38 protein-coding genes (1 of these 38 running past the window's edge) are annotated in these 57,671 nt (G+C 65.6%); 13 read left to right on the top strand and 25 right to left on the bottom strand.

The window, feature by feature from the left end:
• The 3 genes from ABD791_RS11135 to ABD791_RS11125 form a co-directional block, all read right to left on the bottom strand.
• Positions 1-214, bottom strand: the 5' end (the start) of a protein-coding gene (locus ABD791_RS11135) for an amidase domain-containing protein (protein WP_345066302.1). 1,085 nt of this gene lie to the left of the window's left edge; 214 of the gene's 1,299 nt are visible here — the first part of the coding sequence; its start codon is at positions 212-214; the stop codon falls past the left edge of the window.
• Positions 215-409: 195 nt separating this feature from the next.
• The gene (locus ABD791_RS11130) at positions 410-1,720 is read right to left on the bottom strand and encodes an MFS transporter (RefSeq protein ID WP_345066299.1); all 1,311 of its coding nucleotides are present in this window, start codon (positions 1,718-1,720) and stop codon (positions 410-412) included.
• Positions 1,713-2,633 carry a M15 family metallopeptidase gene (locus ABD791_RS11125; protein ID WP_345066296.1) on the bottom strand — a complete coding sequence of 307 codons (921 nt, stop codon included), beginning with the start codon at positions 2,631-2,633 and terminating at the stop codon, positions 1,713-1,715. The genes ABD791_RS11130 and ABD791_RS11125 overlap by 8 nt, the downstream gene beginning before the upstream one ends.
• Before the next feature lie 253 nt (positions 2,634-2,886).
• Between ABD791_RS11125 and ABD791_RS11120 the strand changes: the two genes are divergently transcribed.
• The 6 genes from ABD791_RS11120 to ABD791_RS11095 all read left to right on the top strand — a co-directional run bounded on the left by ABD791_RS11120 (position 2,887) and on the right by ABD791_RS11095 (position 11,108).
• A complete protein-coding gene (locus ABD791_RS11120; protein WP_345066351.1) occupies positions 2,887-4,677 on the top strand; it encodes an MDR family MFS transporter in 1,791 nt (596 codons plus the stop codon).
• A 458-nt stretch (positions 4,678-5,135) separates the two neighbouring features.
• Positions 5,136-6,455: an ABC transporter substrate-binding protein gene (locus tag ABD791_RS11115; protein WP_345066294.1), complete on the top strand. Its 1,320-nt coding sequence runs from the start codon at positions 5,136-5,138 to the stop codon at positions 6,453-6,455.
• A 136-nt stretch (positions 6,456-6,591) separates the two neighbouring features.
• Positions 6,592-7,752, top strand: coding sequence for a carbohydrate ABC transporter permease (locus ABD791_RS11110; protein ID WP_345066291.1), 1,161 nt, complete (start codon positions 6,592-6,594; stop codon positions 7,750-7,752).
• Positions 7,749-8,615: a carbohydrate ABC transporter permease gene (locus tag ABD791_RS11105; RefSeq protein WP_345066288.1), complete on the top strand. Its 867-nt coding sequence runs from the start codon at positions 7,749-7,751 to the stop codon at positions 8,613-8,615. Before ABD791_RS11110 ends, ABD791_RS11105 begins: the two co-directional genes overlap by 4 nt.
• Entirely contained in the window at positions 8,615-10,048 is a 1,434-nt protein-coding gene (locus tag ABD791_RS11100; protein WP_345066285.1) for a GH1 family beta-glucosidase, read from the top strand. Before ABD791_RS11105 ends, ABD791_RS11100 begins: the two co-directional genes overlap by 1 nt.
• Positions 10,049-10,133: 85 nt before the next feature.
• The gene (locus ABD791_RS11095) at positions 10,134-11,108 is read left to right on the top strand and encodes a LacI family DNA-binding transcriptional regulator (protein ID WP_345066348.1); all 975 of its coding nucleotides are present in this window, start codon (positions 10,134-10,136) and stop codon (positions 11,106-11,108) included.
• Between the two features lie 142 nt (positions 11,109-11,250).
• On the opposite strand, the gene ABD791_RS11090 is transcribed toward ABD791_RS11095, so the two are convergent.
• The 10 genes from ABD791_RS11090 to ABD791_RS11045 all read right to left on the bottom strand — a co-directional run bounded on the left by ABD791_RS11090 (position 11,251) and on the right by ABD791_RS11045 (position 22,788).
• Positions 11,251-12,171 carry an LLM class F420-dependent oxidoreductase gene (locus ABD791_RS11090; RefSeq protein WP_345066282.1) on the bottom strand — a complete coding sequence of 307 codons (921 nt, stop codon included), beginning with the start codon at positions 12,169-12,171 and terminating at the stop codon, positions 11,251-11,253.
• A 120-nt stretch (positions 12,172-12,291) separates the two neighbouring features.
• Complete coding sequence (locus ABD791_RS11085; RefSeq protein WP_345066279.1) at positions 12,292-13,128, bottom strand: ATP-binding cassette domain-containing protein; 837 nt, start codon at positions 13,126-13,128, stop codon at positions 12,292-12,294.
• Positions 13,128-14,165 (bottom strand): ABC transporter permease, encoded by a 1,038-nt coding sequence (locus tag ABD791_RS11080; RefSeq protein ID WP_345066277.1) that lies wholly within the window; start codon positions 14,163-14,165, stop codon positions 13,128-13,130. Before ABD791_RS11080 ends, ABD791_RS11085 begins: the two co-directional genes overlap by 1 nt.
• Complete coding sequence (locus ABD791_RS11075; RefSeq protein ID WP_345066274.1) at positions 14,162-15,139, bottom strand: sugar ABC transporter substrate-binding protein; 978 nt, start codon at positions 15,137-15,139, stop codon at positions 14,162-14,164. Before ABD791_RS11075 ends, ABD791_RS11080 begins: the two co-directional genes overlap by 4 nt.
• A gap of 128 nt (positions 15,140-15,267) precedes the next feature.
• The gene (locus ABD791_RS11070; protein ID WP_345066271.1) at positions 15,268-16,164 is read right to left on the bottom strand and encodes a DNA-methyltransferase; all 897 of its coding nucleotides are present in this window, start codon (positions 16,162-16,164) and stop codon (positions 15,268-15,270) included.
• Positions 16,165-16,300: 136 nt separating this feature from the next.
• On the bottom strand, positions 16,301-16,654 hold the full coding sequence (locus ABD791_RS11065; protein WP_345066269.1) for an iron chaperone: 354 nt from the start codon (positions 16,652-16,654) through the stop codon (positions 16,301-16,303).
• 32 nt (positions 16,655-16,686) lie between these two features.
• Positions 16,687-17,565, bottom strand: a complete 879-nt coding sequence (locus tag ABD791_RS11060; RefSeq protein WP_345066267.1) for a heme ABC transporter ATP-binding protein — start codon at positions 17,563-17,565, stop codon at positions 16,687-16,689.
• A complete protein-coding gene (locus ABD791_RS11055; RefSeq protein ID WP_345066345.1) occupies positions 17,562-18,563 on the bottom strand; it encodes a FecCD family ABC transporter permease in 1,002 nt (333 codons plus the stop codon). Before ABD791_RS11055 ends, ABD791_RS11060 begins: the two co-directional genes overlap by 4 nt.
• A gap of 209 nt (positions 18,564-18,772) precedes the next feature.
• Positions 18,773-19,879, bottom strand: a complete 1,107-nt coding sequence (locus ABD791_RS11050) for a heme/hemin ABC transporter substrate-binding protein (RefSeq protein ID WP_345066264.1) — start codon at positions 19,877-19,879, stop codon at positions 18,773-18,775.
• 149 nt (positions 19,880-20,028) lie between these two features.
• Positions 20,029-22,788, bottom strand: coding sequence for an HtaA domain-containing protein (locus ABD791_RS11045; RefSeq protein ID WP_345066261.1), 2,760 nt, complete (start codon positions 22,786-22,788; stop codon positions 20,029-20,031).
• Positions 22,789-23,005: 217 nt separating this feature from the next.
• Between ABD791_RS11045 and ABD791_RS11040 the strand changes: the two genes are divergently transcribed.
• Positions 23,006-23,356, top strand: a complete 351-nt coding sequence (locus ABD791_RS11040; protein WP_345066258.1) for a GNAT family N-acetyltransferase — start codon at positions 23,006-23,008, stop codon at positions 23,354-23,356.
• Between the two features lie 205 nt (positions 23,357-23,561).
• Positions 23,562-25,124 (top strand): HNH endonuclease signature motif containing protein, encoded by a 1,563-nt coding sequence (locus ABD791_RS11035; RefSeq protein ID WP_345066255.1) that lies wholly within the window; start codon positions 23,562-23,564, stop codon positions 25,122-25,124.
• Positions 25,125-25,337: 213 nt separating this feature from the next.
• Here the strand turns inward: ABD791_RS11035 and ABD791_RS11030 are convergent, their stop codons facing one another.
• The 7 genes from ABD791_RS11030 to ABD791_RS11000 all read right to left on the bottom strand — a co-directional run bounded on the left by ABD791_RS11030 (position 25,338) and on the right by ABD791_RS11000 (position 34,684).
• Entirely contained in the window at positions 25,338-25,604 is a 267-nt protein-coding gene (locus ABD791_RS11030) for a hypothetical protein (protein ID WP_345066252.1), read from the bottom strand.
• A gap of 63 nt (positions 25,605-25,667) precedes the next feature.
• Positions 25,668-26,678, bottom strand: a complete 1,011-nt coding sequence (locus tag ABD791_RS11025; protein ID WP_345066249.1) for an NAD-dependent epimerase/dehydratase family protein — start codon at positions 26,676-26,678, stop codon at positions 25,668-25,670.
• The gene (locus tag ABD791_RS11020; RefSeq protein ID WP_345066246.1) at positions 26,675-29,629 is read right to left on the bottom strand and encodes an alpha/beta fold hydrolase; all 2,955 of its coding nucleotides are present in this window, start codon (positions 29,627-29,629) and stop codon (positions 26,675-26,677) included. Before ABD791_RS11020 ends, ABD791_RS11025 begins: the two co-directional genes overlap by 4 nt.
• Positions 29,626-30,648 (bottom strand): 3-oxoacyl-ACP synthase III, encoded by a 1,023-nt coding sequence (locus ABD791_RS11015; protein ID WP_345066243.1) that lies wholly within the window; start codon positions 30,646-30,648, stop codon positions 29,626-29,628. The genes ABD791_RS11020 and ABD791_RS11015 overlap by 4 nt, the downstream gene beginning before the upstream one ends.
• A 128-nt stretch (positions 30,649-30,776) precedes the next feature.
• Positions 30,777-31,826, bottom strand: coding sequence for a lipoate-protein ligase LplAB (gene lplAB, locus ABD791_RS11010; RefSeq protein WP_345066241.1), 1,050 nt, complete (start codon positions 31,824-31,826; stop codon positions 30,777-30,779).
• A 352-nt stretch (positions 31,827-32,178) separates the two neighbouring features.
• Complete coding sequence (locus tag ABD791_RS11005) at positions 32,179-33,558, bottom strand: NAD(P)/FAD-dependent oxidoreductase (RefSeq protein WP_345066238.1); 1,380 nt, start codon at positions 33,556-33,558, stop codon at positions 32,179-32,181.
• Positions 33,559-33,697: 139 nt separating this feature from the next.
• On the bottom strand, positions 33,698-34,684 hold the full coding sequence (locus tag ABD791_RS11000; RefSeq protein WP_345066235.1) for an alpha/beta fold hydrolase: 987 nt from the start codon (positions 34,682-34,684) through the stop codon (positions 33,698-33,700).
• 189 nt (positions 34,685-34,873) lie between these two features.
• Here ABD791_RS11000 and ABD791_RS10995 point away from each other — a divergent pair, with 189 nt between their 5' ends.
• From ABD791_RS10995 to ABD791_RS10985, 3 genes are all read left to right on the top strand, one after another.
• Positions 34,874-35,377: a hypothetical protein gene (locus ABD791_RS10995; protein ID WP_345066232.1), complete on the top strand. Its 504-nt coding sequence runs from the start codon at positions 34,874-34,876 to the stop codon at positions 35,375-35,377.
• 188 nt (positions 35,378-35,565) lie between these two features.
• Complete coding sequence (locus tag ABD791_RS10990) at positions 35,566-36,087, top strand: MarR family winged helix-turn-helix transcriptional regulator (RefSeq protein ID WP_345066229.1); 522 nt, start codon at positions 35,566-35,568, stop codon at positions 36,085-36,087.
• Between the two features lie 5 nt (positions 36,088-36,092).
• A complete protein-coding gene (locus ABD791_RS10985) occupies positions 36,093-37,481 on the top strand; it encodes an MFS transporter (protein ID WP_345066226.1) in 1,389 nt (462 codons plus the stop codon).
• A gap of 78 nt (positions 37,482-37,559) precedes the next feature.
• Here ABD791_RS10985 and ABD791_RS10980 read toward each other — a convergent pair whose 3' ends face one another.
• The 3 genes from ABD791_RS10980 to ABD791_RS10970 all read right to left on the bottom strand — a co-directional run bounded on the left by ABD791_RS10980 (position 37,560) and on the right by ABD791_RS10970 (position 40,901).
• Complete coding sequence (locus tag ABD791_RS10980; protein ID WP_345066223.1) at positions 37,560-38,228, bottom strand: GAP family protein; 669 nt, start codon at positions 38,226-38,228, stop codon at positions 37,560-37,562.
• A 140-nt stretch (positions 38,229-38,368) separates the two neighbouring features.
• A complete protein-coding gene (locus ABD791_RS10975; protein ID WP_345066220.1) occupies positions 38,369-39,835 on the bottom strand; it encodes a peptide MFS transporter in 1,467 nt (488 codons plus the stop codon).
• Positions 39,836-39,884: 49 nt separating this feature from the next.
• Positions 39,885-40,901 (bottom strand): LacI family DNA-binding transcriptional regulator, encoded by a 1,017-nt coding sequence (locus tag ABD791_RS10970; protein WP_345066216.1) that lies wholly within the window; start codon positions 40,899-40,901, stop codon positions 39,885-39,887.
• A 428-nt stretch (positions 40,902-41,329) separates the two neighbouring features.
• On the opposite strand from ABD791_RS10970, the gene ABD791_RS10965 reads away from it, so the two are divergent.
• A complete protein-coding gene (locus ABD791_RS10965; RefSeq protein ID WP_345066214.1) occupies positions 41,330-45,466 on the top strand; it encodes a family 78 glycoside hydrolase catalytic domain in 4,137 nt (1,378 codons plus the stop codon).
• Between the two features lie 304 nt (positions 45,467-45,770).
• A complete protein-coding gene (locus ABD791_RS10960) occupies positions 45,771-51,890 on the top strand; it encodes a family 78 glycoside hydrolase catalytic domain (RefSeq protein WP_345066211.1) in 6,120 nt (2,039 codons plus the stop codon).
• 752 nt (positions 51,891-52,642) lie between these two features.
• Here the strand turns inward: ABD791_RS10960 and ABD791_RS10955 are convergent.
• Positions 52,643-56,161, bottom strand: a complete 3,519-nt coding sequence (locus ABD791_RS10955; protein ID WP_345066208.1) for an InlB B-repeat-containing protein — start codon at positions 56,159-56,161, stop codon at positions 52,643-52,645.
• Positions 56,162-56,371: 210 nt separating this feature from the next.
• Positions 56,372-57,671 (bottom strand): InlB B-repeat-containing protein (locus tag ABD791_RS10950; protein WP_345066204.1); only part of this gene is annotated, 1,300 nt, incomplete at its 5' end.

The raw sequence follows: 57,671 nt of genomic DNA, 5'->3' as shown, positions 1-57,671 counted from the left end.
CGGCCGGGATGGCCGGCTCATCAGCGGATGCGCCGATGGCTCCGGCTCCGGTGGCGACGCTCAAAGAAATGGCGACGGCCGTGCAGCCGGCGAGGATGCTGCCGCCGACGACGAATCGTCGATCATTCTGCAGCGATCCAGCGCGGTGCTTGCCGCGGCTGGGAGTGAAGTTTTCAAGGACATGACGAGTAACTCTGGAGAAGGCGGGGCGCACACAATCGTTTCTGATCTGGGGAAAGGGGACCTTCCAGAGAAACACTCATCTTTGGCAAGGTGCTGTACAAAGCATCCGTAACCCATGCGAACGTATATTCAGCCGGCCCAGTTCACGCGGACAGCACACGGATGCCGCGCCCCGGCAGATCCGCGCCCTCAGTGCGATCGGCGGCCCTCAGCCGTCGTCAGAAAATCAGCGTCGGGGTGACAGAGTACGCAACCCGAAAAAGATAATCGGAATGAGCACCAATGCCGCAAAACCGTTGACAGCGGTGAAACCGCCCCAGCCGAGAAGCAGTCCCGACGCCGCGGCCGCGACGGCGGCACCGAGGTTCATCGCGGCATCCGTCGCCCCCTGCAGGGGCACCCGGATGCGTTGTTCGACGGTGCGGGTCAGCAGCGCCGAACCGCCGATCATGCCGGCTGACCAGCCGAGCCCGAGCAGACCGAGGGCGATCGGCAAACCGATCATGTCATCGGGCGCGAGCACGGCTCCGAGAGCCACGGCTGCGGCGAACACGATCACGCCGAGAAAGATCACCCGGCTCGGCCCGATGCGGTCGGCGAGCCAGCCCATCAGCGGGCTCGCGCCATACATGCCCAGAATGTGCACGCTGAGCACGAGGCCGATGAGGCCGAGCGAGAGGCCCTGGTGGTGCATGTGCACCGGGGTCATCACCATCACGCCGACCATGATGGTCTGCGAGCAGACGATGGCGACCATCGCAAACACGGCCTTCGGCTGGCCGAGGGCGATGCGCAGGGCGTCGCGCAGACCGAGGGCAGCGACCGGCGCCGCCTCCCCGGCGAGCTGACCGGCCGGCGGGGTGCGCAGCAAGAACGCGGCAAGCAGCGTCGACAGCGCGAAGGCCGCACCGGAGAAGAGATAGGGGCCGGCGAGCGGCTCGATGCCGAGGCTCCGGCCGAGGTCGCTGCCCACCTGCGAGAGGTTGGGTCCGGCCACAGAGCCGAGGGTCGTTGCCCAGAGCACGATCGACATCGACCGAGCTTCGTAGCCCTTCGACGCCACCTCGGTGGCCGCAAAGCGCGACTGCAACCCTGCCGCGCTGGCCGCGCCGAATGCGGCCAGGCCGATGAAGAGCACAACGACGCTGCCGGATGCCGACGCCGCGAAAATGAGGAGGGTTCCGACCAACGCCAGGCCGTAGCCGGCGGCGAGTGCGACGTGCCGACCAGCCCGGGTGGCGAGTCTGGCCAGCGGAATCGCCACGAGCGCGGCGCCCAAAACGCTGGAGGTCTGCGCGAATCCGGCCATCGTGACGGTGCCGGTGAGTTGCTCGGCGAGCAGGCCGCCGACCGCGATGCCCGACGCGACGCCCACCCCGGCCAACAGCTGGTTCAGAATCAACAGTGCCAGCGGCATCCACCCGGTGCGTCGGGAGAGGCGACGGCGCACGGCGGGCGGGCCGCTCGTCGGGGTCGATGTGCGGGCTGCCGGCTGGGCGGCCGACTCAGCTGACGACTGGGCGGCCGACTCAGCCATAGTTCGGGGCAGCGGGCAGGCCGAAGAATTCCTCGAGCGTGCTCACACCCTTCTCGTGCATTTCGGTGGAGAGTTCGACTCCGACATAGCGAAAGTGCCACGGCTCGAACGCGTAGCCGGTGACCTCAACTTTGTCGGCGGGGTAGCGCAGGAGAAAACCGAACCGCCAGGCATTCGCGGCCAGCCACTGACCCTCAGGGGTGTCGGCGAAACAGGTGTTGAGTGAGCACACCCTGGATTCCGGCCCGATGTCAATGGTGAGACCGGTCTGGTGTTCGCTCGTGCCGGGGCGGGCCGTGCTCGTGTCGGCGAAAGCTTGGCCGTTGGCCGCCACATCGTCGTTGTAGACCTCGACCTGGGTGGTGTAGCTGCGGTAGGCGCTGTTCGAGGCGAGAGAGAGGCCGGCCTCGGCGGATGCTGCGGCTAACAGGGCGACGACGGCGGTCGACGCCTCCTGGCGGAGCAGCGGCACCCAGGTGTGGGCAACGGGAACCTCGACCAGATCTGAGGGAACGAAATCGAGCGGGTTCAGCGGCCGCATCTTGTTCACGACGACCCAGATGCTCGCCGGATCGTCAATCGAGAATTTCACCCGGTTGAAGGTGGGCACCGGCACGGGAGCCACCGTCTGCGCGGGAACCGGCCGCGGAGTGAACGTCGGCAACGGCGTCGGAGTGGATGTCAAATTCGGCGTTGAGGTCGGCGGCGAGATCGGCGGTGACGTGGGCGTCGAAGTCGGCGTGCCGATGACCGAGGCTAGCCACCCCCCGGCGCTCGGGCTCGAAGCCCGACCGGAGACGGCGCCTGCGCCAACGGCGGCCACCGAGAGCACCGCGCCGACGGCCACGATCAGCAAGACTCGCCTCCGGCGCACCTGCTGCGAATCCCGCGTGCGCGGACGATCATCTGACACCTCTTGAGTTTAGCCGCGACCACCGACCCTGACTTGCGGAGGTAGCGATTTCTCTCGATCAGGCCTCCCTCGATCAGGTTCCTCTTGATCCGGCGGATGCCACGGAGTAACTTTGCTCGCGATGCAGACGCCTTCGGACCCTTCCGCAGTGCCACCCACCGATCCAGCCAAAGCGGCGATCCCGGGATCGTCGGCTGCGGCATCCGGGGCCGGCGCATCCGGCATCGACGCCCCTTCGGCATCCAACCCGCTGATGACGCACCGGCAGATTCTGTTCGTGATTTTCGGCCTGATGGCCGGCATGTTTCTCTCGGCGCTTGACCAGACGGTGGTCGGCACGTCGATGCGAACCATCGCCGACGATCTCGACGGTCTCGCCCTGCAAGCCTGGGTGACCACCGCCTACCTGATCGTCTCGACGATCAGCACGCCGATCTACGGCAAGTTGAGCGACATCTTCGGGCGGCGGCCGCTGTTCATCATCGCGATCACAATCTTTCTAATCGGCTCGCTGCTGTCGGGGCTGGCCGACTCGATGTACGGGTTGGCGCTATCTCGGGCGGTGCAGGGGCTCGGCGCCGGCGGCCTGATGGCCCTACCGCTGACGATCATGGGAGACATCCTCGCCCCCCGCGAGCGCGCGAAATACCAGGGCTATTTCTTGGCCGTCTTCGGAATTTCGAGCGTCATCGGGCCGCTGCTCGGTGGGCTGCTCGCCGGAACCCCCGAGATTCTCGGCATCACCGGCTGGCGCTGGGTCTTCTTGATCAACATTCCGATCGGCCTGGTCGCCCTCGCCATCGTGCTGCGTTTCTTGCACATTCCGCACTTCAAGCGGCCGACCCGCATCGACTGGTGGGGTGCCGCGACGGTCATCATCGCGACCGTGCCGCTGCTGCTCGTGGCGGAGCAAGGGCGCACCTGGGGGTGGGGATCCCCGACAGCCTGGCTCTGTTACGTGGTCGGCGCGCTCGGCATCATCGCCTTCATCGTGGCGGAGAAACTGATGGGCGACGACGCGCTCATCCCGCTGAAACTCTTCAAATCGGCCACCTTCTCGATGGCCACGATCCTCGGCGTGCTCGTCGGGTTCGGCATGTTCGGCGCTCTGATGACGCTGCCGCTCTATCTGCAGCTGGTCAACGGCGCCACCCCGACCGAGAGCGGCTTTCTGATGCTGCCGCTGATTCTCGGCCTGATGATCGCCTCCATCGCAAGCGGACAGCTCATCGCCCGCACCGGCAAATACCGCATCTTTCCGATTCTCGGCACCTTCTTCATGTCGGCCGGATTCTTCTGGTTCACGTTTGCCACCGCCGACAAACCCGTCACTTTCATGATGATCGGGATGCTGCTGGTCGGCCTCGGACTCGGCCAGCTGATGCAGACGCTCACGATCGCCAGCCAGAACTCCGTCGGCGCCCGCGACATCGGGGTGGCCACCTCCTCGGCCACCTTCTTTCGGCAGATCGGTGGAACCATGGGCACCGCCGTGCTGTTCTCGGTGCTGTTCACGCGCATCCCGATCGACCTGGCCGCCATTTTCAGCAACCCGGCGACGATCGCCAGCCTCAAGGCTGCGGCCTCAGACCCGGCCGTGCAGGCCGACGCGGCCAATGCCGAGATCCTGAAGCTACTGCAAGACCCGAGCGCTCTCAGCGGGTCCCTCGACGGAGACACCGCGTTTCTGAACGCCGCAGACCCGCGCCTGGCCGCGCCGTTCCTCGAGGGCTTCAACGCCGCGGCGGTCACGGTGTTCTGGGTCAGCTTCTTCGTGCTGGCCTTCGCGTTCGTGCTGAGCTTCTTCTTCAAGACACCTCCGCTGCGCAAGACGTCGGCGCTGCAAGAGGTCGCCAACGATGAGCGTGAGGCAGCACTGCAGGCACAGAGCGCAGCAGATCGGATGGGCGCTCTGGTCGAGCCGGGCACCGGATCGACACCGGTGCAGGTTCCATCGACCGCGGCGCCGCCCGCGAAGTCGCCGCCGCCTGAGTCTTCGGCGCCCTCCGGGCCGGCCGGCACGCCGCCGCTCGAGCCGGCGTAGCCGCTCGGGCAGGCCGCTGCGCAGGCCGCTGCGCAGGCCGCTGCGCAGGCCGCTCTACCCCGGCTTCTCCTTCATCCGGCCGCCCCTGCGACCGGCCGCCCCTGCGACCGGCCTCCCTGCATCGAGCTTGACCGTTGCGGTCGAGGTACCCCGTTGCGCCGGTCAAACTCGACCGGAAGTGTCAAACTCGGCGATGCCCGCGCCCCTCGAGCGCGAATCCACATTCGTGAGAGCGCTCTCTTGACAACATCCCGCGAGTGCGCTTAGCTGATCCACGCAACCGTGAGAGCGCTCTCACAAAACGGAAGCGTTCTCCAGCCGACCCAGTCAGATCCTCACGACTGATCGGCACGAGCAGTCATCAGCACAGATTCGGCACCACAGATCCAGCACCACAGATCCAGCACAGATCCACCACATCTCATCTCAACCCCCACCACGCACACAAAGGAGTGACCGTGAAGCTTTCACGACGCACACAGGCCGTTGCAGCCGTTGCCGGTGCAGCAGCATTCGCCCTCATCGCCAGCGGATGTTCAGCATCCACCGGCGACAAGCCCGCCGGCTCGGACAACCCGATCGAGCTCACCGTGACCACGTTCGGCACATTCGGCTACGACGACCTCTACAAGCAGTACGAGGCCGACCACCCGGGCGTGACCATCAAGCCCACGAACATCGACACCGGCGGAAACGCCCGCACCGACATGTTCACCAAGCTCGCGGCCGGCACCGGTCTCACCGACGTCGTCGCCGTCGAAGAAGGCTGGCTCGGCTCGGTGATGGAGGTCTCCGACCAGTTCGTCGACCTCAACGACTTCGGGGCGAAAGACATCAGCGACCGCTGGGTCGACTGGAAGCTGGCTCAGGGCACGGATGCCGACGGCCGCGTCATCGGCTACGGCACCGACATCGGCCCGCAGGGTCTCTGCTACAACGGGGCACTCTTCGAAGCGGCGGGTCTGCCGAAGGACCGCGACGCCGTCGCCGCGCTGTTCGGCGGCGCCGACGCCACCTGGGATCAGTACTTCAAGCTGGGCAATGAGTACAAGGCCAAGACGGGCAAGGCGTGGTTCGACCAGTCCGCGTTCGTCTGGAACTCGATGGTGAACCAGCTCGACGAGGGCTACTACACCGCGGACGGCAAGCTCAATGTTGAGGGCAACGCCGATCTCGAAGAGCGTTGGGGCTGGATCACTCAGGGCATCTCCGACGGCCTCTCGGCCAAGCAGGCCCGCTGGGACTGGGGCGGCGGCAAGGGCTTCGTTGATGGCAGCTTCGCCACCTTCGTCTGCCCAGGCTGGATGCTCGGCGTTGTGCAGGGCAACACCGAATCCGGCGGCGGCGACGCTTCGACTGGGTGGGACTTCGCCGACGTCAACCCCGGCGGTGCCTCCAACTGGGGCGGCGCGTTCTTGACGGTTCCGACCACGTCGAAGCACCAGAAGGAAGCAGCAGAGCTCTCCGCTTGGCTGACCGAACCGGCCCAGCAGGTTGCGCAGTTCGAGGCGGCCGGCACCTTCCCGAGCACGACCGAGGCTCAGACCACGCTGGCCGACGAGGCCACTCCGAATGAGTTCTTCCAGGGCGCCCCGGTCGGCGCCATCCTGGCCTCCCGCGCGAAGGGAGTCGTCGCGCAGTTCAAGGGTCCGGATGACTCGGTGATCCAGGAGAACGTCTTCCAGGCCGTGCTCGACCGCGTCGAATCGGGCGAGCTCAACGCCCAGACCGGCTGGGCCGAAGCGCTCACCCTGACCGACGAGCTCGTCGGCAAGTAACGAAACTCGGTGGCCGGGTCTTCTGACCCGGCCACCGGCATCTGCCCCGCGGGTCGCCTCACCGCGCAACTGCGTGGGTCACCCTCGCGGGGTTCCGCCCCTCCCGATCGCCGCACAGACGAATGAAGGAAGACCCATGTCTGTCACCCTCAGCCCCCCGGAAACCCGTGAGGCGCAGCCTCGTACCGAGGTGATTGCCCGGCCCGTGCGCTCGGAGCGGCGTCAACGGCTGAGCCGTCTCGACGTCAAGGCCTCGCCCTACCTCTACATCGCACCGTTCTTCGTGCTGTTCGGGCTGATCGGCCTGTTCCCCCTCATCTACACCTTCGTGGTCTCGCTCTACGACTGGGATCTGTTGAAGGGCCAGGGCGGCTTCGTCGGCCTCGACAACTTCGCCGCTGTGCTGCACGACCGCTTCTTCTGGAACTCGCTGTTCAACACCTTCAGCATCTTCTTGCTGTCGAGCATCCCGCAGCTGGTCATGGCCACCGTGATCGCCTCCGTTCTCGACCAGAACCTGCGCGCCAAGACGTTCTGGCGCATGAGCGTGCTGCTCCCCTACATCGTCACGCCGGTAGCCGTCTCGCTGATCTTCACGAACATGTTCAACGAGCAGTACGGATTGATCAACAACATCCTGGGCTCGGTCGGGCTCGACCCGGTGATGTGGAAAACCGAGACCCTGCCGAGCCATATCGCCATCGCGACCATGGTCAACTGGCGCTGGACCGGCTACAACGCACTCATTCTGTTGGCGGCCATGCAGGCGGTGCCGCGCGACATCCACGAGTCGGCGGCCCTCGACGGGGCCGGCTCGATCCGCCGGTTCTTCAGCATGACGCTGCCGAGCATCCGCCCGACCATGATCTTCGTGATCATCACCGCGACCATCGGCGGCCTGCAGATCTTCACGGAGCCGCGCCTGTTCGACCCGATCACAGCCGGCGGCAGCGCCCGCCAGTTTCAGACGACGGTGCTCTACCTCTGGGAGATGGCCTTCTTCAGGCAGAACTTCGGTGAGGCCTCGGCGATCGCCTGGCTGCTGTTCTTGATCATCGTCGTGATCGGCGCGCTGAACTTTCTGCTCTCCCGCCGCATCGCCTCGGCCGAAGCGCGCAGCTCGCGGCGCCGGTCCCGACGCACGCTCGAACGGATGCGCACGGCCGAGTCCGACGCCGGCGCCGCGCCGGTCACGGCCACAGCCGCAGCCGCAGCCGCAGCCACCAACATCAGCCCCGGCACCAGCCCCACGACCCCCGAATCCACACCCCCGACCGGACAGGAGAACCGATCATGACCACGGCCCCCTCCCCGCTGCGTCGGCGCCGCACCCAGATGGGAATCGACCGTCGTCCCGGCTTCCTGGTCTACGGCCTGCTCATCGCGGTGCTGCTCTCCTCCGCCTACCCGCTCTGGTGGTCATTCGTGATGGGTTCCAGCGAGAACTCGGCACGCGGTGAAACCTGGCCGCCGCTGCTGCCGGGCGGCCGCTTCTGGATCAACGTCGGCGAAGTGCTCGACAGCGTTCCGTTCTGGCTGGCCCTCGGCAACAGCATCATCATCTCGAGCATCATCACCGTCTCGGTCGTGTTCTTTTCGACCTTGGCCGGCTACTCGTTCGCGAAGCTGCGCTTTCGCGGCAACAACGTGCTGATGGTCGGCGTCGTCGCAACCATGGCCATCCCGACCCAGCTCGGCATCATCCCTCTCTTCATGCTCATGCGGCAGTGGGGCTGGACCGGGGAGATCGGCGCGGTCATCGTGCCCACCCTGGTGACGGCGTTCGGCGTTTTCTTCATGCGCCAGTACCTGGTGGATGTCATCCCTGACGAGCTCATCGAGGCGGCCCGCGTCGACGGCGCGAGCATGATCGGCACCTTCTGGCACGTCGCGCTTCCGGCGGCCCGGCCGGCTATGGCCATCCTCGGCTTGTTCACCTTTATGATGGCCTGGACCGACTTCCTCTGGCCGCTGCTGGTGTTGAATTCCTCGAATCCGACTCTGCAGACGGCGCTCTCGCAGCTGCAGTCGGCGCGTTACGTCGATTTCTCAGTTGTGCTGACCGGCGCAATCCTCGCTACGATCCCGCTCCTCATCCTCTTCGTCATTGCGGGCAAACAACTCATCTCGGGAATCATGCAAGGAGCGGTGAAGGGCTAATGACAGCGAACAACGTGACAGCAGGCAGTTGGCCGCGCGGTTTCATCTGGGGCTCGGCGACGGCAGCGGCCCAGGTGGAGGGCGCCGGCGACGAGGACGGCAAAGAGGACTCGATCTGGGATGCCTTCGCCCGTGTTCCCGGCGCGATCGCCAACGGCGACACCCTCGAGCAGGGCGTCGACCACTACCACCGGATGCCCGCCGATGTGCGTCTGATGAGCGAGCTCGGTCTCGACTCCTACCGTTTCTCGACCAGCTGGGCGCGCGTGCGTCCCGGCGATCGCGCGACCAACCCGGCCGGACTCGACTTCTACTCCCGCCTGGTCGACGAACTCCAGGGTGCCGGCATCCTGCCCTGGCTGACGCTCTACCACTGGGATCTGCCGCAGGCGCTCGAGGAGAAGGGCGGCTGGGCCAACCGGGACACCGCGTATCGCTTCGTCGACTACGCAACGGATGTCTACGCCGCGCTCGGCGACCGGGTCACCCACTGGACCACCTTCAACGAGCCGTTCTGCTCCTCGCTGCTCGGTTACGCATCCGGAGTGCACGCACCCGGTCGCCAGGAGCCGCGCGCCGCCCTCGCCGCGGTGCACCACCAGCATCTCGCCCACGGTCTCGCCGTGGCCGCGCTCCGCGAGCTCGGCGCCGAAAACCTCGGCATCACCCTCAACCTCAGCACCGCTATTCCGCGCGACCCCAGCGACCCCGTGGATCTCGAAGCCGCCCGCCGCTTCGATTCGCTGCAGAACCGCATCTTTCTCGAACCGATCCTGCTCGGCGCCTACCCGGCCGACACACTGCGAGATCTCGAACCGTTCGGGCTCAGCGACGTGATCGAAGAAGGAGATCTGGAGATCATCTCGGCGCCGATCGACTTTCTCGGGGTCAACCATTATCACGACGATTCGGTCAGCGGGCACCCCGTCGAGTCAAGCGCCGACGGGCATTCCGGTGGAGCGGAACGCGCGACCTCGTCGCCCTGGATCGGGGCAGAGGATCTCACTTTCCCGACCCGCGGACTGCCGCGCACGGCCATGGGCTGGGAGGTCAATCCCGACGGGCTCCGCCACCTGCTCGTGCGGCTCACCGCGGAATACCCCACACTCCCCCCGCTCTACGTGACCGAGAACGGGGCGGCGTACGACGATGAGCTGAGCGACGACGGCCGGGTACACGACCCGGAACGTAGCCGCTACATTCAGGATCACATCGCGGCAATCGGTCAGGCGATCGAGGCCGGCGCCGACGTGCGCGGATACTTCGTCTGGTCGCTGCTCGACAACTTCGAGTGGTCGTGGGGGTATGACAAGCGGTTCGGCATCATCAGGGTCGACCAGGAGACTTTCGAGCGCACAATCAAAGACAGCGGTCTCGATTATGCGGCGCTGATCAGATCGGTTCGTTCTGCCGCCGTCTCCCCCGTACTCTGAGGGAAACGTATCTGACACCTACCGCGCAACGGAGACACTCGTGGAGACAGGCTCTGGCCGCAACCGGTCGGTTCCCACCTTAGAAATGGTCGCTGCCCTCGCCGGTGTCTCTCGCGCAACCGTGTCCCGCGTCGTCAACGCGTCGCCCAAGGTGAACCCGGACATCCGGGCGGCGGTGAACGAGGCGATCGCGACGCTCAACTACGTGCCGAACCGGGCTGCGCGGTCGTTGGTCAGCCGGCGCAGTCAGGCGGTGGCGCTGGTGGTGCCGGAATCGACGGCCAAGGTCTTCGCCGACCCGTTCTTCGCATCCGTCGTGCAGGGCATTGCACTCAGCCTGGCCGAGACTGATTTCACCTTGAACATGATCATCGCCTCGGAGTCCCGGTCGGAGAAGACCCGGCGCTATCTGCTCGGCGGCAACGTCGATGGCGCGATCGTGGTCTCGCACCACAGCGGCGACCACTCGTATGCGCATCTCGGCCAGGCGTTGCCGATCGTGTTCGGTGGGCGGCCACTGACCGGCGCGGACGACAGCTACTACGTCGACGTCGACAACGATGCGGGGGCGGCCACCGCGACGGCACACTTGGTCGGGCTGGGGCGGCGCAGCATTGCGACGATTGCCGGGCCGCAGGACATGCCGCCCGGTGTCGACCGGTTGAACGGATGGCGCCACTCGCTGCAGAGCGCAGGGCTCGACGATTCTCTCATCGAGGTGGGTGACTTCTCCCCCGAATCCGGCACCGTCGCGATGCGCCGTCTGTTGGACCGGGGCGTGCCGATCGACGCCTTGTTCGCGGCGAACGACCAGATGGCGGCCGGGGCGTATGCGGCGATCCGCGAACGCGGGCTGCGCATTCCGGAGGACATCGCGGTGGTCGGCTTCGACGACGACTATTTCGGGGCGACGGCCACGCCCGCGCTGACGACGGTGCACCAGCCGGCGGTCGAGATGGGCGCGACGATCGCCGAGGTGCTCGTGAAGCTGATCGAGGGAACGCCGGTGGAGCGCGTGACGCGCCTGTCGACGAAGCTGATGGTGCGGGACTCGGCGTAGGGCTGGGACTTTTCGTCGCGCGGACGTTCGCACCACCCCGCCGAGTTTGACCGTTGCGGTCGAGGTACCCCGGTGTGCCGGGGAATCTCGACCGCAAGTGTCAAACTCGGCGACGGATGGCCGGCGCGAGCACCGCGGGCCGCTAGGAGAGCTGCGGCACGACCTCGCGGGCGAAGAAGTCGAGGTGGTCGAGATCCTGCAGGTCGAGCATCTGCAGGTAGACACACTCGACGCCGTCGGCCTCGAGCGCACCGATCCGGTCGACGATCTCCGCGGCCGTTCCGGCCAGGCCGTGCTCCCGCAGTTCGGCCGGTTCGCGTCCGATCGCAGCGGCGCGGCGCGCGACGTCGGCCTCGGTGGAGCCCCCGACAGCGACGAACGCCGCCGAGTAGACGAGCTCGGCTGGATTGCGACCGATGGCCTCACAGGCCGAGCGCACGCCGGCGAACTTGCCGGCGACATCCGCGAAGTCGGGGAACGGCAGGTTGAACTCGGTGGCAAAACGGGCGGCCATCGCCGGGGTGCGCGTGGCGCCGCCACCGCCGACGATCACGGGGATGCTCTCTTGCACGGGCTTCGGCAGGGCCGGGGAGTCGATGAGCTCGTAGTGCTCGCCGGCGAAGCTGTAGCGGTCACCGAGCGGGGTCTCCCAGAGTCCGGTCACGATTTCGAGCTGCTCCTCGAGCATGCCGAATCGCTTGGCCGGAAACGGGATGCCGTAGGCCGCGTGCTCCTCGGCGAACCAGCCGGTGCCGAGGCCGAGCTCGACGCGTCCGCCCGACATCTGGTCGACCTGCGCGACCTGGATGGCGAGAATGCCAGGGGGCCGGTAGGTCACCGACGAGACCAGGGTGCCCAGGCGGATGCGCTCGGTTTCGCGGGCCAGGCCGGCCAGCGTGGTCCAGGCATCGGTCGGTCCCGGGTAGCCGTCGCCGCCCATCGAGAGGTAGTGGTCGGAGCGGAAGAAGGCGTCGAAGCCGAGTTTCTCTGTGGCCTGCGCAACGGCGAGGATGTCGTCGTACGTGCCGCCCTGCTGCGGTTCGGTGAAGATGCGGAATCTCATGGGTTCAGTCTTTCAGTTTCGGTGGGACGGCTGAGCTAGGGGTTCGGCTCGCTCTCCTCGCCGAGTTTGACCATTGCGGTCGAGGTACCCCGGTGCGCCGGACAAACTCGACCGCAAGTGTCAAGCTCGGCGAGGGTTCTCCGGGTCTTCGGCGCGTTCCATCTCATGGGCGAGCGCCTCGAGCTCTGAACCACCCGCCATCAGCCGGGTCATTTCTTCGATCGTGATCTCGCGTCGCGCGAAGTTGCCGAGACTCGAGCCGCGCTTGAGCAACAGAAAACGATCGCCGACCAGGTAGGCGTGGTGCGGATTGTGGGTGATGAAAACCACTCCGAGCCCGCGGTCGCGCGCTGCCGCGATGTACTTCAGTACGACGCCGGCCTGCTTCACGCCGAGCGACGACGTGGGCTCGTCGAGAATGACGACCTTCGCCCCGAAGTAGATGGCGCGCGCGATGGCGACCGATTGACGCTCACCGCCAGACAACGTGCCGATCGGCTGGTCGACATCCGCCAGGTCGATACCCATCGTGGCGAGCTGCGTGCGGGTGACCTCGCGCATGGCCTGCACCGCGAGGTGTCGGAACGGCCCGACGCCACGGGTGAGCTCCGCGCCGAGAAAGAAGTTGCGCCAGACGGGCATCAATGGCACCACGGCGAGGTCTTGGTAGACCGTGGCGATGCCAAGATTCAGCGCATCGCGGGGGCTGGCAAAGTTGCGCGGGGTGCCGTTGGCGAGCAGCTCTCCCTCGGAATGCTGGTGAGCGCCCGAGAGAATCTTGATGAACGTGGACTTGCCCGCACCATTGTCGCCGAGCACGCAGAGCACCTCGCCGGCGCCGACCGAGGTCGAGATACCGTGCAGCGCGCGGAACGAACCGTAGTTCTTGCCGAGATCGCGCACCTCAAGAATGGGCGGGGTGGATGCAGGGGCGACGGATGAGCCAGCGTGCGTCATCAACGGATTCCCACCTGTCGGCGCACCGAGCGGTTGACCAGTACGGCGAGCAGCAGCATTACGCCGAGAAAGGCCTTCAGCCAGTTGTTGTCCCACTGCGCGAAGACGATGCCCTGCAGTGTCATCCCGTAGATCAACGCGCCGAGCGCGGCGCCGACGGCCGACCCGTACCCGCCGGTCAGCAGGCACCCGCCGACCACAGCACAGATGATGTAGATGAATTCCTGGCCGATGCCCGTCGTCGCCTGCACGGTTGAAACATCGAAGAGCTGCAGCATCCCCACGAGCCAGCCGGCGCCCGCCGTGGTCATGAACAGGCCGAGCTTGACCTTCATCACCGGCAGGCCGACCTGACGCGCACTGGTCACCTGACCGCCGACGGCGAAGATCCAGTTTCCGGCGCGGGTGCGCAACAGCACCCAGGTGGCGACCAGGGTCACTGCCACCCACCAGACGATTGAGACCTTGAGGTTCATGCCGAGGAACGGGAACGATGAGCCGAAGAAGACCTTGACCTGCTCGAAACCCGAGACCTCGCTCATGCCCTGAATCGCGACCGTGCCGGTGATCAGCTTGGTCACGGCGAGGTTGACGCCCTGCAAAATGAAGAAGGTCGCGAGCGTCACGATGAAACTCGGCACGCCGGTCTTCATCACGACGTAGGCGTTCGCCGCCCCGATCGAGAGCGCAGCGGCCAGTGCGATGAGCATCGCCAGCCAGATGTTCACACCCCACTCGGTGGTGATCACACCAACGATCAGGCCGGTGGTGCCCGTCATGGCGCCGGCGGAGAGGTCGAACTCACCGCCGATCATCAGCAGGGCCACGGCGACCGCCATGATGCCGAACAGTGAAGCCGAGTAGAGCCAGGTCGACACGCCCGCCGGGGTCAGAAACGCTTGGGTCGAGACCGAGAAGAAGACAAACACTGCAAGCGCGGCGACTGCTGCGCCGACCTCAGGTCGGCGCAGCAGCGTGAGGGCGGGGCCCGCTTTCGTGACCCGTTCATCGGTCACCGCGCGTGCAGCGAGGGTCATCGGGTGCCGTTCCTCGCGAACTTCTCGACCTCGGCGGCGTTGTCCTTGGTCACAAAACCGGGGCCGGAGTAGACGGGCTGTCCGCCGCCGACCACGTCGCCGTTGCGCTTCTGCAGGGTGAGCAGAACGACCGGCAGATAGCCCTGCGAGTAGGGCTGCTGGTCGACCGCGAAGAGAATCTTGCCGTCTTGGATGAGCTTCGTGACGTCGGCCGACACGTCGAAGGTCGCGAGCTTCACTGTGCTGTTCGCCTCGGTCATCGCCTGGCTTGCCGCCACCGCAACGCCGCTGTTGAGCGTCAGAATGCCGTCGATGGACGGGTCGGCCAGCAGCTTGCTCTTGATGGTGTTCTGGGCATCCGCCAGGTTGGAGATATCGACCTGAACGTTGCTGACGGTGCCGCCGAGCGTGCTTTTCGCGCCGGCGCAGCGGTCTTCGAGGCCGGCATTACCTGCCTCGTGGATGACGCAGATCACGTTGCTGACACCGGCCTTGGCCAGCTGCTCGCCGGATCGCTCACCGGCGATCAGCTCACTCTGCCCGATGTGGGTCTCTGCGCCGAACGCCTTCGACTCTTCGAGCCCCGAGTTGATCGTGATGACGGGGATTCCCGCGGCGACAGCGTTTTCAACCGCACCCTTGACGCCGGCCGGGTTGGCCATCGACACGATCAAGCCGTCCGGCTTGGTGGCGATGGCCGCGTCGATGAGCTGGCTCTGCTTCACCGGGTCGCCGTCGCTCTGATAGGTGATGGTAACGCCGAGATCTTTGCCAGCCTGCTCGGCGCCGCTCTTGACGACGTCCCAGAACGCATCACCGGCGCTGCCGTGAGTCACCAGGGCGATGGTGATCTTGTCGTCTGCCGACGTCGTCTTCGACGTTTCGACATTGCTGTTCGGGGCCGTGCAACCCGCGACGGCGAGGGCGAACGGAACGACGGCGAGTGCCGCGAGCCAGCGTGTGGTGTGCTTCATCTGTGATTCCTCTTGTGGATGACTGTGGGTGGCGCCAAAAACGCACCAGCCTAGCTATTCTGCGGGTGCGCCGCCCTCCTGGTGAACTCCGGCGGTGGCGGTTACATTCCGCCGGGAATGAAATTAGGTCAGTCTGCGTTGACGGGCAGGTCGATGAATTCGACGTCGGGCACCGCGGCAAACCGAGCGCGCATCACGGCGAGCGACTCCGGGTTCTGGTCGACGAGCACAAACTTGCGTCCGAGCGCCGCCGCCACGGCGCCGGTCGTTCCGCTGCCGGCAAAGAAGTCGAGCACCCAGTCGCCCTCGCGGCTCGACGCCTGAATCATGCGTCGCAGGATGCCGGCCGGCTTCTGGGTGGGATACCCGGTCTTCTCCTTGCCCGTCGGCGACACGATCGTGTGCCACCAGACATCCGTCGGCAGCTTGCCGAGCGCAACCTTCTCGGGGGTGACGAGGCCCGGTGCCATGTAGGGCTCGCGGTCGACGGTGCTGGAGTCGAAGTAGTAGCTCGCCGGATTCTTCACGTAAACGAGAATCGTGTCGTGCTTGGTGGGCCAGCGGTTCTTCGACTTTGCGCCGTAGTCATAGGCCCAGATCAACTCGTTGAGAAAGCAGTCGCGGCCGAACAGGGCGTCGAGAAGCACTTTCGCATAGTGCGCTTCGCGGTAGTCGAGGTGCAGGTAAAGGGTGCCGTCGTCGGCGAGCAGACGCCAGGCCTCAATCAGGCGCGGTTCGAGAAAGCCCCAGTAGTCCTCGAACTGGTCGTCGTAGCCGAGCAGATCACCTTTGATGCGCTCGTAGCGCTGGCCCTTGAACCCGGTGATCGTGCCGGCCGCGCTGGCCGACCCCTCGAGTTTTGACCGAACGGATGTCGTCGACTGGCGTTTCTGCGCCCGCCCCGTGTTGAATGGCGGGTCGAGGTAGATCAGCGTGAATGACTCGTCTGGCAGCTCGGGCAGCACCGTGAGGTTGTCGGCGTGGAAGACAGAACTAGGAGAGGTCTGAGACCACGCGATTGGCATTCTCTCATTCTGTCAGCAGCCCTCGGCCGAAACGACGATTCCGGCATCGGCGAACGACGCAATTGTGACGAACTCGATCGAGGTGCAGGTTGTCGGGCTATTGAGCGACCCGTGTGATCTCTGTCGGCCGGATTGCCTAACGGGCTTTTGCGTCGATCTCGGTTCGCCGTGATTGGATGATGCGTCGTAGAGCGCTGTCCGGAAGTTGATGCTCCGCAGAAAAGTGAATACTTCCGCTCGTCGTTTCGAAATCAGCCAGCACGTCGAGATTGGCTGCCACAACCGAGCCGCTGAAGGGGTAGAGCGACAGGAACTTCGTTGTCCGCAGTGCGGCGATGAGACCCTTTCCGCGATAGAGGAGCGCGGCCATGGCGTAGCTCGTGCCTTCCTCGGCCTCAGGCACTATTTCGCGAGCGATCACGTAGACCCGTTCGAGTGCGGCGCGATCGTCACCCTCGACTGTGCTCAGATACGCACTGACTGCACCCATGATGTGATCGTACGCCCACCATCACGCGCGAATTATGATCGCCAGACCGACCGCACCGGCGTCACGAGCAGCTCGCCGGTCTCGGCATGACGGATGACCTCGATCGGATACCGGTAGACCCGGCTGAGCAGCTCCCCCGTCATCACCTCGTGCGGTACGCCGTCGGCGACGACACGACCGTGGTCCATCACGACAACGCGGTCGGCGTAGGCCGCGGCCAGGCCCAAGTCGTGCAGCACGACCAAAACGGCCACACCACCGTCGGCCAGTTCTCGTGCGAGCTGCAGGACTTGCTCCTGGTGACCGATATCGAGGGCAGCGGTCGGCTCGTCGAGCATGACAATGCCGCAGCGCTGCGCGAGCACCCTGGCCAGGGCCGCACGCGCCTGCTCCCCGCCGGAGAGCGTGGTGACGTCGCGGTCGGCAAGGTGCTCGATGTCCGTTCTGCGCATGGCCTGGGCGACGATCTCCTCATCGGTCGGCTCGTCGTCATCGATCGCGACGGCGTTCCAGGGCAACCGGCCCATCATGACGATTTCGCGCACGGTGTACGAGAAGGCCACCGCGCTCTGCTGGAGCAGCACGCTTCTCAACCGGCCGAGCTCGGCGATGGGGAGCGAGCGCAGGTCGCGGTCGTCGATGGTGACGGAGCCGTGGGAGAGCCGGATGTCGCCGGCCAGTGCCGCGAGCGCAGTGGATTTTCCGGCCCCATTCGGGCCGATCAACGCGACGATCTCCCCGCGACCGACCTCGAAAGAGACCTCATCGAGAATGCGTGCTCCGCCGGGAGCGAAGACCAAGCCGCTGGCGGCCACAGCAACCGCGGCGGGAGCGCCCACCGACGCGGGAGCGGCGGGAGCGGCAGGCGCAGCCACCATGGCAGGCGCGGTCGCGCCGCGAGCGCGCCTCATCGGCCCGACTTTCGCGGTGAGATCGTGCGGCGCAACAGAACGAAGAAGACCGGGCCGCCGACGAGTGCGGTGAACATCCCGATCGGTAGATCGGCGAACGGGATGGCCGTGCGCGCGATGACGTCGGCGCCGCTGATCAGCAGGGCCCCGCCCAGCGCACTCGCGGGGATGAGGGCTTTGTGGCCAGGGCCGATGATCATTCGCAAAAGATGCGGAATGATCAGTCCGACGAAGCTGATGATGCCGGCGAATGCCACGGCGGCCGCGGTGAGCAACGCGACGCAGAGGATCGCGCCGATCCGCAGGCGTTCCACGTTCACGCCGAGGTGTCGGGCAGACCTCTCGCCCAAGGCGAGCAGGTCGAGCTTGCGCGCCATGAAGACCGCTCCGACCAGGCCGATCACGAGAAACGGCGCTGTCGTGGCGACGGCACTCCAGGTGGCACCGTTCAGAGAACCCAGCTGCCAGAACATGATCTGCTCGCGGCTGGAGGTGTCGGCCAGAAACACGAAGAAGGCGATGGCGGCGTTCGCCACGGCGTTGATGGCGATGCCGGTGAGCACAAGCGTGAGCACCTGCGCCTTGCCGCCGGAGCGCGACGCCAGATAGACCACGAACGTGGTGAGAAGCCCCATCGCAAATGCGGCGATGGGAATGCTCGCGCTGCCGGCAAAGTCGAGCTGAAAGACAATGACCGCGCAGGCGCCCACCGCGCACCCGGCGGAGACGCCGATGACGCCGGGCTCCGCGAGCGGGTTGCCGAAGACCCCCTGCATCAGGGCCCCGGCCGTGCCGAGCGCGGCCCCCACGAGAATGCCGAGAATGAGGCGCGGAAAACGGATGTTCCACAAGGCGCCATCGACATACTGCTGGCTGGGGTCGGTGAGAGCGGTCAGACCGAGCTTGCGTATCAGCGACTCGACAATGCCAGCGGGAGTGATGCCGAATTGGCCGACACCGGCCGAGATCGAGACGACGACCAGCAGCAGAACGGCCATGATGATGAGCACGAGGGCCAGGGGCCGACGCGCGACCTGCCGTCTGCCTGGCCCACTTTGCTGACTGCTCTGCGGCGCCGAGCCCTGGAGCCCTGGCACCGCCCCGGCCGACGTCAGGCGGGTCGAGGCATCCGCCGCGGCGGCCGACGCGGGCAGCGGCGCTGCGTTCGAAACGACATCCGTTGAACCTGTCACTGTCGCGGCCATGCCTAGTGCAGCTCGGTCGGCGCGTAGATCGCGGTGGCCAGTGAGGTCAGCACGGCGGCGATGCTCGGACCGAACGAGAGAATCTGGCCGTCGCTCATGTCGACGATGCGGCGATTCTGCCCGGCCGTGGTCTCGGCGACACCCGGCCTGGCGAGGAGGCCGTCGACGCCACCCGTCGATTCCAGGCCGTCGCTCATGAGCAAGAAGACGTCGGGGTTCGTCACGAGCAGCGACTCACTGTTGGCCGGTTTCGCTCCGGTAATGCCGGCCTCGGTGGCGACGTCGATGCCGCCGATCCCGGCGATCAGGCCGTCGGCGCCCATTCCCTTGCCGAAAACGAAGAACACTCCCGCGGTGCCGCGCACGTAGAGAAAGGCGATCCGCAGTCGGTCGGCCGGGTCCGCCGGCGCCATGGCCGCAATGGCCGTCATCGCGTCGTCAACCTCCTTCTCGATGCGGGTGGCCAGCTTCGCCCCCTCTGCGTCGAGGCCCAGCGCCGCAGCAACGGTCGTGACCTGACCCGAGATGAGGTCGATGGAGCGGTCGGGGCTGAAGAACAGCACCGGAACCCCTGAGGCGATCAGCTGCTGCTGGACCTCGGCGGGCCCGACCGTCGTGTCGGTCAAAACCAGGGTCGGCGCGAGCGACAGGATCGCCTCGCCGTTCAGATCGTGGCCGCTCTGGGTGACGATCGGGAGGTCTGCCATCGAGGAGAGGGTGTTCGACGCGCCACGCCCGATCAACGCATCGCCGAGGCCGAGGCCGACCACGGTTTCAGCCAGGGTGCCGTAGACGTCGAGCGCGATGATGCGGCTGACGTCGGTGATCGTGACGGATGCCCCGCTCTCGTCGGTCACGGTGACGGGGAGTTGGGGTTTCGCCTTCGTCGTGATCGGGATGACCTCGTCGACGTTGGCGGCGGTTGACGCGCCGTGGATCTCCCGCGGATCCTGCAGCGACTGGCCGGTCGGGGTCGATGTCGAGGCCGGCGTCTTCCCCTCAGCCGGGGAGACAGATGTAGGTGATGCGGCGCAACCGGTGAGCACCAGGATCGAACTGAGCACGAGCATCCCGACCGAAAGTGTGGGAGCGGTTCGTTTGCGGCGCACGGTGTTCGTCCTGTTCTGTACGGGGTGAAGCGGGGTGAAGCCTGCCGGTTAATCACGCCTGCCACGCACCGGCGATGTCGGTGCGTGGCGAGGCATTCTGCCCGCTCACCCGAAAGCGGGCGGGCAGAATGCTGTGACAGACGCTGGTGCTATTTGGTCGCTGCTGCGAGGCGGCGACGACGGGCAAGCACGAGCGATCCTGCACCGAGCACGAGCAGAAGCAGCGTTCCCGCGAGGGTTGCCGGGAGCGCGGCAACTCCGGTGCCGGCGAGCGACGACGCGGTCGACGTGTCGCAGTCGGTCTCGGCGCCGAGCGAGAAGTTGAAACTCACCGGGTCGAGCGCGGTGCCGGCCTCGTAGAAGCCAGCGAATGCACCGGCTCCGGCAGCCGTCAACGATGCTGCGGCATCCGTGACGTTCAGCGCGTTGCCCGAGACGGAGGCGCCGTCGAGCGACAGGGTGGCGAACTCGACGCTGCTGGCGGAGCTGGTCTTGCCGTCCATGTCGCTGGAATCGACATCCGCGATCAACACGGCGGAGTTCGACGAGCTGACCCGGATCGCAATGTTCGACAGCGTCAGGTTGAGCACTCCATCGTGGCCTTCGAAGTGCACGGAGCCCGAGTAGCGCACGAGTCCCTTGACCGCGGTCGGGTTGAACGAGCCGGAGCCGCCGGTCCAGCCGTAGCTGCGGCCCGAGTCGGTGACGCCGGACACCGAGACGGAGCCCTTGGCAATGCCGCCCACGATGTAGTTGCGGAAGCTGGACTTGACGCCCCAGTCGAGCGAGGCGCCACTGACCACGCGGGCCACGCAGATCTCCTGCGGGGTGGCGACGGTCACCGGCGTCTGGCTGGTGGCACCCGACTCAACGCCGGTGGCGATGATGGTGTGCTCGCCGACCGGAGCGCCGGCCGGAAGGGTCGTGGTGAAGCTGAAGCTACCGAGCGCGTCGGCCTGAACCGTTCCGAGAAGGATCGGGTCGGAGTGAAGCACGATCTCGATCAGTTCGTGCGGCTTGAAGCCACTGCCCGTGATGGTGATGGAGCCACCGGCAGCAACAGAATTCGCTGAGGGAACGAGCGGCATCGGCGAGTAGGTCGGCGTCGTCGGGGTGGTCGGCGTTGTGACCGGCGGGAGGGTCGGTCCGCTCGTCGTGGCGAAGCTGATCGGCGTGTACGTGTCGTTGCTGCGGTCGGCTGAGCCGTGAGCGGCAAAGGTGAACACGCCACACTCGACGACCGTGCAGTCAACCGCGGTGCCGTTGGAGGTGAAGGATGCCTTCACGCCGGACAGCACCTGCGCGAACGTTCCGTCTGAGTCGATCGCTTTGACCCACTTCACCGCGGTGAAGTAGTCGGCGTTCGTGAACCAGCTCGCGTCGTCGAGTGCAGACTTCGGGGCGACTCCGACGTAGATTCCACTGCCGCCGACGGTGAAGCCGGTGCCCGATGCTGTGACGGATGCGCCGGCCGGGTCGAGTCCGACCGAGGGTGCTGCGGTGACTGTTGCGCCTGTGGGCGTGGTCGGGTCGGTCGGGGTCGTCGGCGGGGTCGTCGGCGGGGTTGTCGGCGGGGTGACCGGCGGGGTTGTCGGCGGGGTCACTGCGGCCTTGAAGCTGATCGGCGTGTACGTGTCGTTGCTGCGGTCGGCCGAGCCGTGAGCGGCGAAGGTGAAGACGCCACACTCGATGACCGTGCAGTCGATCGCGGTTCCGTTGGAGGTGAAGGAGGCCGGAATGTCGGTCAAGTCCTGCGAGAACGAACCATCCGAGTGGATCGTTTTGACCCATTTCACCGCGGTGAAGTAGTCGGCATTCGTGAACCAGTTCGCGTCTTTCAGAGCGGACTTCGGACCGACTCCGACGTAGATACCGCTGCCACCGACGGTGAACTTGGTTCCGGATGCGGTCAAGGTCGCGCCGGCCGGGTCGAGGCCGGTGGACGGCTTTGCTTTCGCCGTGGCGACGGCAGGCGTCGTCGGGGTGGTCGGCGTCGGGGTCGGCTTGGGTGTGGTCGGCGGAGTCGTCGGGGTCGGGGTCGGGGTCGGCGTCGGGACTACAGCGGCGAATGCGATCTTCGTGTAGGTGTCCTGGCTGCGGTCGGCGGGAGGCGCCCCATGAACAGCCGAGAATGTGAAGACGCCACACTCAACGACCGTGCAGTCAACGGCAACGCCATTCGACAGGAATGCGGCCGCGAAAGGGGTCAATGCCTTCGAGAACGTCCCATCCGCTCCGACCGTGACTCGTGCCGCGGAGGCGAAGTAGCTAAAGGTGTTGAACCAGGTCGGATCATCCAGCACCGACTTCGGAGCGACGCCCGCGTAGATGGGGAGAGTCGGCGTGAAGCCGGTTCCGGAAAGCGTCGCCGTTGCGCTGGCCGGGTCAAGTCCGGTTGTCGGGCTCACAATGACCGACGCCACAGGGGCTGGCACATAGTCGATCGGTGTGATGGTGCTCTGCGTCGGGTCGAGTGCGGCCTGTCCATGCGCCTTCGCGGTGTAGACGGCGTACGAAACACCCTCCGCCTTCGCCGGAACCCGAAGCGTCAGTGAGAAGCTTCCGTCGGCTGCCATCTTCACCCGGGCATCCGTGTTCTCGACCGATGTCGAGACCCAGTACGATTTTTCATCGACGAGCACTGCGCTGTAGAAGTCCGCTGCACCGGAGGTGCCGACTCCCACATAGACCCCTGGGGCCCAGTCACCAGCGACGGCCGGCTTGAAGCCGGTTCCCGTGATTGTAACGTTTCCGCCCTCTGCGGGAGCCTGGGTGACGCTGATCGCCGGCCCGCTTGCAGCGAATGCGGGAACTGCACCCAGAACGCTGAGGCTCGCAGTAGCGAGCGCCACGGCAATGAGGCCGGCGAGACCGCGCCGGACGCGAGGTGGTTGTTGGCTCGTAGACAACACAAAGGCTCCTTCGAAAATGATGAGTGGCCGTACCATTTCCGGGAGGAAACACACAGGAAAAAGTTAGGCTCGACTTAATAAGGCATGCCTAACCTAACACACGCGGAGCGCCTACCCGGAGGCATCGCTCCGCCCTTCCCCCCGAACTGGGGGGTCGCTTTGAGTCCGCCCGATTATCGTTCCCTCACCCGGCTCGCAGCCGTATCCTAAGACGATGAATCCCGCGGCGAACGACTCCACTGTGCAGAGTTCCGCAGAAAATGGCGACTCTGCTGCAGCGATCGAGGTGCGACATGAGCCCGCGCTTGCTCGCTACACAATTTGGCGTGACGGCGAGATGGTCGGCCTCACCGATTACGAGATCAACGGCGCTGAGGTGCGATTCACCCACACCGAGGTCAACCCGGTCTATCGCCATGAAGGCTTGGCAAGCATCCTTGTCGAGTTCGCACTCGACGATGTGCGCGAACGCACGTGTCTGCGGGTCGTGGCCCAGTGCCCGTATGTGCGCCGGTGGATTAATGAGCACGCCGAATACCAAGACCTGTTGACGCGCGGGCGCTAGGTGGAGTCGCCCCCTCGGGGACTCTCATCCATCTCGCCATCCCGTTGGTCGAGCTTGCCGAGACCGCACACACCGGTCTCGACATCGGCGTTCACCGACGTTAGATGGCCGCCACCGCTGTACTCCACAGGCGAGTGGTCGAGAAGTTACTCACGGATGCGTGCAATCTCGGGTGTGCGTCTTCCCTTTTTTCTAGTCTTGAAGTATGCAGAATCTCACCGATCAGCTCCGGCAGGCCGCCGTCGCGTCCGCCGAGATCGGTGACGGAGCGGCCGGCTATGCGGCCCTCGGCGAAGCGGATCTGCTGGAGTCTCAGAAGCAGCTCGCACGGATCCGCCGGAACTACGACACGCATGCGGCGTGGGTGGCCGGGGAGATCGCCCGGCGTTCCTCTCGCGAGTTCGGTTTCTCCGGTCTCGCCCAACGCCACGGCTTCCTCACCCCGGAAGCGTTGATTCAGTCGGATACCGGGGGCACCCGGGCGGAGGCGGTGAAACTCGTCGCGGTCGGCACGCTGATGGTCGACACCGAGGCTGCCGAGGGCGCCGCAGAACGTCGCCAAGCCGACCCCGATGCGCCGCTTACCGAGCTGCCGGAGCTCGCCGCCCCCTGGCTCGCCGTCGTCGCCGGGGCGGTCCGCGCCGGCACCCTGTCGATCGATGCGGCGGAGGCGATCCGCAAGGGTCTCGGCGACATCGATCCGGGCGTGCCCGCCGAGAAGCTCGCCGCCGCCGCACAGTTCCTGCTCGAAGAGGCCGCCACCTTGAATGCGGACCAGCTGCTCCGCCGGGCCCGCCGGCTGCGCGACGAGCTCGACGCGGACGGCATCGCCCGGCGGGAGAAAACCCAACGCGACGCCCGCAGCTTCCGGATCTGGCGTCAGGACGACGGGATGTACCGGGTGTCTGCGTTGCTGCCGCCGGAGGACGGCCGCCTCGTCGAATTGATCGTCGACGGCGCCACCTCGCCGCGGCGGGGCGGCCCCCGGTTCGTGGATGCGGCGACGCAGGCCCGCGCCGTCGCGTTGCGCGATGACGAACGCACGACCGAGCAGATCGCCGCCGACGCGATCCTCGCCCTGTTGCAGCTGGGGGCGGAGGCGGACCCGAACACGGTGTTCTTCGGCCGCCGCCCGGCCGTGCGGATCCTCGTCACCGAACACGACCTTGCGCACACCGTCCCGAACCCGGCCCTCCAGAACCCGGCCGGTCAGGCACTCGCCGGTCAGAACCCAGCCGGAGCGTCAATTGCCGGCCTGGCTCCGGTCAGTCAGGCGCCGCCCGGACACGGGCAGATCGAGGGACACCCCGACCCAGTCTCGATGGACACCGTGAAACGACTCCTCTGTTCCGGATATACCGGCATCGAGTTCGACGACGACGGCCAATGCATCAACGTCGGACGCGACCAACGCCTCTTCACCCAACGACAACGCACCGGCCTCGCCGCCCGCGACGGCGGCTGCCGCTGGCCCGGCTGCGACCGACCCGCGTCCTGGTGTGAAGCACACCACATCGAACATTGGAAAGCCGACCACGGCAACACCGACGTAACCGACGGCATCCTGCTCTGCAAAGCCCACCACCTGCTACTCCACGACAACCACTGGCATGTGTTCCGCACCGGCGCCGACTACTGGCTCCTCCCACCCCTCGCGGTCGATGCCGACCAGATGCCGATCCCGATGCCGAGCAAGAGCCCGCTCATGCTCGAACGGTTCCCGCCGATGCAACCCCCGATGGAGCAACCGACGAAACTCACCGGCTGAACCTTCCGTTGGTTGAGCCTGTCGAGCTGTGGGGACTCTTTGCGCCCGGGTGGAATGCGGATATGCAGATCAGAGCTATTTACGACTTAAGGGCGATCTGCACATCCTGAGGAGACCCCACCCGGCCGACCTCAGACGCACGCACCAGCGAGCAGAGCGGCTCGACCAACGGTCCAGCGAGCAGAGCGGCTCGGCCAACGGTCCAGCGCGAGGCTAGAGATCGATGCGGATGCGTCCATCGTAGATGCCAAGATCGCGGTCGCCGGCGACCGGCGCAGGTGCAGGAAGACTGCTCTGCCTGTCGATTTCGATGGCTGCTTCGTGACGGCTCGGGGCGAAGACCTCATCACCGATGGTGAGGAGACTGCCACCGCCGCCCGCACGTGTGTTTTTGTTTGAGAGGTCGATCCAGCCGAGACGGTTCGCGAGGTATCCGAGCAGGATCACCCCGGCCACTCCGATCAGAAACCACCAGTTCATGCCTCAAGAGTAACAAGTCGGCCTGGTGAGAGGCGCGCGACGGCATTGACGGCGCCCGTCGAGTCAGTGCGAGTAGGAGTCGGCAAGCCGACGGAAGCCCTCATCGAGAGAAACGGCAGGCGTCCAGTGCAGGTCGGCGCGGGTCTGCCGCTGATCGAACCAGTGCGCCGTCGACAACTGCTCGGCCAGAAATCTCGTCATGGGCGGCTCGTCGGCACCGGGGCGGATGCGCCACACTGCTTCGATTGCGGAGCCGGCGGTTCTGGCCAACCCGGCCGGCACCCGCCAGTCCGGCGCGCGCACGCCGGCAGCCGCGCAGATGCCGGCCAGCAGTTCGGCCACCGGCCGCGGCTCGCCGTTGGTTATCACGTACGCCCGGCCATGCACGTGCTCTGCCCGTTCGAGGGCTGCGACGATTCCGGATGCCGCGTTGTCGATGTAGGTCGTGTCGATGAGCGCGGCGCCGTGGCCGAGCAGAGGGAGCCGGCCGGAGCGTGCCCGTTCGACGATGCGCGCGACGAGCTGGGTGTCCCCCGGGCCCCAGACCAGGTGCGGGCGTACGGCCACGACCCGGAGCCGCGGCGAGTCGGCGTCAAGTGCGAGCAGTTCGGCGTGCGCCTTCGTGCGGGCGTAGTCTCCTCTGGCCCGAGCGGGGTCGGCCGGCATCGCGGGCTCTCCGACGATGGAGGCACCGGCGTGCGCCACCGACGGCGATGACACGTAGACCAGGCGCCGGGCGCCGGCATCCGTTGCGGTCGATTCCGCCGCCGTCGTTCCTGCCGCCGCTTCGTTCAGCGCAGCGATCAACGCGCGCGTGCCACCGACGTTCACGGTGTCGAATTCGGCGGGGTCGCCGGCCAGTGACACCTTTGCGGCGAGGTGCACGACGGCGTCCATGCCGTCGACGGCGCGAGCGACCGCCTCCGGATCGGTCACCGAACCCAGCGAGTCGCTGGCCCCGAGCACACCGGATGGCCGCCGTTGGAACGTGCGCACCTCATGCCCGGCGGCCAGCGTCGCCGCGGCAACGGCCCGGCCGAGCAGGCCGCTGGCGCCGGTGACGAGCACTCTCACGGCCGCGCCATCCGTTTGCCCGAGAGGATCTCGGCGGCCCAGCGCGCGAGACGGGTGCGGTCGATTTTCGAGTTGTGACGGATGTCGGTGGGCAGCTTCGGCACCACGAGAACCGCAGCGACCGACTCACCGACCGCGGCACGAACGGCGGCCGCCAACTCGGGCGAGGCGAGGCTGACGCGGCGCGCGGCCGGCTCGGTTTCGACGATCGCGACCAGCTGTTGCACGCCGGCCGGGCCGACCCCGACGGCGGCCGCGCGCGCGACACCGGACACGGTTTCGATGCGCTGTTCCGGACCGACCGGGGTGAGCACGCAGCCGGCCGTTGTGATCACGTGCGGAAGGCGCCCCTCCACCCACAGCCGCCCTGAAGAGTCGAGGTGGCCGACGTCGCCGGTGCGATGCCAGCGCTGATCACTGGTCGTGCCGACTGCCGACGCGCGGTTGGTCAACCACAGCCGGTCATAGTGGTCCTTGATGTGCGGGGCGGAGATGACGATTTCCCCGGTCACGCCGGGCAGCTCGGCGGGCTCCCCGGTGGCAGAGCCGTGCTCGTCGAGCGCACTGATTCGCACCAGGGTCGTGGCGGCCGGCACTCCGACGCAGACGCCGCCCGCGGTGTTGCCGATGGTGTCGTCAACGGTGCCGCCCGCGGTGCCGCCCGCGGTGCCGCCCGGCCCTGCAGCAGCGCCGGATTCCGCGGCATCGCCGGATGCCGAACGCCCCGACGCCAGGCGGATTCCCTCAAGGGAGATATCCGTCAGGAGCAGACCCTCGGTCATCCCGTACGGCGTGTGCGCGGTCGCGCCAGGCATGAGCCGTGCCGCCGCGCTGAGCAGCCGCTCTGACACCGGTGCGCCGGCCGAGAGAAAGGTGCGCACGCCCTCGAGCGCGCGCCGATCCGCCGGGGTGAGCGCGTCGGAGGTGGCCACGACGTTCGTGATCGCGGCCGGCGAGAGAAAGACCACCGTCGCATCGACGGCGGAGACCGCAGCGGCGACGGCCGAAGCGGTGAGCGTCTTCGGGCTCGTCACGTCCATGTCGGGGGTCACCGAGCGGGCCCCGAGCGCCGGACCGAGCAGAGCGAACGGCGCAAACCCGGCGACCAAGCCGGTGCCGACGCCGACGCCGTACTGCGCGGCAAGCGCATCCCGCACGGCCGAGAGCTGCGCATGGGTGTAGACGACGCCCTTGGCCGGACCGGTCGATCCCGAGGTGAACAGGATGGCGGCGGTGTCGCCGGGCGACGGCGGCGGGGGCAGGACCTGGGCACCGTCGGCTTTTTCGAGTGTCTCCCGGCCGAGCATGGCGACATCCGCCAGCACGAACGAGATGCCGAGCGCTCGAGCGGCCGCGGTGGGAAGGCGCACTGTCGAGATCTTCTGACCCGGCCAGCCGAGGGCGCGAGCGGCGACAAGTCCGGGGAGAGCCCCGATGACATGGTCGGGGCGGGCGCCGCGCACGGCCCTGGTCAGGCCGCGCAGGCCGAGGCCGGCGTCGGCGACGACGACGATTGCGCCGATTTGCACGCAGGCATAGAGCACAGCGGTGAGGTCGGCTCCCGGCTGCACGAGCAGGGAGACCCGATCGCCCTTCTTCACGCCGATGCGGGCGAGGCCGGCGGCGATTTCGCGCACTCGCGTCGAGAGGAGTCGCCAGCTGACCACGCGCGGAATGGTGCCGGAGGAGGGCACCATCTCGATCAACGCGGTCTCATCGCTCTGGCTCAGCTCGTCGAGGTAGTGCCAGAGCGGGCGAAATTCGGTGTCGGATGTGGGCGCGGGCGCGGTCGCGGTCTCGGACTCGGACTCGGCAAGTGCGGTCTCGGACTCGGGTTCGGCAGGCGCGGTCTCGACAGGCTCGACCAACGGAAAATGGCGGTCGCCCAGCCAGGTGAGGGTGGCAGACGCGTAGTCGACGTCCTCGGCGAGGAGATGCCCCGCACCTTCGAAGCGGTGTACGTCGGCGTGCGGCATCCGATCGATGAGGTCGTCGAGGTAGCGGTCGCTGAAGATCGGGTCGCGCGGACCCCAGAGCATCAGCGCCGGCACGTCGAGGTGGCGGAGGCCCTCGGCGATCCGATCGAGTTCTGCGGCACTCTCATGCGCGGCGTCGACCGGAATGTCGGCGACGAACGCCCCGATGCCGCCTCGGCGGGCCGCCCCGCGGTAAGGCGCCCGATAGCCGCGTTTGACGTCGGCGGACAGCGACGGATGCGCCAGCGCCAGGGTCGTCTCGAGGAACGCCGGCGTGCCGACCGTCGCCGCACCGAGCACGCCCTGGCGGAGGGCCAGCCGCAGCGGAGCGGGGATCGGGGTGCCTTCCGGCTGGTGGATGGCCGTGTTCAGCAGCATGACGCCGGCGAGCAAATCGGGGTGGTCGACCGCCCAGCCCATCGACACGACACCGCCCCAGTCGTGGCCGAGGGTGACGACGGGGCCGTCGAGCCCGATCGCGGCAGTGAGGTCGGCGAGATCGCGCACCCGCTGCTCGAGGTTACGCGGCCGACCGGTGCGCTCGGAGAAGCCCATCTCCAATTGATCGACCGCGATCACGCGCCAGACGTCGCCGGCCGGAGCGGGGGCATCCGTGTGCGAGGGCGCAGCATCCGTTGTTGCCGTACCCGCGGCATCCGTCGCGGCAGCTGTCGACGCAGCCATCGTCGCAGCAGCCGTTGTCGCAGCAGAGACCAGGCGCCGCCAGAGATATGACCAGGTGGGGTTGCCGTGCACGCAGAGCACAGTGCCGACCGGCTGCACACCGAGCCGGCCGAGTTCGGCCGCGTTGTCGAGCACGTGCCAGCGTCGCGTGACACCCGTGTTCTGACCCGTCGAATCGCGCTCTGGCGCGTCGACCAGACGCGAGAAGGCCGGGTCCAGGCCCACAAGCCCGGCGGGCGGGAGGGAAGCCGGGGCGGATGCGGACGCGGAACGCGGCAGAGGGGAGGTCACCAGAGGATCTCCAGCATGGCGGTGTTGAGACCGGAACCGACGCCCATCAGGAGCACCCGGTCGCCCGGTTTCAGCGAGTCGGCTTCCGCGGCGAGCGTGATCGGGATCGACGCCGGGCCGACATTGCCGTACTTCGGGTAAGTGAGCGGCACCCTCGAACGTTCGATCCCGGTGGCCTTGAGAATCGAGTTGGTGTGCACATCGGAGACCTGGTGCAGGATGTAGCGGTGCATGTCTGACCAGTTCCAGTCGCGTTTCGCTTCGGTCCAGGCTGAGACGACGAGCTCCATCCCACCCTTGAGCAGCGCCTTGGCGTCGGTGAACATGCCGTCGACGCTACCGACGCAGAGGTCGTTGAACTGGGTGGCCGCGCGGCTGACACCACCGAGCAGTCGGTGCCCTGACGGATGCAGATCCGCCCTCCCGAGCACAGCGGCGGCCGCGCCGGAGCCCAGCGTCAGGCTGGCGAACTCGCTCATGAAGTCCTTGCGGCCAATCTCGGCCGTGCTGAGGCGATCGATCGTGTTGGTCTGGATCTCGTCTGCGTCTTCGCCATCGATGACGACCGCGTAGTCGATCTGCCCCGCGTCGATGAGCTGCCCGGCCAGAGTCATGCCATTGACAAAGCCGAGACAGGCGTTGGCGATGTCAAAGTTGTTGGCCGATGACGGTAGGCCGAGGCCGTGGTGAATGCGCACGGCCACCGACGGCTCGAGATGCTTGCGCGTTACAGAGGTGTTGATCAGCAGCCCGACCTGGCCTGGCTCTATGCCCGCAGCCTGGAGTGCGCGCAGACCGGCGGACACCGCTGCATCATCGAACTTCTGACCTTCGTCCCAGTTACGGCGCTCGTGCACACCGGCGACGCGCTGCAGCAGGCCTTTCGGCAGGCGCAGGCGTTTGAGGGCCGGCGCCAGGCGCTGGTCGATTTGCTCAGAGGTCGTGATTCGCGGCGCAATCGTACTCGCGACCGACAACAGGGCGACGTTCTGATACCTCGTCGTGGCATTTCCGTTCAACGGAGCTCCCTGTCGAATTGTGCGGACGGTGGAGTCGTCCCTCCGTAATTATCCTCCTCGCCGGGCTGGGAATTGCATCCACTCCTCATTCGCAACCCACCAGTGCGGCGCAATCGGCGAGAATTCTTCTACGGAACGCGGGTCAGCCACTCCTCTGTGGCGAATTTCTCCTCGACCAGGCGCTCGGCCTTGGCGTATTCCTCTGGCGTGATGTCGCCGGGAGTTGCCTGGTACAAGGTGGTGAAGGTCTGCAGCATCCGCTCGATGATCTCGGCCCGGCTGAGTCCGGTTTGACTGCGTAGCGGGTCGACGCGCTTGGCGGCGCTCGTGATTCCCTTGTCGCTCAGCTTTTCGCGCCCGATGCGCAGCACCTGGGCCATCACTTCGCCGTCCATGTCGTAGCTCATCGTGACGTGGTGCAGCACGGCGCCGCTGCCGAGTCGCTTCTGCGCGGCGCCGCCGATCTTGCCAGTGGGGCTCGTGATGTCGTTGAGCGGCTTGTAGCTCGCGTCGATGCCGAGCGATTTCAGCGCTTCGAGCACCCACTCGTCGAGAAAGGCGTAGCTGTCGGCGAAGCTCATGCCCTGCACGAGTTCGGCCGGCACGTAGAGCGAGTAGGTGATGACGGCGCCCTTCTCCATCATCATCGCGCCGCCGCCGGAGATGCGGCGCACGACGTCGAAGCCGTATTTCGCGGCGCCCTCTGGATCGACCTCGTTCTTCAGCGACTGGAAGCTGCCGATCACCACGGCCGATTCGTTCCACTCCCAGATGCGCAGGGTCGGCTTGCGGCGGCCCTCACCCACCTCGGCGGCGAGCACCTCGTCGAGCGCCAGGTGCATCCGCGGCGACACGGCCGGCGCATGCACGATCTCCCAGTCGTAGTCACCCCAGCTCGTCGCCTTCGACAGCGAGCGACGGATGGCGACGGCCACCGCCTCAGGGGAAAACCCGAGCAGGGTCGCGTTCTCGGGAAGCCCGGCCCGCACGGCGGCGGCGATGCTCGCGGCGTCGCTGTCGGCCGGCAACCCGTTCACCGCGTCGTTGATGTTCTCGAGTGCCTCGTCTGGTTCGAGAAAAAAGTCGCCGGCGAGCCGGAAGTTCGCGATCGTGGCGTCGACCACGTCGAGATCGACGACGACGAGTTTGCCGCCTGGAACTTTATATTCACCGTGCATGCAGCAAGCCTAATCGTCGCCCGGCTGCCGTTCCCCGTTCGCCGTCGTTCCCCTTCTCCGTTCCTTCCCCTTCTCAGCTCCTTCCCCTCTCAGCTCCTTCCCCTCTCAGCTCCTTCCCCTCTCAGCTCCTTCCCCTCTCAGCTCCTTCCCCTCTGGGCGCCGTTCCCCTCCCCATTCGACGGAGATTTTCGCATCCGGGGCCTGTTTGGGGCCAGGAAAGCCCGAATCGGGCAAAATCTCCGTCGAATGGGAGCAGATGATGGGCGACTGCGGGCCGGATGCGGGCGGAAGTCGCGTGGTCACGCGAGGAGGCGGCGCGCTCGGCTCGGTGAAGCGCGCCAAACCTGCGGTGTCAGTGCCGCCCGGCCACCACATCGGCCAGCGAGGCGATCGGTGAGGTCGATGTTCGACCCCGGTCTTCGGCCCGATCTGCCGCATGATAGGCGGCGTAGAGCCCCTTCACCGCGACCCAGCGCAACGGCTCGATCTCCCAATTGCGCACCTGGTGGTTGACCCAGGGCAGACGAGTCAGCGGGGTGTCAATGCCGAGAATCAGGTCGGTCAGGGTGCGCCCGGCGAGATTCGTCGCCGTCACCCCGGTGCCGACATAGCCGCCGGCCCAGGCAAGACCGGATGCCACGTCGAGGCCGACCGTCGCCGCCCAGTCCCGGGGCACCCCGAGCACACCCGACCAGGCGTGATCGATGGCCGCGCCCGTTGTGGCAGGAAAAAACCGGTTGAGCAGCGCACGCAGCGAGGTGACGGTGCTCTCGGGAGTCGCGCCGTCGCTGTCGACACCCGAGCCGAAACGGTAGGGAGCTCCACGCCCACCGAATGCGATCCGGTCATCATTCGTGCGCTGCGCGTACATGTAGACGTGAGCGAAGTCACCGAGCGTCTCGCGGCCCTCCCAGCCGATCGACTGCCAGACGGCGGCATCCAACGGCTCGGTCACGATGAGTGAAGAGTTCATCGGCAGCCATTTGCGGTGCAATCCGGCCAGGCCCGCCGTGAATCCCTCGGTCGCCCGCACGACGAATCGGGCCGACACCGTGCCGTGATCGGTGACCGCACGCTGGGCGGTGATCTCACTGACCCTGGTGCCCTCGTAGATCGTCACGCCCAGTTTCTCGACAACGTCGGCCAGGCCACGGGCGAGCTTGGCCGGTTGGATGCGCGCACAGTGCGGGTGGAACACCCCGCCACGTGTGCCGGCCACGTTCACCCGGTCGGCGGCCTCCCGTGCTGAGAGCACTTCCAGGTCGACCGCGTCGTCCCAACTCTGCTCCGACGCCGCGAAGCTCCGCATCCGGTTCAGCTGGGCAGCATTGTTCGCGACAGTGAGTTCGCCACCCTTGACGATGTCGGCGTCGATGCCTTCGGCGCCGGCGACCCTGATGACCTCGTCGACGGTGTCGGTCATCGCGCGCTGCATGGCAGCGGCAGCGACGCGGCCATGCGATTTCACATATTGCTCGCGCCCGCCGGTGATCGCGTTGGTCAGCCATCCGCCGTTCCGGCCCGATGCCCCGTAGCCCGCGAACCGCGCTTCGACGATCACAACGCGCAGTAGCGGAGCCGCCTTCTTGAGGTAGTAGGCCGTCCAGAGGCCGGTGTAGCCGGCGCCGACGATGCAGACGTCGGCCTCAATATCACCCAAAAGTGCGGGCCTCTGGGCCGGAAGCCCTGTCGCGTCGTACCAGAAAGAGACGCGGCCGGTCGTCGTTGTCACGGATGCTCCTAGTTTCGTTTCGCGCGTCGTCGCGCTGAGGCTGGTGCCGGGTCAGAACTGTGGCGAAAGGCTCGTCCGTTGCCCGTGCGGGGTCACACATCGATCTTCACCGGTGCACCGAAGGTCGATCTGCGACCCCTCAGCGGGGCTCGGGAGTCTCGGGCGCGGAGCCGGACGCAGATTTGGCAGGCGCGGAAGCAGGCGCGGAAGCGGGTGCGGAAGCGGGCGTCGCAGCAGGCGTCGATTCGGCAGCCGGTGCAGATTCAGACGCGGGTGCGGCCGACCTCGCCGGAAAACGCTCGTCCAGCCACTCCACCAGGTCGCTTGTCACCTCGGCACGATTCGTCTCGTTGTAGATCTCGTGCCGGGCTCCCGGGTAGACGATCAATTTGATGTCGCGCAGCCCGGAGTGACCCGCATACGCCTGCACCAGGCGCAGGGCGCTCTTCTCTCCGCCGACGGTGTCATCGCTGCCGACCTGCACGAGCAGCGGCAGGTGTTCGGGCAGGTTTTTCGCCGGGCGCCCGAAGAGGCGCAAGCCATCGCGGATTCCGAAAAGCTTCGCAATCGGAGTCAGCGTGGTCAGCGGGTCGGCGACGAACGCTTCGGCGACAGCGGGGTCACGGCTCAGCCACTCCGCCCCGGTCGTTCCGAGATGTTTGTGCTTGCGGTTGAGGTCGCCCGTGTCGAGCGACCCTGGCCACCGATACGCCGTGCCAGACAGCACGACCGCGTCGTACTCGGCCGCATGCTCGTTGACGATCATCTGCGCCATGAACGAACCCCAGCTGTGCCCGAACAGCACGAGCGGCAGGCCCGGGTTCTCGGCCCTGATGATTCCGCTGAACTGGTGAACCGCAGCGACTGCGGCCCGCAGGCCGCCGGGGCCGAGCTTGCCCATCAGCTCCCGGTTTCCGCTGTGCTGTTTGAAGCCGGTCTGCCCGTGCCCGCGGTGGTCGTCTGCATAGACCGTGTAACCGGCGGCGTTCAGGGCCGTGGCGAGCTCGACATAGCGCTGGGCATGCTCACCGACGCCGTGCGCAACCTGCACGACCGCCCGCGGCGCGGCAACCGGCCAGACGTAATAGGTGATCTCAATCCCATGGGCGTCAGTAAATGTGGGCACGCTGCCATTCTGCACCTCAGCTACTCGAACTCAGCGAAAGGCGGCGGCGCTTCCGCCGGTCGCCCTGCCCCCGAGTGTCGCGCTGAGCCCCCGCGAACTGTGGCGAATCACCATTTTCCCGCCCTGGAATGGTGATTTGCCACAGTTCGGCGGCCGAAGCGCGGCCCGTGTCGGGAACGGGTTGCGTTCTTGGAGTCGGTCGATGGCCGTCTCGACATGCTCGGCGGTCTCGACAGGCTCGGCGGTCTCGACATGCTCGGCGGTCTCGACATGCTCGACCAACGGAACCCATCGCCCACCGCCCCGTCAGCAGAAACCGTCCCGATTGCGCAACTGTCGCACCAGACCGCACCGATTGTGCGGCATCCGCCACAACCTGCGGTTTTCGCTGACACGGCGGATGCGATGGGCGAAGCGGATGCGCCGGGCGAAGCGCATGCGCCGGGCGAAGCGCATGCGACGGGCGAAGCGGATGCGACGGACGAAGCGGATGTACCGGACAAAGCGGATGCACCGGCGAGAGTGGCCGCGAGGGCAACGACCATTCCGTTGAACGAGGAGCATCCGACGAGGGAGGCCGCGTCTACGAGACGGATGGCGGCCATTCCGGGCCGCCGTTGTGTCTGGGCGCGGGGTATCCCCGCTGGCGCGGGCTCTATCGCGCGCCAGCCGGGATACCCCGCGCCCAGATGAAATTGGGGGCCATGTATCCAGGAGACGCGCGCTCGAATCTCGACAAGCGACCCAGCGCCGAAAGAGCGCGCCGTGGTCAGGGAAACGTCTGTTTCCGTAGTGGCTCGATCACCGAGCGCGCTCCTCAATAAGCGAGATGAGCAACTCGGGTATTGCTTAGCAAAGCTAATTTGTTATGCTAACTAGTTATGAGCACATCTCCGCAGCCGAACGAGCAGCCCACAGGGCTGCCTGCCGCGCTGCCTGCCGCGCTGCCCGCCGCGCTGCCCGCACTGCCCGCACTGCCGCACGACAGCATTGCCGAGCTGAGTCACGACTTTCGACTGGCCAACTCCCGGCTGACCCGGCGGCTGCGTCAGCAGCGCGCCGACGACGAGCTGACTGCCGGCCAGTTTTCGGCGCTCTGCAGCGTTTACTCCTCAGGGCCGCTGACGCTGAGCGAGCTCAGCGAGCATGAACGCGTCACCCCGCCATCGATGAACCGCACGGTCAATGCGCTCGTGGCGGCCCAGCTGGTCAAGCGCGAAAACGCCGCGGATGACGGCCGCAAAGTCATACTCACCGCGAGCGAGGCGGGCGGCGCCCTCGTGCAGGAGACCCGCGAGCGCCGCGACGCGTGGATTGCCCAACGCGTGATGAAGCTCTCGCCTGAGCAACAACAGGTGCTGGCTGAAGCAACCCTGATCATGAAGGAGCTCGCCGAGAATTGAGTGCCATGTTCCGCTCACTGAGCGGCGTCAACTACCGAATCTGGTTCAGCGGAGCGCTGGTCTCCAACATCGGAACCTGGATGCAGCGCACCGCCCAGGACTGGATCGTTCTGACCCAGTTGACGAACCACAACGCCGCAGCCGTCGGCGTCGTGATGGCCCTGCAATTCGGTCCGCAGCTTCTGCTGATGCCGTGGAGTGGGCTGATCGCCGACCGGTTCGACCGGCGCAAGCTGCTCATCCTGACGCAGTCGCTGATGGGGGCGCTCGCGCTCGGGCTCGGCATCATCACCGTGTTCGGCGTCGTCGAACTCTGGCAGGTATACCTCTTCGCCCTCGGACTCGGCGTGGTCTCGGCCATCGACGCACCGGCCCGCCAGACCTTCGTCGGTGAACTCGTCACCAACGACAACATGTCGAACGCCGTCGCGCTCAACTCGGCGTCGTTCAACGGCGCCCGCCTGATCGGACCTGCCGTCGCCGGCGTACTGACCGCCGCCGTCGGCGCCGGCTGGGTGTTCATGATCAATGCCGTGACGTTCGCCTTCACCGTGCTCGCCATGTTCTTGCTGCGCAAGTCGCTGCTGCGACCGCAGGCCCGCGCCTCGCGCGAACGTGGGCAGTTGATGGCCGGCTTCCGTTACGTGAAGAGTCGGCCCGACATCATCGTCGTGCTCGTCGTGGTCTTTCTCGTCGGAACCTTCGGCTTCAATTTCGCCATCTTCACCTCGACAATGACCACCGTCACGTTCGGTCTCGGGGCGAGTGAGTTCGGATTCCTCAGCTCGATCATGGCGATCGGATCCGTCGCGGGAGCGTTGATGGCCGCCCGACGAGCCGAGGCCCGTCTCCGTCTCGTTCTGATCGGCGCCGCCGCATTCGGCGTGTTCTGCGCGGTCGCGGCCTTCATGCCGAGCTACAACCTGTTCGCCGCCTCCCTGGTCTTCGTCGGGTTCTCCTCACTCACACTGATGACCACGGCCAACGCCTACGTGCAAACGACGACCGAACCCGCCATGCGCGGACGCGTGATGGCGCTGTACATGGCGATCTTCGCGGGCGGCACCCCGCTCGGCGCCCCCCTCGTCGGGTGGGTTGCCGACCAGTTCGGTCCGCGCTGGGCGGTCGGCGTCGCCGCGGCATCCGGAATTCTCGCCGCCATCGCCATCCTGATCTGGATGTTCAAATATCGCGATATGAGGGTGCGCCTGCGCCTGCGCGGCAACCAGCGCGCCCGGGTGCGCTACGCCGGCGACGGGCTTCCGGCGACGGCCGCGGTCAGCGTCATCGAAGCGGATGCCGACGAGGCGGACACCGACGAGGCCATCCTCCGCGAAGACGTCGAGACTGCCACGCGCGAGATCGCAGTGGTCGAGGCGACAACCCCTCGCTGACCCTTTGCCACCCCGTGAGGTGCCATCTTTTGCTAGTGGGCCGAGCCCAGCACTAGCAAAAGTTGGCACCTCACGGGGTCAGGGGTTGAGCGACCCGAGGCCGCCGCCGATCAGGGAGGCGCCGATCAGCAGCAGCACAACCCCGATGATCACGCCATTGTTGCGCACCAGCCAGTCTTTGGCGCGATCAAGCGGGCCACGCATCCGCTCGGGGGCGACGAGCACCGCGATCACCGGCACGGCCACCGTCGAGCTGGCGACCACACCGAAGATCACAGCGGCCACCACGTCTCCGGCCAGGCCGAGGTTCGCGCTGCCGATCGTTGCGCCGGCGCCGACACTGAACAGGAGTTCTTTGACGTTGGCCACGGAGAGCAGAACGGCGAGGCCGAAACTCTTGCCCGGTCGCGCGCCGTCGACCGTTGCCATCCAGCGCGGCAGTTCCACGTCGTCGTCGCGACCAGGTCGTTTGATCCACTTTCTCGCGGCCAGACCGACGAGGGCGATGCCCACCAGGATGCGCACCACCGAGACGAGCGTCGAGGCCTCACCCGCCACCTCGAGGTAGTCGGCAAGCGCGGCGAAGATCGCCACGAGCACAATGACGCTGAGCAGCCGACCGGCGAGAAAGGCGGGTGCGGAGGCCGGAGAGTGCGGGGAATTCAGCAGCAGCACCGCGATGATCGGAAACGGGCTGAGTGCCATTCCGATCGCGAGAGGGAGGGTCTCGCCGAGCATCTCGAGCATGGGGGCCTTTCGCCGGTGGAAGCTCCCCGAATTCTAGGGCTTCTCCGGCACGTCAGTCCCCACCGTGAGGTGCCAGCTTTTGCTAGTGGGCGGGGGCCCGCACTAGCAAAAGCTGGCACCTCACGGGCTCAGAGCTCGCGTCAGCGCACCCCACCCATGAGCCGCACGATCGGACGCGCTGCGAGTCCCAGCGCGACACCGATCACGATGGCGATTCCGCCCAGCACCCCGAAGTACACGTTCTCCGGTGCCGTGGTGTACAGCGCGGCCAACTGCCCCGAGATCGCGGTTCCCAGCGCGACCGACAGAAAGAACAACGCCACCATCTGAGTGGTGAACGCGGCGGGCGCCAGCTTGGTGGACACCGAGAGGCCGACCGGCGAGAGCAGCAACTCGGCGATTGTGAAGGCGAACAGAATGCCGATCATGGCCAGAAGCGGTGTCGAGTTCGGTCCGCCACCGACGAAGGGCAGAAACAGCAGAAATGCCACGCCCATGATGGCAGTTCCGGCGGCGAACTTGATCGGTGTCGACGGTTGACGTGCCCCCCACTTAGTCCAGATCGCGGCGAACACCCCCGACAGAATGATGATGAAGACCGGGTTGATTGACTGCACCCACGAGACCGGCATCGTCCAGCCGAACAGATTGCGGTCGAGGCGTTCATCGGAGTAGATCGTGACGACGGTGAACTGCTGCTGGTAGAGCGACCAGAACGCGGCACTCGCGATGAAGAGCGGAATGAACGCGTAGACACGCTTGCGCTCCACGGTCGTGATCAGTCTGCTGGAGAGGATCACGCTGAAATAGGCGATCGTCGAGACGACAACGAGAATGATCACGACGGTCGACAGGTTCTCCGCGGTGACCACACCGGTCAGCACCAGCACCACGACCACAGCGATACCGGCCAGCCCGATCAGTCCGTACAGCACCCACTTCGACCGCGGCAGCGGGTCGGGCACAAGGCGCGACCGCTCAGGCAGACGCTTGCGACCGAACGAATACTGCAGCAGGCCGATCCCCATTCCGACTGCGGCCAGCCCGAAGCCCCAGTGGAATCCGACCGTCGACTGCAGCAGCCCGGTCAGAAGCGGGCCCAAGAAGGCGCCCAGGTTGATGCCGAGGTAGAAGATCGAGAACCCGGCGTCGCGTCGCGGGTCTTCTGGTTTGTAGAGCATCCCGACAACGGATGTCGCGTTCGCTTTCAGCCCGCCGCTTCCGAACGCGACCAGGATCAGACCGACGGTCACACCGATCCCGCCGGGCAACAAAGCCAGGGCGAGGTGACCGGCCATGATCACCATTGCGCTGTAGAAGAGCACGCGCTCGGAACCGAGCAGGCGGTCGGCGACCCAGGCGCCCAAGATGGTGGAGAGGTAGACCGCGCCGCCGTACGCGCCGACGATGCCGGCGGCCGTGACCTTGGACATCCCGAGGCCGCCGTCGGCGGCTGAGTAGTACAGGTAGAGCAGCAGGATTCCCTGCATGCCGTAGAAAGAGAACCGTTCCCACAGCTCGACGCCCGCAACATTGGCGAGCGAACGCGGCTGGCCAAAGAAACTGTGACTGTCGCGTTCCGCCTGGGATTGCTCCGTCGTGCTCATGGAGCGAGCCTACCCCCGCGCCTGTTCAGAAGCACGAGTTTTCACGCGGTCAGGATGCCCGGCCGCCGGTCGACTCGCGCACGATGAGCTCGGGCTGAAACAGCACCTGTTCATGCACGAAGTCAGCACCATCCTCGGCTTCGCGCAGTAGCAGCTGCACCGCGGTGTAGCCGATCAACTCGCTCGGCTGGCGAATCGATGACAGCGGAACGACGGCGGCCTCGGCGAAGGCGATGTCGTCGTAGCCGATCAGGGCGATGTCGCCGGGAACGGAAACGGTTGCATTCTTCATCAAGGCTTGCAACAAGCCCATCGCCAGCAGATCATTGGCGGCGAAGATGGCGTCGGGGCGATCAGCCGCGGCACGGTTTCTGATGTCGTCGCCGGCTTCCCGCCCGGCCCGCACCGTCAGCGAATCGGTCTCGATGACCTCGAGCGAGGCTCCCGCGACCTCGGCGACGGCGCGCTGGGCGCCGGCCAGGCGGTCGACAACCTGGCGCAGTTGCATCGAGCCGCCGACGAAAGCCAAGCGTCGACGCCCGATCGACAGGAGGTGCTCCGCGGCGAGATAGCCGCCGGCCTCGTCATCGACCGACACCGACGAGAATCCGGGATGATCCACCCCGCGGTCGACGAGAACCGCGGGAGTGCCGCGCGCCTTGAGCTGTTCCAGGCGCGGAATCGCGTCGCCGAACGGGGCAATCAGCACGCCGTGCACGCGCTGCTCCTCGAACAAGTCGAGATAGAGGGCTTCGCGCTCTGGTTTCTCATCGCTGTTGCCGACGAGCACCGTGAAGCCCTCTTCCATCGCCCGGTTCTCCGCGCCCCTGGCCAATTCGGCGAAGAAGGGGTTGGCCGCATCGAGCACGACGAGACCCAGACTGGTGCTGTGTCCGGCGCGGAGCTGACGTGCAGCGTCATTGCGCACGAATCCGAGGGATTTGATGGCGTCTTGAACCCGCGCCACCGTGATGGGCGAGACCTTGTCTGGATGGTTCATCACGTTCGAGACGGTTCCGACGGAGACCGCCGCGAGCGCAGCAACATCCCGAACATTTACTGACACGGTGCGCCCTTTCAGTTGTGGCCAAATCGGCGGCCGATCCAGCAAATAGGAGTCGGTCCAATATTACGCAGTAAAACGTATCAATTCGGCCCCCCGCGTCCGGGGCTCACCGGCGCGAGTCACCAGAGGGTGCACCCAGGGCACAGATGTGCAACGCGGCAACCATGCCACTCGCGAACAGAGTCAGATCCGCGAAAGCTCCTCGGATGCACCTCTTGACAACCAAGGCGCGATCTGATTGGGTGTGAAATCGGCGGGTTGAATCGATTCATTATAGATCAGGCGCTCGTCACGATCTAGATCGCCCACCATTCACACCAGTTGCACGCAAGACACTCCCCCACGTGTGCCCACCCCGCTTCGCGCACCCACCGGCGTCGCATCCGGCGCATGCCCCTCAACGAAGAGAGCAGGAGCCTCCACCGACCATGGCAGTTTCGAGAAAACACAGGCGGCGCGCCATCCTGGGCCGCATCACATCGTTGGGCCTGGTAGCCGCCCTCCTAGCCGGAGGCGCGGTAGCGGCCGGTGCGCCAGCCTCGGCCGCAGCAGCGGAGGCAGTCAGCGTGACCTCGCTGAAGACAAATGCACTTGTCGACCCGCTCGGTATCGGAGTCACTGCTCCGAGCCTGAGCTGGCAGAGCACGTCGTCAGGCCGCTCCGTGACTCAGAAGGCCTACGAGATACGCGTCGACACGAGTGCTGATTCTCTACCGCGCTCAAACGCGTGGGCGTCGGGGCGAGTGGACTCCGACCGGCAGATCGGCATCCGGTATGACGGATCGGCCCTCGAATCGCAGACGCGCTACTTCTGGCAGGTTCGAATCTGGACGGATGCGGGCATCCCGACCGACTGGAGTGCGCCCGCCTGGTTCGAGACAGGTCTTCGCCCCGCCGACTGGCAGGCCGACTGGATCGGCAGTGCAGATCCCTCGGCCGAAATGGCGCGATGGTCGAACTACAGCGTCTCCCTGGACTTCACCTTGGACAGCGTCGTCATCGGCATGTACGCCCGCGCCCGCGACCTGCAGAACGGGTACATGATGCAGCTCTCGGTTGCTCAGGGCTTTCCGCAATTTCGACCCCACGTCAAGCGCAACGGAAACTTCGCGATGCTAGGGAATGGTGTTGATCTCTCCGGCATCACTACTGTCGCCGCCCTCACCACCGGCACGCACAATTTGACCGTTGATTTCGCCGGCACCACCATCACGAGCTTCCTCGATGGCACGCAAATCGACCAACGCACCGACACCACTTTCAGCCAGGGCTACATCGGCTTCCGTCAGACGATGGTCGGCGAAGGGCCAGAGAATTCGACCATCCACAAGATCGTCGTCGAGTCGCCCGAGAACGGAACCCTCCTCCGCACCGACTTCAGCGACGGCCAGAATCCTTTCGCCGGAGGGTCTGTTGTCAACGGCGCGTTCAAAGCCTTCGCTCCGCTCGACACCCTGATGCGAGCTGAACCGGCTCAGCCCTTGCTGCGCAAGGAATTCTCCGTGGCGAAAGAGGTCGTGTCGGCCCGCGTGTACGCATCCGCTCGGGGCGTCTACGAACTGTCGATCAACGGCAAGCGCGTCGGTGACGAACTACTGGCCCCTGGCATGACCGAGTATAAGAAGCGCATCGACTACCAAAGCTACGATGTGACGGATCTCGTCAAGCAGGGCGGCAATGCAATCGGTGCCAAGCTCGGCACCGGCTGGTATGCCGGACACGTCGGTCAATACGGAACCGGCATCTGGGGCAACCGCACCTCGCTCATCGCACAGCTGCGCATTGACTACTCCGACGGCAGCCACAGCTGGGTAAAGACCGACAATAGCTGGAAGACCGCAGCCGGACCACTTGTCGAATCTGACATCATCATGGGCGAGGTCTTTGACGCCAGACGGATGCAAGACGGCTGGGACACCGCGAACTTCGCCGATACCGCCTGGAAACCCGTCGGCGTCGCCGACAACGCCGACACCGCCAAGCTCGTGGCCGCGCGGTCAGAGCCGGTACGCGTCACCGAAGAGCGCACCCCGATTGAGCGCACCGAACCCACCCCGGGCACCTGGATCTACGACATGGGCCAGAACATGGTCGGCGTCGGCCGGTTCGAGCTCACCGGGAAGGCGGGCACGACGGCGACAATTCGCTACGGCGAGCTGCTCAAGGCCGATGGAACTCTGTACACCGAGAATCTGCGTACGGCGAAGGCAACCGACACGTTCACGTTCGCGGCAGACGGCACGGCGAGCTATACGCCGACCTTCACCTTTCACGGCTTTCGCTACGCCGAGATCACCGGAGTGACCGAGCCGTCATCGGTTGATCAGGTGACGGGCCTGGTCTGGGGAAGTGACCTGCCGACGACCGGAACCCTCGAGACATCGAGCTCCATGCTCAACCAGCTGCAGAGCAACATCGTCTGGGGCCAGCGCGGCAACTTCTTGTCGATTCCCACCGACACCCCGGCCCGCGACGAACGTCTCGCCTGGACCGGCGACATCAACGTGTTCGCCCCGACCGCAAGCTACAACCAAGACACGCGCAACTTCCTGGGCGCCTGGCTCGGCACGCTCGCCGACTCCCAGGGTGGTGACGGCGACCTGCCCGGTGTCGCGCCGAACATCGTCGGCCGCTGCTGTGGTGGCGGCTCGGGATGGTCGGATGCCGGCATCACCCTGCCGTACATCCTCTGGCAAAGCTACGGTGACTCTGCCGTCATCCACGACAACTACGCCATGATGAAGAACTTCATGGCATTCGTCGAACGCTCAGCCGGCCCGAGCCTCATCCGCGTTCACGGCAACACCGGCGACTGGCTGGATGTGAACGACCCAACCGACCTCGGGCTGCTGGGCACCGCGTACTACTACTACAGTGCTGATCTGCTGAGCCAGATGGCAGCTGAGATCGGTGAGACGACTGATGCCGAGCACTACGCCGAGCTCGCCAAGCGGGTGCAAACCGCTTTTCTCGCCAAGTATTTGGCTACAGACGGCACGATGCTCGGCAACAGCCAGACCGCCTATGCGATCTCGATCGGAATGGGCCTGATCCCGGCAGATCGTTTGAAGCAGGTCGGGGACAAGTACGTCGCGGCCATCGCAGCCCGCGATTACCACCTCTCGACGGGCTTCCTCGGCACCCCCTGGCTACTGACGGCGCTCACAAAGACCGGGCATCAGGACCTCGCATACCGACTGCTCAACAACGACACCTATCCGTCGTGGGGCTATGAAGTCGCCCTCGGAGCCACCACGATGTGGGAACGCTGGGATGCGATCAAGCCCGATGGCACTGTGGCCGACGGAGGGATGAACTCCTTCAACCACTACGCCTATGGAGCCGTCGGCAACTGGATGTACCAGAACATCGGTGGCATCACTTCAACGAGCGCTGGCTACAAGACATTCGATATCGCGCCTACCCCCGGTGGCGGACTCACTCACGGAAAAGGAACCTTCGATTCTGTCTTCGGCATGATTTCTTCATCGTGGGATACCACCGAGAACGGTCTCACGCTCGCTGCTTCAGTTCCGGTGAACACGACTGCGACCGTCACGCTGCCGATCGCTGACGGTCAGGAGGTGACCGAGAACGGCGTCGCAATCGATGAGGTCGAGGGTGTCACCTCCGTCTCCACTCAGAATGGTGTTGCAGTTCTCGAGGTCGGCTCAGGCGACTACAGTTTCGCTGTTGCCAAGCCTGTTGTCGAGCCTGTCGCCGACGCGACGGTCAGCTTCGATTCGCAGGGCGGCAGCGCGGTGGCCCCCATTGTGACAACGTCTGGCACGGCCATTGCGGCTCCTGTCGCACCGAAGCGCACGGGTTACACCTTCGCGGGTTGGCACACGACGGCCACGGGGAGTTCCGCCTGGGCGTTTACCTCTCCGGTGACAGTAGATGTGACGCTTTACGCGCATTGGACGGTGCAGAAGCGCACGGTGACGTTCAACGCGCAGGGTGGCAGCACGGTGGCCGCGGTGAGCACGAACTACAACACCGTGATCAAGGCGCCGAAGTCGCCGACGCGCACGGGTTACACCTTCGCGGGTTGGCACACGACGGCCACGGGGAGTTCCGCCTGGGCGTTTACCTCTCCGGTGACAGTAGATGTGACGCTTTACGCGCATTGGACGGTGCAGAAGCGCACGGTGACGTTCAACGCGCAGGGCGGCAGCAAGGTGGCCGCGGTGAGCACGAACTACAACACCGCGATCAAGGCGCCGAAGTCTCCGACGCGCACGGGTTACACCTTCAAGGGGTGGTACACGAAGGCGACCGGTGGCAGCAAGTGGAACTTCACCGCCAAGGTGACGTCGAACGCCACTGCCTACGCGCACTGGACGGTGCAGAAGCGCACGGTCACGTTCAACGCGCAGGGCGGCAGCAAGGTGGCCGCGGTGAGCACGAACTACAACACCGTGATCAAGGCACCGAAGTCGCCCACGCGCAGCGGATATGTCTTCAAGGGGTGGTACACGAAGGTCACCGGTGGCACCGCCTGGAAGTTCACCGCCAAGGTGACGACCAACGCCACCGCCTACGCTCACTGGGCGAAGAAGTAACCCACCGGATTCGGACGGCCGCCTCACCGGAGGCGGCCGTCCGATCCGACCCAGCATGTCACCAGGCAGAGCCTTCGTTTTCTGAGGTCAACGCGCCCTCTCCGTAGTGCCTCATGTCCAGATTTCGCAAGCATCTGGACATGAGGCACTCGGGGAAACGGGCGCAAAACCTTTGCCAGGGCGTTGAAAAGCCTGTAGGTTTACCCTGCACCACGGAGTGAATCGTTTCAAGGGCCAGACGACCACACCACCCCTCCGGCGGCGTTCCTCGGCCCAATCGATGATGATTGGATCCCAGCTTCGTATGAGTGAACTCTCTGTGGCGCGTGTGAAACGCACACCTCCGTCTCCGTTGCGCAACGTCGTAGTCGGCATGATGGCCATTGCCCTCGCCGCGGTCATGGTGGTGCCGGTCGCACCCGCGTCCGCCGCCGAACCGTCAACGCTCAGCGTGGTCGGGCTGGAGACCAATGATCTGGTGAACCCGCTCGGCATCGACGGCACCAACGCGCCGATTCTGAGTTGGCAAAGCGTTGGAACCGGGCGCGGCGTGGTGCAGACCGCTTATCAGGTGCGCGCTGCAGCGACCGAGAGTGCACTCGCCGGCGCCACTCTCTGGGATTCCGGCAAGGTGGTCTCCGACCAGCAGCTCAACATCACGTACGCGGGCCCGGATGTCACGTCACAGACCAGCTATGCCTGGCAGGTGAAGGTGTGGGATAACAAGGGAAACGAATCTGATTGGTCGGCTCCCGCCTCGTTCGAGACGGCGTTCCTCAGCAACAGCGAGTGGAAAGCCGACTGGGTGGGCGGCGTTGACCCCTCGGCCGAGATGAACAAGTGGACCGACTACCGAGTCGACGTCGACTTCACTCTCAAGAAGGCGGCATTCGGCGTCTTTCTGCGTTCGTCCAGCTCGGGAGCTGACAGCTATATGTGGCAGCTCAACGACGAGAAGGCCGGCCAGCCGAGACTCCGCCCGCACAAGAGGGTGGGCGGCAACTGGGTCAGCATGCCCGAAGTTGACCTCACGACGAAGGGGCTTGCCGCCGATGTGTTGAAGCACCGGGGAACTCTCTCCGTGACCGTTCAGGGCGGCCAGTTCGTCACGACAGTGAACGGCGTCGTCGTCGACACACGCACCGAGTCGACGCATTCGAAGGGGTACGTCGGCATTCGCACCGACATTTCGACCGCCGAAGAAGTCACTGTCCACTCCATGAAGGTCTCGTCCGTGCCCGGCACCGGTGCATCCGGCGATCTTTACACCTCAAACTTCACTGCGGGAGACAACCCGTTCAAGCGCGGCGACATCGTCGCCGGCCCCGAAGGCGGCCTGCACATTGCGGGTCAGACCGAAGCCATCTGGTCGCCGAAGACCGCCCTCCCGCTACTGCGTAAGAGCTTCGCCACCGACAGCGGCAAGACGATCGCGCAGGCTCGCGTGCACGCCTCAGCGCGGGGACTCTACGAACTCTCGATCAACGGCGAGAAGGTCGGCGACGAGGAACTCGCGCCGGGTTGGACCGACTTCACCCAGCGATTTCAGTACCAGACCTACGACGTCACGAAACAGCTTCAGAATGGCGACAACGTCATCGGCGCCTGGGTGGGCACCGGCTGGTACTCCGGTTACGTCGCCTGGTATGGCGACAAGAAGTACGGCAAGAACAACTCAGTCACGGCCGAACTGGTGATCGATTTCACTGACGGCACCCAACAGGTCATTCGTACTGACCCGAGCTGGAAAACCTCGACCGGTCCGCTGGTCAGCTCCGACTTGCTGATGGGCGAAGAGTACGACGCGACGCTCGAGCAGGCCGGTTGGGACTCCCCCGGATTCAACGCCGACGCCTGGTCATCCGTCACGGTCGCCGATAACAAGAGCACCGCGATGCTGCACCCGCAGACCGACGAGCCGGTACGCGTCACGCAGGTGATGCCCACGCAGACCCGCACCGAGGCGCCAGCCGGATCGGGCAACTATGTCTACGACCTCGGCCAGAACCTGTCGGGCGTTGCCGAAGTCACCCTCACCGGCACGGCCGGCGACCGGGTGCGCATCCGTCACGCCGAGGTGCTCAACACAGACGGCAGTCTCTACCTCGACAACCTGCGCAGCGCCAAGGCAACCGACACGTATCGCTTCGCCGCCGACGGCACGATCACCTATCGCCCGAAGTTCACCCAGCACGGCTTCCGGTACATCGAAATCAGTGGGGTCAAGACGGTTCCCGAACTGGCGGATGTCCGCGCGCTCGTCTTCGGCTCCGACATGGCGATGACCGGGGAGTTCACAACCTCCGACCCGATGCTCAACCAGTTGCAGAGCAACATCGCTTGGGGCCAGCGCGGTAACTTCATCTCGGTACCCACCGACACTCCGGCTCGCGATGAGCGGCTCGGCTACACCGGTGACCTCAACGCGTTCGCCGGAACCGCCGCGTTCAACATGGATTCGCTCGCCTTCATCAAGAAGTGGTTGAAGGATGTGCGCGACACTCAACTGCCCGACGGCGAGTACCCGGAATCGGCGCCGCGCGGACCCGATATGGGCTGCTGCAACGGCGGCACCGGTTGGTCTGACGGCGGAATCACGATCCCATGGATGTCGTGGAAGCGCTACGGCGACACCGACATCATCGCCCAGAACTACGCGTCGATGGAGAAGTATTTCGGTTACCTGTCGACCAATTTCCCTGACTACATCCGCGACGACGGCCCGTACGGCGACTGGCTCGACCTGAACGATCCCACCCCCGCTGTCGTGCTCGGCACCGCCTACTACGCCTACGACGCTCGCGTGATGAGCGAAATGGCAACAGCGATCGGCAAGACAGCGGATGCCGCCAAATACACCGCGCTCGAAACCGCGGTCACCGATGCGTTCGTGACCAACTTCGTCGCAGCCGACGGTGGCGTGACAGGCAACAGTCAGACGGCGTATGCGCTTGCCCTCGGCATGGATCTCGTGCCGGACAACCTGCGTGAGGCCGCCGGCAAGAAGCTTGTCGCCAAGCTCGCCAGCCGCGACTACCACCTGTCCACCGGATTCGTCGGCACCCCCTGGCTGATGCCCGCGCTGAGCGAAACCGGAAACTGGGACGTCGCCTACCGCTTGCTGCTGAACAAGACTCTGCCCTCGTGGGGCTACGAGGTTGAATCCGGCGCGACGACCATGTGGGAGCGCTGGGACTCCATCGACGCCAACGGCAACTACGGCCCGGCCTCGATGAACTCGTTCAACCACTACGCATTCGGGGCTGTTGGCGACTGGATGTACCAGAACATCGGCGGCATCACCGTGGATGACATCGGTTACAAGTCGATCACTATCGCGCCTCGCCCCGGTGGCGGACTCACCCACGCCGCGGCATCCTTCGATTCCGTCTACGGCACAGTCTCAACCGATTGGGCGCAAACGGGAGATGACTTCTCGCTGGCTACCGTCGTGCCGACGAACGCCACCGCCACGGTGCACATCCCGGCTGCGAGCGTCTGGGCAGTCACCGAAAGCGGCAACGGGCTGGCCGATGCCGAAGGCGTCACCGTCGTCTCGTCGAACGGAACCGACGTTGTCGTGACCGTGGGTTCCGGCAGCTACGACTTCAGCGTGAACGCCCAGGCGGACACACTGGGCAGCGCGATCGACTCGGCTGCAGCGCTGGCCGACAAGGTCGACGGCCTCAAGGCTGACGACATGCTGACGACCGGTCAGGCCGCCCAGCTCAACAGCCACCTGCAGGACGTCATCGACGCATCCGTCGCCGCCATTCCGCTGTTGGCCACGGATCACGCCGCCGTCGTCGAACACGTGCGCGCCGCTCTCGCGGCTGTGCGTGCCGCGTCGAGCTGGCTGACCGGCTCTGGAGTTGCGGAGGCGACGGCAACCAGTCTTGCCACCGATCTGGATACTCTCGACCGGCAGTTGTCGGCGATCGTGACGACGCTCGCCGGGCTGACCGTGCACCTCGACGCGGGTGATACCGCGTCGTACCTGCCCGGACAGACCGTCACGCTGACGGGCACCCTCGAGAACACCGGAACCGAACCACTGACGGGCGTCATTTCCCGGGTCGAAGCGGAGAACGCTTGGAGCGTGGTTCCGGCTTCCGCGCCGACGATCGCGGCCCTCGGTGTCGGTGAGAAGAGCACCTCGACCTTCACCCTGACCGTGCCGGAGGACCAACTTCCCGGAACTGTCGCGCTACCGCTTGAGGTCTCGTACGCCTACCTCGGCACTGCGGTGACGACATCCGCTTCGGCGAGCATCGTCATCGGCTCCGGTGTCACCATCAGCACCACCGCCACTCCCTCCACGGTGATGCCCGCAACGAAGACCATCGTCACTGTCACCATCGCAAACGCCGGCACCCTGCCGGTTTCCGGCCGCGCCTCGGTGTCCGTTCCGACGGGGTGGGTCACGCCTGTCCCAACGACCCTGACGGTCGTGGCGCCGGGCAAGACCGCGGCAATCCCGGTCGAGATCTTCGTGCCGACCACACTGAGCGAGGAAACCGTGAACCTGACGGCGACCTTCGACCGCGGGGGCACCGAACTTGCCTCCGCCGGTGTTGCGCTGCAGGCGACTGTTGCGCGACCGGCCGGCTCGAGCACCGTGTACGACCACATCGACCTCGGCGACGGGGCCTCCGAAGGGTCGCACAATGTGAGGGCGTCGGCGGGCTCGGGCACGAGTTCGGAGGCGGGCCTGTCCCGTCGCTACTCCGGAAGCGCCGCAAACTCGTCGTTCGAGTTCGACATGGCGGTTCCGAAGAGCGTGCCGTTCGTCATCCGTGCGGTCGAGACATTCGACGGACCGCGGTTGAAGGAATACGCGGTGAGCGTGAACGGGGTGGTCGTGCAAAACCGGCTGTTCCAGCGGGTACCCAACTCCGGCGGCGCCAGCAATTACCAGATCCTGGTCGACGACCCGGCGGCATTCAGTACAACAGGGACCGTGCACGTCATGTTCAAGCACGCCGCGTCGAACTACGACCCGTCGATCGCTGATGCGTGGACGTTGCCGGCGCCGAGCGACACCCTCGCGCCGAGCGTGTCTGCGACGACTGACCCGTCGGTTCCGAACACGGCGACCGGCTGGTTCACGCAGTCGCCGGTCGGCGTCACCTTGCAGGCTCAGGACGATCGGGTGGGCGACCTCGCGATCGAGTACGCACTCGGTTCCGGGGCGATGACGGGCTATTCGTCGGCGATTTCACTTGCCGACGAGGGTGAGCACGCTCTGACCTACCAGGCGACCGATGTCGCGGGCAATGCCAGCGTCATCCAGAGCCTGCGGGTGAAAATCGACACCGTCGCTCCGGCCACCACGGCCACGCGCGGCGCCGAGTTCGACGGTGAGTCGGCCCGCACCAGCGGAACGATTCGCTTCGGTGCGACGGATGCCACGTCGGGCGTCGCCGAGACGCGCTACCGGGTGAACGGCGGAGAGTGGAAGGCGGGCGACGCGGTCACGGTCACCACCGAAGGTGCGTTCACCGTCGACTACGCCTCGACCGATGTCGCCGGCAACGTTGAGAAAGAACAGTCGATCACGGGCACGATCATCATTGTGCCGAAGTCGACGGTTCGCTTCGATTCGCAGGGCGGCAGCACGGTCGCCGCGGTGAGCGTGGACAACGGCACGGTGATCAAGGCGCCGAAGGCTCCGACGCGCACCGGCTACACCTTCGCCGGTTGGTACACGAAGGCGACGGGTGGCAGTGCGTGGAACTTCACGAACACGGTGAAGGCGGATGTGACGCTCTACGCGCACTGGACGGTTCAGAAGCGCACGGTCACGTTCAGCTCCCAGGGCGGGAGCACGGTTGCCGCGGTGAGCACGAACTACAACACCGCGATCAAGGCGCCGAAGTCGCCCACCCGCACGGGTTACACCTTCAAGGGGTGGTACACGAAGGCCACCGGTGGCACCAAGTGGAACTTCACCGCCAAAGTGACGTCGAACGCCACTGCCTACGCGCACTGGACGGTGCAGAAGCGCACGGTCACGTTCAACGCGCAGGGCGGCAGCAAGGTGGCCGCGGTGAGCACGAACTACAACACCGTGATCAAGGCACCGAAGTCTCCGACGCGCACGGGTTACACCTTCGCGGGTTGGTTTACGAAGGCCACGGGTGGTAGCAAGTGGAACTTCACCGCCAAGGTGACCTCCAGCGCCACCGCCTATGCCCACTGGACGGTGCAGAAGCGCACGGTCACGTTCAACGCGCAGGGCGGCAGCAAGGTGGCCGCGGTGAGCACGAACTACAACACCGTGATCAAGGCGCCGAAGGCTCCCACGCGTAGCGGATATGTCTTCACTGGTTGGTACACGAAGGCGACCGGCGGCAGCAAGTGGAAGTTCACCGCCAAGGTGACGGCCAACGCCACCGCGTACGCGCACTGGGCGAAGAAGTAACCCACCGGATTCGGACGGCCGCCTCACCGGAGGCGGCCGTCCGATCCACCCCGGTCGGATGAGCTGGTTTCGATACTGGCCATCGTTGGTCACGGTTATGAAGGGCGGCCGGCGGGGAATTTCCCGTCGGCCGCCCTTCGTTGTGCCGGTGGCATGTCCCGCACCCGCACGCCTCGGATACGTCCGCCGGTGCAGAGCGGGTCTCTCTGGGTCTCAGCATCGCGTGTCGTCGATGAGTCAGCAGCCCGCGCTGTGGCACTGGACCCGCGCCGCGGCTTTGGACCCGCGCCGCGCCTTCGGATCTCAGCCGCAAACGCGTGGCGAGGGCTGAATACCGCTGCGCCGGTTGAACTGACTAGTCGTGGCGGTTTTCGACCCGCGCGGCGGCTTTCGTCGAGGGTCGAGCCCTTCGAGCCTGTCGCTCTCGGTCGCTGAACGCTGCCTGCCGCCGCGCTGCCTGTTGCCGCGCCCATTCGACGGAGATTTCTCGCGACACACCGGCAATTCATGCTGATCGGCCTCGAAACAAGCGGAATCTCCGTCGAATGGGTGAGGAATCGTGTCATGTGCCGGCGCAGCCATCAGCTCGGGCGGTCTCGCACACTCACGAAACCATCCTCGGCACCGCCCAGAGAGAAGCGTCGACAGGTGCGATCACCGAGACTGACGGGGCCAGTGTCGAGACCAGGTCATCCGATCTGGGTTGGATCGGACGGCCGCCTCTGGTGAGGCAGCCGTCCGGATCCGGTGGGTTACTTCTTTGCCCAGTGAGCGTACGCGGTGGCGTTGGCCGTCACCTTCGAACTGAACTTCCAGGCGGTGCCGCCGGTGGCCTTCGTGTACCAACCCTTGAAGACATATCCGCTGCGAGTGGGCGACTTCGGTGCCTTGATCGCGGTGTTGTAGTTCGTGCTCACCGCGGCCACCTTGCTGCCGCCCTGTGCGTTGAACGTGACCGTGCGTTTCTGCACCGTCCAGTGCGCGTACGCGGTGGCGTTGGCCGTCACCTTCGAACTGAACTTCCACTTGCTGCCGCCGGTGGCTTTCGTGTACCAACCCGCGAAGGTGTAACCGCTGCGAGTCGGGGCCTTCGGCGCCTTGATCGCGGTGTTGTAGTTCGTGCTCACCGCGGCCACCTTGCTGCCGCCCTGCGTGTTGAACGTGACCGTGCGCTTCTGCACCGTCCAGTGGGCATAGGCGGTGGCGCTGGAGGTCACCGTGGCGGTGAAGTTCCACTTGCTGCCACCGGTCGCCTTCGTGTACCAACCCGAGAAGGTGTAACCGGTGCGCGTGGGCGACTTCGGCGCCTTGATCACGGTGTTGTAGTTGGTGCTCACCGCGGCCACCTTGCTCCCACCCTGCGCGTTGAACTGGACCGTGCGCTTCTGCACCGTCCAGTGAGCGTAGAGCGTCACATCCGTCGTCACCGTGTTCGTGAACTTCCACGCGCTGCCACCGGTCGCCTTCGTGTACCACCCCGCGAAGGTGTAACCGGTGCGCTTCGGTGCGACAGGTGCCGCAATAGCCGAGCCGGACGTTGTCACAATGGGGGCCACCGTGCTGCCGCCCTGCGAATCGAAGCTGACCGTCGACTTGACGGTCGGAGTCGGCGCGACCTCAATCGAGACCGATCCTGACACCCCACCGACCGTTGCCGTGATCACATGCGTACCAGCACGGGCAAACGTCACCCGGCTGCCCGACACGACATCTCCCGGCTGATCACTGCTCAACACAGCCCGGTCCGTCAGATCTCCCAGATTGTTGCCGAAGGAATCCGCACCAGACACCGTGATCTTTACGAAGCTGCCCACTGTCGAGGTCATCGAATCCGCCGACACGCTGACAGTGCTCACCGGCGCCGCAGCAATCTCGAACGAATAGGCCTTGCTGATACTTCCCGCCGCAGAGTCCATGCGCACGGTGAACGCACTGGATCCTGCAGTGTTTGACACACCCGACAGCACACCACTGACCCGATCCAGCACAAACCCCTCAGGAAGCGAGCCCTCCGTCAGGGAGTACCGGGCGGCATCCACGCCGTGAGCGCCCAGTGGTGCCGAATACTCGACGCCGGCAACTCCGCCAGGGACTGCCTCGACCAACGACGGCGCGAGCGTGCCGACCGCAACCGGCACCCGGTTGAAGGCAAGAAGGCCCACCCCACTCGACGTACGAATCATCGGGCCCGCGCCGTAATGGGACAGGTAGGTCACCGTGGCAGCATTTCCGACGGGCCCGTTCAGCGTGACAAGAAGCTTGCCTCCTTCACGGTAGGCCACGTTCGTGATGCTCGCCGATGAACCGTTCACGACAAAATCACCCGTGGAGAGGATGTTCGTGTCTACGATCAACGGATCTGTTGCGGAATCGAGCTGGATCGTGAACTCCGCGCTCGAGGCGGACGACGCGGCCGCGGCAATCGGATCGGGAGCAGCGACACCGGCGCTCGGGCCGTCATAGAGATCCCGCAGAAGAACGGCAGCCGCCTGCTCACCGAACGTCTTGTAACCACCCTCATATCCGAAGTGGCAGCCGTCATGAACCGAAGCTCCCGTGGGCGACAAAACTGTCACATTCTGGGTGCGAGACAGGTTGCGCTGCGCTTCACGCAAGACGATGTCCTGGCCGCGGGCAGCATTTCCGTCGCCGCTGCACGAGGTCCGAATCTGAAATGCGTAATAACGCGACCCGCCTTCGAGATTGGAACCGAACTCGCTACGCCAGTCCTCAAGCAGCGACGTGAAGCCGTCGATGTGACGCGACGTGTCACCGTAGTCCGACTCGCCCTGGTACCAGAAAACAGCCTTCACGTCGCGCAGAAGTCCTGCCGCCTCTAAACGTTGGCGCAACCGACCATAGTTCGTCGTGATGTCGTCTGGATTCGCGTCGTTGCGCTGGAATACGTGGATCGGCTGCCCGCCATGCGCACCGTTGATGATCGCGACGGGTACCTGGAGTTGCTGCGAGAGCACCCCTCCCATGCGCATCCCCCACTGGCCGACCATTCCGGCGTTCGTCACCTGACTCTTATTTCCCGAGGTCATGTCGCCGTAGGCGTATTCCCAGGCGCGCGTGCCGCGTGAGGTATCTGAGTTCCACGATGTGGTGCCGTAGGTGCGCACCCACGGGGATTGGTTGCCCGTGCTGGAATCTGAACCCGACTCCCACGCGGCAGATTCCGAGTTGGATTGTCCCTGGATCACGAAGGCGTCACCGGAGACAACGTGAGTCCATTGCCCGACCGTTCGCCAGACGCCGTCAACCTGAGCTTCCAAGAGAAAGTCATAGTCGTGAAAGCCTGCGGTGATGCGTGTATCGAAGGAGAAGGTCGACCCCGACTGCGACGTGCTCGACGTCTCTCCCTCGCTGGTCACCGACAACCGAACAGTATCGACTGCAGCATCCGCCGTGCCTGCAATGGCGACGTTCGCACCATTCTCCGCGTCCCGAGCGATGAGCTGCCGGTCCTGTGGAGCACTTGTCAATGACACCACTGCCGGGCGCGCATACACCGTCAGCGTGCGGCTCGTGAAGGAGTTGGCGTTTTCCGCGAACGTCCAGTCCGGATGCGCAGCGCCTCCTTGCGGGGCATTTCCGAACCCGATGTCGAGTGTTCCCTCCGAGGTAAAGCCGTTGAGCGCCATGACGGTGCTCGCCGTCTCGGTGCTCCCGGGTTCTTCGTTCACACGGTGCACTTGGAATGAGCCGTACCAGCCGACCGTCGGCTGGTCGTCCGCGTCGTATCTGTCGCTCGTAGCTCCGTATACCTGCCCGCTGCGGTATGTCTCGTAGGTATTCGGCCAGTGCTCAAGCCATCCCGTCATGCTCGTGCCCGTCGCAACGGTCGCGACGTTCGATGCGACGTCGAGACCAGTGACGCGTTGCTGCGAAGCCTGTCCAGGGATGGTGTGCAGGCCGAGCAGGCCTGGATCGGTGGTGAAGGCATCCATTCCCGCCCAGGCCCACTGCTTGCCGGACCCGGCTGTTGTTTCAAGGCAATACCCCACACGGTCGAACCCGTTGTCGACGGCGTCGAGTGCAGAGAACGAGTAGTCGGGCGTCCTGCCAGGCCACATCGCGTTGGGCGCAATCGGTAGCTGGAGCACCGGCTGCTGTCCGTCGGCCGCGGCCGCTGCGTCACAGGATGTCGATGACGCTGTGCCTGCTGCCAGCGCAGGCGCCGTAAACGGCGTCGCGATCAGTGCACCGGTGAGAGTCGAGAGAAGAAGGAGGCGCATAGTTCTGCGCGCCAAAGCAGCGTCGATCATAGATGCGCCAATCGTCTTTGATGTGGTCGAATAATGAAAACTGATCGTAATGAAACGATTCATTTTGGACTGTGTGTGAGTGTAGCGTCAGCGAGTGCAGTAGGGCAAGAGAGGACACGTTGACCTCAGAAATCGAAGACTCTGCCTAGTGACGTGCTGGGCTGAATCGGGCTGCCGCCTTCGTGCGAGGCGGCAGCCGATTCCGGTGGGTTACCTCTTCGTCCAGTGGGCGTAGGCGGTGGCGTTGGCTGTCACCTTCGAGCTGAACTTCCACTTGGTGCCGCCGGTCGCCTTCGTGTACCAACCCGCGAAGGTGTAACCGGTGCGGGTCGGAGACTTCGGTGCCTTGATGACGGTGTTGTAGTTCGTGCTCACCGCGGCCACCTTGCTGCCGCCCTGCGTGTTGAACGTGACCGTGCGCTTCTGCACCGTCCAGTGGGCATAGGCGGTGGCGTTGGCCGTCACCTTCGAACTGAACTTCCACGCGGTGCCACCGGTGGCCTTCGTGTACCAACCCGCGAAGGTGTAACCGCTACGGGTGGGTGCTTTCGGCGCCTTGATCGCGGTGTTGTAGTTCGTGCTCACTGCGGCCACCGTGCTGCCGCCCTGGGAGTTGAACGTGACCGTGCGCTTCTGCACGGTCCAGTGGGCGTAGGCGGTGGTGCTCGTCGTCACCTTGGTGGTGAAGTTCCACTTGCTGCCACCGGTCGCCTTCGTGTACCAACCGGCGAAGGTGTAACCCGTGCGGGTCGGCGACTTCGGCGCCTTGATGGCCGTGTTGTAGTTCGTGCTCATCGCGGCAACCTTGCTGCCACCCTGCGCGTTGAACGTGACCGTGAACTTCTGCACCGTCCAGTGCGCGTAGAGCGTCACATCCGTCGTCACCGTGGCCGCGAAGTTCCAGGTGCTGCCACCCGTCGCCTTCGTGTACCAACCGGCGAAGGTGTAGCCGGTGCGCGTGGGAGCCTTCGGCGCCTTGATCACCGTGCCGTTGACCACGCTCACCGCGGCCACCGTGCTGCCGCCCTGCGAATCGAAGCTGACCGTCGACTTGACGATCGGCGTCGGCTCACTCACCACGACTGTGTAGCTGGTCGCCGCCGGCGAAGCGACACCGTTGCTGGCCGTGACCGTGAAAGTCGCAGACTCAACCGACGTCGGAGTTCCCGAGATCACACCCGTCGTCGCGTCCAGGCTCAACCCGGCAGGCAAAGCCCCCGCCGTCACTGAGAATGTCGGCGCCGGGTTACCCGAGGCAACGACCGTGAACGAGTACGCCGAACCCACCGTGCCCGCGCCGGGGTCACCCGAGGTGATCGCCGGAGCAACAAGGGCCGCACTCACCACGACCGTGTAGCTGGTCGCTGCCGGCGAACCGACACCGTTGCTGGCCGTGACCGTGAACGTCGCCGACTCGGCCGACGTCGGAGTACCCGAAATCACACCCGTCGTCGCGTCCAGGCTCAACCCAGCAGGCAAAGCCCCCGCCGTTACCGAGAATGTCGGCGCC

This window comes from Glaciibacter kafniensis (assembly GCF_039538945.1).
Taxonomy (GTDB): domain Bacteria; phylum Actinomycetota; class Actinomycetes; order Actinomycetales; family Microbacteriaceae; genus Cryobacterium; species Cryobacterium kafniensis.
This window is presented reverse-complemented; position numbering and strand designations above follow the sequence as displayed.

What these genes read in the sequence shown, in the direction of transcription:
- ABD791_RS10955 (WP_345066208.1), bottom strand. Translation starts at nt 56,161, where the DNA reads ATGATCGACGCTGCTTTGGCGCGCAGAACTATGCGCCTCCTTCTTCTC.
- ABD791_RS11030 (WP_345066252.1), bottom strand. Translation starts at nt 25,604, where the DNA reads ATGAACTGGTGGTTTCTGATCGGAGTGGCCGGGGTGATCCTGCTCGGA.
- ABD791_RS11105 (WP_345066288.1), top strand. Translation starts at nt 7,749, where the DNA reads ATGACCACGGCCCCCTCCCCGCTGCGTCGGCGCCGCACCCAGATGGGA.
- ABD791_RS10975 (WP_345066220.1), bottom strand. Translation starts at nt 39,835, where the DNA reads ATGAGCACGACGGAGCAATCCCAGGCGGAACGCGACAGTCACAGTTTC.
- ABD791_RS11065 (WP_345066269.1), bottom strand. Translation starts at nt 16,654, where the DNA reads ATGGGTGCAGTCAGTGCGTATCTGAGCACAGTCGAGGGTGACGATCGC.
- ABD791_RS11070 (WP_345066271.1), bottom strand. Translation starts at nt 16,164, where the DNA reads ATGCCAATCGCGTGGTCTCAGACCTCTCCTAGTTCTGTCTTCCACGCC.
- lplAB (WP_345066241.1), bottom strand. Translation starts at nt 31,826, where the DNA reads ATGCACGGTGAATATAAAGTTCCAGGCGGCAAACTCGTCGTCGTCGAT.
- ABD791_RS11080 (WP_345066277.1), bottom strand. Translation starts at nt 14,165, where the DNA reads ATGACCCTCGCTGCACGCGCGGTGACCGATGAACGGGTCACGAAAGCG.
- ABD791_RS11040 (WP_345066258.1), top strand. Translation starts at nt 23,006, where the DNA reads ATGAATCCCGCGGCGAACGACTCCACTGTGCAGAGTTCCGCAGAAAAT.
- ABD791_RS11110 (WP_345066291.1), top strand. Translation starts at nt 6,592, where the DNA reads ATGTCTGTCACCCTCAGCCCCCCGGAAACCCGTGAGGCGCAGCCTCGT.
- ABD791_RS11085 (WP_345066279.1), bottom strand. Translation starts at nt 13,128, where the DNA reads ATGACGCACGCTGGCTCATCCGTCGCCCCTGCATCCACCCCGCCCATT.
- ABD791_RS11055 (WP_345066345.1), bottom strand. Translation starts at nt 18,563, where the DNA reads ATGGCCGTTCTGCTGCTGGTCGTCGTCTCGATCTCGGCCGGTGTCGGC.
- ABD791_RS11035 (WP_345066255.1), top strand. Translation starts at nt 23,562, where the DNA reads ATGCAGAATCTCACCGATCAGCTCCGGCAGGCCGCCGTCGCGTCCGCC.
- ABD791_RS11060 (WP_345066267.1), bottom strand. Translation starts at nt 17,565, where the DNA reads ATGAGGCGCGCTCGCGGCGCGACCGCGCCTGCCATGGTGGCTGCGCCT.
- ABD791_RS11100 (WP_345066285.1), top strand. Translation starts at nt 8,615, where the DNA reads ATGACAGCGAACAACGTGACAGCAGGCAGTTGGCCGCGCGGTTTCATC.
- ABD791_RS11075 (WP_345066274.1), bottom strand. Translation starts at nt 15,139, where the DNA reads ATGAAGCACACCACACGCTGGCTCGCGGCACTCGCCGTCGTTCCGTTC.
- ABD791_RS11095 (WP_345066348.1), top strand. Translation starts at nt 10,134, where the DNA reads ATGGTCGCTGCCCTCGCCGGTGTCTCTCGCGCAACCGTGTCCCGCGTC.
- ABD791_RS11130 (WP_345066299.1), bottom strand. Translation starts at nt 1,720, where the DNA reads ATGGCTGAGTCGGCCGCCCAGTCGTCAGCTGAGTCGGCCGCCCAGCCG.
- ABD791_RS10990 (WP_345066229.1), top strand. Translation starts at nt 35,566, where the DNA reads ATGAGCACATCTCCGCAGCCGAACGAGCAGCCCACAGGGCTGCCTGCC.
- ABD791_RS10960 (WP_345066211.1), top strand. Translation starts at nt 45,771, where the DNA reads ATGAGTGAACTCTCTGTGGCGCGTGTGAAACGCACACCTCCGTCTCCG.
- ABD791_RS11090 (WP_345066282.1), bottom strand. Translation starts at nt 12,171, where the DNA reads ATGAGATTCCGCATCTTCACCGAACCGCAGCAGGGCGGCACGTACGAC.
- ABD791_RS10980 (WP_345066223.1), bottom strand. Translation starts at nt 38,228, where the DNA reads ATGCTCGAGATGCTCGGCGAGACCCTCCCTCTCGCGATCGGAATGGCA.
- ABD791_RS11120 (WP_345066351.1), top strand. Translation starts at nt 2,887, where the DNA reads ATGACGCACCGGCAGATTCTGTTCGTGATTTTCGGCCTGATGGCCGGC.
- ABD791_RS10985 (WP_345066226.1), top strand. Translation starts at nt 36,093, where the DNA reads ATGTTCCGCTCACTGAGCGGCGTCAACTACCGAATCTGGTTCAGCGGA.
- ABD791_RS10965 (WP_345066214.1), top strand. Translation starts at nt 41,330, where the DNA reads ATGGCAGTTTCGAGAAAACACAGGCGGCGCGCCATCCTGGGCCGCATC.